Origin of the sequence: Nodosilinea sp. FACHB-131 (assembly GCF_014695395.1) — a bacterium.
GTDB lineage: Bacteria > Cyanobacteriota > Cyanobacteriia > Phormidesmidales > Phormidesmidaceae > Nodosilinea.
In genome coordinates this window covers 1-57,671 of sequence record NZ_JACJOF010000022.1, presented here as the reverse complement: position 1 = coordinate 57,671, position 57,671 = coordinate 1, and the positions used below count along the sequence as shown (strand labels likewise).

At 57.8% G+C, this 57,671-nt stretch carries 46 protein-coding genes, 1 tRNA gene, 1 pseudogene and 1 riboswitch; of the genes and pseudogenes, 18 read left to right on the top strand and 30 right to left on the bottom strand.

Annotation, left to right across the window (positions count from 1 at the left end; genetic code table 11):
* Positions 1-347: 347 nt before the first annotated feature.
* The 10 genes from H6F75_RS13735 to H6F75_RS13690 all read right to left on the bottom strand — a co-directional run bounded on the left by H6F75_RS13735 (position 348) and on the right by H6F75_RS13690 (position 10,356).
* Positions 348-575 (bottom strand): hypothetical protein, encoded by a 228-nt coding sequence (locus H6F75_RS13735; protein WP_190753044.1) that lies wholly within the window; start codon positions 573-575, stop codon positions 348-350.
* Positions 576-797: 222 nt separating this feature from the next.
* A complete protein-coding gene (locus tag H6F75_RS13730) occupies positions 798-1,607 on the bottom strand; it encodes a Nif3-like dinuclear metal center hexameric protein (protein WP_190753043.1) in 810 nt (269 codons plus the stop codon).
* A 108-nt stretch (positions 1,608-1,715) separates the two neighbouring features.
* Complete coding sequence (gene ftsH / locus H6F75_RS13725; protein WP_279308306.1) at positions 1,716-3,557, bottom strand: ATP-dependent zinc metalloprotease FtsH; 1,842 nt, start codon at positions 3,555-3,557, stop codon at positions 1,716-1,718.
* Positions 3,558-3,789: 232 nt separating this feature from the next.
* Positions 3,790-3,863: transfer RNA gene (locus H6F75_RS13720), tRNA-Asp, on the bottom strand.
* A gap of 86 nt (positions 3,864-3,949) precedes the next feature.
* Positions 3,950-4,237, bottom strand: coding sequence for an MSMEG_0570 family nitrogen starvation response protein (locus H6F75_RS13715; protein ID WP_190753041.1), 288 nt, complete (start codon positions 4,235-4,237; stop codon positions 3,950-3,952).
* 117 nt (positions 4,238-4,354) lie between these two features.
* Positions 4,355-6,076: a peptide ABC transporter substrate-binding protein gene (locus H6F75_RS13710; RefSeq protein ID WP_190753040.1), complete on the bottom strand. Its 1,722-nt coding sequence runs from the start codon at positions 6,074-6,076 to the stop codon at positions 4,355-4,357.
* Between the two features lie 112 nt (positions 6,077-6,188).
* Positions 6,189-6,707: an AAA family ATPase gene (locus tag H6F75_RS13705; RefSeq protein WP_347710649.1), complete on the bottom strand. Its 519-nt coding sequence runs from the start codon at positions 6,705-6,707 to the stop codon at positions 6,189-6,191.
* Between the two features lie 34 nt (positions 6,708-6,741).
* Positions 6,742-8,031, bottom strand: a complete 1,290-nt coding sequence (locus H6F75_RS13700; protein ID WP_190753039.1) for a glucose-1-phosphate adenylyltransferase — start codon at positions 8,029-8,031, stop codon at positions 6,742-6,744.
* 278 nt (positions 8,032-8,309) lie between these two features.
* Positions 8,310-9,944 (bottom strand): substrate-binding domain-containing protein, encoded by a 1,635-nt coding sequence (locus H6F75_RS13695; RefSeq protein WP_190753038.1) that lies wholly within the window; start codon positions 9,942-9,944, stop codon positions 8,310-8,312.
* Positions 9,945-9,966: 22 nt separating this feature from the next.
* Entirely contained in the window at positions 9,967-10,356 is a 390-nt protein-coding gene (locus tag H6F75_RS13690) for a hypothetical protein (protein ID WP_242019992.1), read from the bottom strand.
* Between the two features lie 246 nt (positions 10,357-10,602).
* Here H6F75_RS13690 and H6F75_RS13685 point away from each other — a divergent pair, with 246 nt between their 5' ends.
* Positions 10,603-11,658 (top strand): ParM/StbA family protein, encoded by a 1,056-nt coding sequence (locus tag H6F75_RS13685; RefSeq protein WP_190753037.1) that lies wholly within the window; start codon positions 10,603-10,605, stop codon positions 11,656-11,658.
* Positions 11,640-11,978 carry a hypothetical protein gene (locus tag H6F75_RS13680; protein ID WP_190753036.1) on the top strand — a complete coding sequence of 113 codons (339 nt, stop codon included), beginning with the start codon at positions 11,640-11,642 and terminating at the stop codon, positions 11,976-11,978. Before H6F75_RS13685 ends, H6F75_RS13680 begins: the two co-directional genes overlap by 19 nt.
* Positions 11,979-12,052: 74 nt before the next feature.
* On the opposite strand, the pseudogene H6F75_RS28810 reads toward H6F75_RS13680, so the two are convergent.
* The 3 genes and pseudogenes from H6F75_RS28810 to H6F75_RS29025 all read right to left on the bottom strand — a co-directional run.
* Positions 12,053-12,229: pseudogene (locus H6F75_RS28810) on the bottom strand (family 1 glycosylhydrolase); the annotation flags it as partial.
* Positions 12,226-12,348 (bottom strand): hypothetical protein, encoded by a 123-nt coding sequence (locus tag H6F75_RS28505; RefSeq protein WP_277874265.1) that lies wholly within the window; start codon positions 12,346-12,348, stop codon positions 12,226-12,228. The pseudogene H6F75_RS28810 and the gene H6F75_RS28505, both read right to left, overlap by 4 nt.
* Before the next feature lie 27 nt (positions 12,349-12,375).
* A complete protein-coding gene (locus H6F75_RS29025) occupies positions 12,376-13,089 on the bottom strand; it encodes a PTPA-CTERM sorting domain-containing protein (protein WP_190753035.1) in 714 nt (237 codons plus the stop codon).
* Between the two features lie 348 nt (positions 13,090-13,437).
* On the opposite strand from H6F75_RS29025, the gene bchI reads away from it, so the two are divergent.
* The 3 genes from bchI to H6F75_RS13655 all read left to right on the top strand — a co-directional run bounded on the left by bchI (position 13,438) and on the right by H6F75_RS13655 (position 15,590).
* Complete coding sequence (gene bchI / locus H6F75_RS13665) at positions 13,438-14,544, top strand: magnesium chelatase ATPase subunit I (protein ID WP_190753034.1); 1,107 nt, start codon at positions 13,438-13,440, stop codon at positions 14,542-14,544.
* A gap of 8 nt (positions 14,545-14,552) precedes the next feature.
* Complete coding sequence (ruvC, locus tag H6F75_RS13660; RefSeq protein ID WP_190753033.1) at positions 14,553-15,053, top strand: crossover junction endodeoxyribonuclease RuvC; 501 nt, start codon at positions 14,553-14,555, stop codon at positions 15,051-15,053.
* 138 nt (positions 15,054-15,191) lie between these two features.
* Entirely contained in the window at positions 15,192-15,590 is a 399-nt protein-coding gene (locus H6F75_RS13655) for a hypothetical protein (RefSeq protein ID WP_190753032.1), read from the top strand.
* A gap of 47 nt (positions 15,591-15,637) precedes the next feature.
* On the opposite strand, the gene H6F75_RS13650 is transcribed toward H6F75_RS13655, so the two are convergent.
* Positions 15,638-16,141: a GNAT family N-acetyltransferase gene (locus tag H6F75_RS13650; protein ID WP_190753031.1), complete on the bottom strand. Its 504-nt coding sequence runs from the start codon at positions 16,139-16,141 to the stop codon at positions 15,638-15,640.
* A gap of 233 nt (positions 16,142-16,374) precedes the next feature.
* Here H6F75_RS13650 and H6F75_RS13645 point away from each other — a divergent pair, with 233 nt between their 5' ends.
* From H6F75_RS13645 to H6F75_RS13630, 4 genes are all read left to right on the top strand, one after another.
* Entirely contained in the window at positions 16,375-17,244 is an 870-nt protein-coding gene (locus tag H6F75_RS13645) for a class I SAM-dependent methyltransferase (protein WP_190753030.1), read from the top strand.
* Positions 17,245-17,259: 15 nt separating this feature from the next.
* Positions 17,260-17,787, top strand: a complete 528-nt coding sequence (locus H6F75_RS13640; protein ID WP_190753029.1) for a GNAT family N-acetyltransferase — start codon at positions 17,260-17,262, stop codon at positions 17,785-17,787.
* Between the two features lie 146 nt (positions 17,788-17,933).
* Complete coding sequence (locus tag H6F75_RS13635) at positions 17,934-19,829, top strand: GTPase (RefSeq protein WP_190753028.1); 1,896 nt, start codon at positions 17,934-17,936, stop codon at positions 19,827-19,829.
* Positions 19,830-19,910: 81 nt separating this feature from the next.
* Positions 19,911-20,429, top strand: coding sequence for an NAD(P)H-dependent oxidoreductase (locus tag H6F75_RS13630; RefSeq protein ID WP_190753027.1), 519 nt, complete (start codon positions 19,911-19,913; stop codon positions 20,427-20,429).
* A gap of 105 nt (positions 20,430-20,534) precedes the next feature.
* Here the strand turns inward: H6F75_RS13630 and H6F75_RS28805 are convergent, their stop codons facing one another.
* Positions 20,535-23,096, bottom strand: coding sequence for a DEAD/DEAH box helicase (locus H6F75_RS28805; protein ID WP_190753026.1), 2,562 nt, complete (start codon positions 23,094-23,096; stop codon positions 20,535-20,537).
* A 224-nt stretch (positions 23,097-23,320) separates the two neighbouring features.
* Between H6F75_RS28805 and H6F75_RS13620 the strand changes: the two genes are divergently transcribed.
* Both H6F75_RS13620 and H6F75_RS13615 read left to right on the top strand, forming a co-directional pair.
* Positions 23,321-23,767, top strand: coding sequence for a hypothetical protein (locus H6F75_RS13620; RefSeq protein ID WP_190753025.1), 447 nt, complete (start codon positions 23,321-23,323; stop codon positions 23,765-23,767).
* A gap of 234 nt (positions 23,768-24,001) precedes the next feature.
* Positions 24,002-25,702, top strand: coding sequence for an SUMF1/EgtB/PvdO family nonheme iron enzyme (locus H6F75_RS13615; protein WP_190753024.1), 1,701 nt, complete (start codon positions 24,002-24,004; stop codon positions 25,700-25,702).
* 114 nt (positions 25,703-25,816) lie between these two features.
* Here H6F75_RS13615 and H6F75_RS13610 read toward each other — a convergent pair whose 3' ends face one another.
* Both H6F75_RS13610 and H6F75_RS13605 read right to left on the bottom strand, forming a co-directional pair.
* On the bottom strand, positions 25,817-26,698 hold the full coding sequence (locus H6F75_RS13610) for an S-methyl-5'-thioadenosine phosphorylase (protein ID WP_190753023.1): 882 nt from the start codon (positions 26,696-26,698) through the stop codon (positions 25,817-25,819).
* A gap of 5 nt (positions 26,699-26,703) precedes the next feature.
* On the bottom strand, positions 26,704-27,573 hold the full coding sequence (locus H6F75_RS13605) for a Tab2/Atab2 family RNA-binding protein (protein WP_190753022.1): 870 nt from the start codon (positions 27,571-27,573) through the stop codon (positions 26,704-26,706).
* Between the two features lie 285 nt (positions 27,574-27,858).
* Between H6F75_RS13605 and H6F75_RS13600 the strand changes: the two genes are divergently transcribed.
* The gene (locus H6F75_RS13600; RefSeq protein ID WP_347710648.1) at positions 27,859-29,154 is read left to right on the top strand and encodes a D-Ala-D-Ala carboxypeptidase family metallohydrolase; all 1,296 of its coding nucleotides are present in this window, start codon (positions 27,859-27,861) and stop codon (positions 29,152-29,154) included.
* A 237-nt stretch (positions 29,155-29,391) separates the two neighbouring features.
* Complete coding sequence (locus H6F75_RS13595; protein ID WP_190753020.1) at positions 29,392-29,637, top strand: hypothetical protein; 246 nt, start codon at positions 29,392-29,394, stop codon at positions 29,635-29,637.
* Positions 29,638-29,656: 19 nt separating this feature from the next.
* Here the strand turns inward: H6F75_RS13595 and H6F75_RS13590 are convergent, their stop codons facing one another.
* The 8 genes from H6F75_RS13590 to H6F75_RS13555 all read right to left on the bottom strand — a co-directional run bounded on the left by H6F75_RS13590 (position 29,657) and on the right by H6F75_RS13555 (position 35,550).
* Entirely contained in the window at positions 29,657-31,018 is a 1,362-nt protein-coding gene (locus tag H6F75_RS13590; RefSeq protein WP_347710650.1) for a 16S rRNA (cytosine(967)-C(5))-methyltransferase, read from the bottom strand.
* Between the two features lie 10 nt (positions 31,019-31,028).
* On the bottom strand, positions 31,029-31,217 hold the full coding sequence (locus tag H6F75_RS13585; protein WP_190753018.1) for a hypothetical protein: 189 nt from the start codon (positions 31,215-31,217) through the stop codon (positions 31,029-31,031).
* Between the two features lie 17 nt (positions 31,218-31,234).
* Positions 31,235-31,324, bottom strand: a complete 90-nt coding sequence (gene petN, locus H6F75_RS13580; RefSeq protein WP_073610575.1) for a cytochrome b6-f complex subunit PetN — start codon at positions 31,322-31,324, stop codon at positions 31,235-31,237.
* Between the two features lie 112 nt (positions 31,325-31,436).
* Positions 31,437-32,474: an agmatinase family protein gene (locus H6F75_RS13575; protein WP_190753017.1), complete on the bottom strand. Its 1,038-nt coding sequence runs from the start codon at positions 32,472-32,474 to the stop codon at positions 31,437-31,439.
* Positions 32,475-32,522: 48 nt separating this feature from the next.
* The gene (locus tag H6F75_RS13570) at positions 32,523-32,861 is read right to left on the bottom strand and encodes a DUF86 domain-containing protein (protein ID WP_190753016.1); all 339 of its coding nucleotides are present in this window, start codon (positions 32,859-32,861) and stop codon (positions 32,523-32,525) included.
* Positions 32,833-33,165 (bottom strand): nucleotidyltransferase domain-containing protein, encoded by a 333-nt coding sequence (locus tag H6F75_RS13565; RefSeq protein WP_190753015.1) that lies wholly within the window; start codon positions 33,163-33,165, stop codon positions 32,833-32,835. The genes H6F75_RS13570 and H6F75_RS13565 overlap by 29 nt, the downstream gene beginning before the upstream one ends.
* 95 nt (positions 33,166-33,260) lie before the next feature.
* Positions 33,261-34,544 (bottom strand): polyamine aminopropyltransferase, encoded by a 1,284-nt coding sequence (speE, locus tag H6F75_RS13560; RefSeq protein ID WP_190753014.1) that lies wholly within the window; start codon positions 34,542-34,544, stop codon positions 33,261-33,263.
* A 454-nt stretch (positions 34,545-34,998) separates the two neighbouring features.
* Positions 34,999-35,550, bottom strand: coding sequence for a peroxiredoxin (locus H6F75_RS13555; protein WP_190753013.1), 552 nt, complete (start codon positions 35,548-35,550; stop codon positions 34,999-35,001).
* A gap of 162 nt (positions 35,551-35,712) precedes the next feature.
* Here H6F75_RS13555 and H6F75_RS13550 point away from each other — a divergent pair, with 162 nt between their 5' ends.
* From H6F75_RS13550 to H6F75_RS13540, 3 genes are all read left to right on the top strand, one after another.
* Positions 35,713-36,687: an aldo/keto reductase gene (locus tag H6F75_RS13550; RefSeq protein ID WP_190753012.1), complete on the top strand. Its 975-nt coding sequence runs from the start codon at positions 35,713-35,715 to the stop codon at positions 36,685-36,687.
* 325 nt (positions 36,688-37,012) lie between these two features.
* Positions 37,013-37,173: riboswitch (cyclic di-AMP (ydaO/yuaA leader) on the top strand.
* A 98-nt stretch (positions 37,174-37,271) separates the two neighbouring features.
* Complete coding sequence (locus tag H6F75_RS13545) at positions 37,272-37,847, top strand: universal stress protein (protein WP_242019988.1); 576 nt, start codon at positions 37,272-37,274, stop codon at positions 37,845-37,847.
* A gap of 220 nt (positions 37,848-38,067) precedes the next feature.
* Positions 38,068-38,586 (top strand): universal stress protein, encoded by a 519-nt coding sequence (locus H6F75_RS13540; RefSeq protein ID WP_190753011.1) that lies wholly within the window; start codon positions 38,068-38,070, stop codon positions 38,584-38,586.
* A 331-nt stretch (positions 38,587-38,917) separates the two neighbouring features.
* On the opposite strand, the gene H6F75_RS13535 is transcribed toward H6F75_RS13540, so the two are convergent.
* Entirely contained in the window at positions 38,918-39,574 is a 657-nt protein-coding gene (locus H6F75_RS13535; RefSeq protein ID WP_190753010.1) for a hypothetical protein, read from the bottom strand.
* On the opposite strand from H6F75_RS13535, the gene H6F75_RS13530 reads away from it, so the two are divergent.
* Complete coding sequence (locus H6F75_RS13530; RefSeq protein ID WP_190753009.1) at positions 39,573-40,583, top strand: aspartate carbamoyltransferase catalytic subunit; 1,011 nt, start codon at positions 39,573-39,575, stop codon at positions 40,581-40,583. The two genes, H6F75_RS13535 and H6F75_RS13530, sit on opposite strands and share 2 nt — an antisense overlap.
* 70 nt (positions 40,584-40,653) lie before the next feature.
* On the opposite strand, the gene H6F75_RS13525 is transcribed toward H6F75_RS13530, so the two are convergent.
* Positions 40,654-41,415, bottom strand: a complete 762-nt coding sequence (locus tag H6F75_RS13525; RefSeq protein ID WP_190753008.1) for an ElyC/SanA/YdcF family protein — start codon at positions 41,413-41,415, stop codon at positions 40,654-40,656.
* 205 nt (positions 41,416-41,620) lie between these two features.
* On the opposite strand from H6F75_RS13525, the gene H6F75_RS13520 reads away from it, so the two are divergent.
* Entirely contained in the window at positions 41,621-42,085 is a 465-nt protein-coding gene (locus tag H6F75_RS13520) for a molybdenum cofactor biosynthesis protein MoaE (RefSeq protein WP_190753007.1), read from the top strand.
* 59 nt (positions 42,086-42,144) lie between these two features.
* On the opposite strand, the gene H6F75_RS13515 is transcribed toward H6F75_RS13520, so the two are convergent.
* From H6F75_RS13515 to H6F75_RS13505, 3 genes are all read right to left on the bottom strand, one after another.
* The gene (locus tag H6F75_RS13515; RefSeq protein ID WP_190753006.1) at positions 42,145-45,291 is read right to left on the bottom strand and encodes a hypothetical protein; all 3,147 of its coding nucleotides are present in this window, start codon (positions 45,289-45,291) and stop codon (positions 42,145-42,147) included.
* A 97-nt stretch (positions 45,292-45,388) separates the two neighbouring features.
* Positions 45,389-49,072 (bottom strand): hypothetical protein, encoded by a 3,684-nt coding sequence (locus H6F75_RS13510; protein WP_190753005.1) that lies wholly within the window; start codon positions 49,070-49,072, stop codon positions 45,389-45,391.
* 12 nt (positions 49,073-49,084) lie between these two features.
* Positions 49,085-56,299, bottom strand: coding sequence for a hypothetical protein (locus H6F75_RS13505; protein WP_190753004.1), 7,215 nt, complete (start codon positions 56,297-56,299; stop codon positions 49,085-49,087).
* Between the last annotated feature and the right edge of the window lie 1,372 nt (positions 56,300-57,671).

The window sequence follows — 57,671 nt, the reverse complement described above, 5'->3', positions numbered from 1 at the left end:
GCTAAGGGTTGTGCCAGCTACCTACAGTGGCACAAAACAAAAAAAGTAGAGCACCAAAGGACAAAATTGTTCAGTTTTGGGGCGATTCTCTTTCAGAGAAGCTTTCCTTCGAAACGTTTCACGAACGCCAATGCCCTTAGGCGGCCAGGGCTTGCTCCCAGCTCTTACAGCTCCATACTGTCAAATCCCTATCGGCAAAGACGATCTACTGTGGCAGTTTCCCCTCTATTACAAGTGGTGCAGGGCATCTACAGGAAAAAAAGAGCTGCAAAATTTCGCCCTGGCGCACTTAGTTGCCGGGCGGGCTGCAAAGATGTAGCTGCTTTTGTGGATGACTTTAGCTAGCGTCAGTTTGCCGATACTTTGACGCTGACTTCCTCGCGCTTGGGCGCGGGGGCTACTAGATGAGGTGCGATCGCCTGCATGGGAGCAACCTGAGGTGCCGTGGTGGTCACGTTCTGGGCGGCTTCGGCTTCATCCATTTGATCGCAAAGGGCTTTGGAAACGGCCATAGCAGCATAGATGCCCGCCAAATAGAGCACGATATCAAACGCCCCAAAGTACAGATGGAACATGAGCCTAGCCTCCCTTGCGGTTTAAGTTTATTGCCGATACTACCGCATCCTTCGGCGGGGTTCCAAGAGGCGCAGGTGTCGTCTGTGGCCTAAACTTACAGAGTTTCTCTCTTGGTATAGCACTTTGGGCATTGCTGCATGAGCGTTGCGGAAGCGCGAATTGGATGCCGACTGGAAGAACTTTTTGCCTAGCAGGCTGGGCGGCTTCCTTTGACTAGAGTCTCAGCCCCAAAACTGGCGAAAGTCTTCGTCTTGGTCGCTGAGCTGTGCCCAGGGGGCACCCCACTGCTGCACAATTTCCGCCAGTCGGGCGCAGGCAGGACGTTCAGTGGCGTAGTGACCTGCGTCAATGAGAATCAGGTCGCGATCGCGCCCTTCCTGAAACTGGTGAAACTTGCAGTCTGAGGTCAGGTAGGCCTGCGCCCCAGTTTTGGCCACCGCCCCCATAAAGCTGGCCCCGCTGCCGCCCAGAACGGCTAAGCGATCGATCCTCTGAGTTAGATCGGCGGCGGGGGAATAGATTAATCGTGGCGGTGAGAGCCTAGCTTGAATCAGGTCCAGCAGCCCTTGCAGATCGAGGGTGGGGCTGAGATCACCCACGCGCCCGTAGCCAATGCCGGGTTGGGTGGGCACCACGGGCTGAGAGTTTTGCAGGTGCAGCACCTGGGCCAGCAGGTCGGCGGTGCCGTCTTGCACCTGGTCAAAGTTGGTGTGGGCGGTGTAGATGCCAATGTTGTGGGCGATCGCCTGGCGCACCATATCCCCTACTGGGTCGCCCTGGGTAACGCGCTTAAGCGGGCTAAAGATCAGCGGATGGTGGGCCAAAATCAGATTGACACCTACGCCCTGCTGACGGAGTTTGAGGGCTTCGGCCATCACCGCCAAAGTTGGGGTGAGGCACACCAGCACGTGGGCCGGTTCGTCGAGCAGGCCGGGCTGCACCTGCCAGCCGCAGTTGTCCCAGTCTTCTTGCCAGGCGGGGTTAGCCCAGGCTTCGAGTTTAGAGATCAGATCTGCGATCGCAAGGGCCATAAAAAACACCGCTGGCTGGGGCAGCCAGCTCCAGGAGAAAACCCTCCTAGTTTACCGCGCTACTCCCAGCCAACAGCGTCAGAGCAATAGGTTCTGTGCTAAACCGCCTTAGCCCGCCTTCACCAGGAACTTCTCAGGAATCTGAGTGTACTCGCTGACAATCTGGCGAAATTCTTCGCCGTCCACAGTTTCACGCTCCAGCAGCACGTCCACCAGGTGATCCATCAGTACGCGATGCTCGCGCAGCAGGCTGCGGGCGCGATCGAGGCAGGTTAGGGCAATGCCGCGCACCTGAGCGTCGATCTTGCTGGCCATTTCCTCTGACACCTCGCTGCGGGGCATCAGGTTGCGGCCCAAAAACACCTGGTTGTCCATGCTCTCTAGGGCGACAGGGCCAAGCTCAGACATGCCGTAGAGGGTTACCATCTGCCGCGCTAGGTTGCTCACCTGCTGAATATCGCCGCTGGCTCCGGTGGTAGTTTCGTCGTCGCCAAATACTTCTGCCTCGGCGGCAAAGCCCCCCAGGGCCACCGTAATGCGATCGATCAGCCAGTTGCGGGTGTAGAGGCCGCTGTCGATGATGTCCTCGTTGGGCAGCGACTGGGTAAAGCCCTCAATGCCGCCCGATCGCGGAATAATTGTCACCTTGTTCAGCTCGTCGGAGTGGGTCAGCAAGGTGGTGAGCAGGGCGTGGCCGACCTCGTGGTAGGCGGTCATACGCTTGCGGCTGCTGTCGAGCAGGGGGGTGAGGCTAAGGCCAATGGTGATGCGATCGATCGCATCTTCAATCTCGGTCATGCCCATTGACTCTTTGCGGCGGCGGGCGGTGAGAATGGCTGCTTCGTTAAGCAGGTTAGCCAGCTCCGCCCCAGAAAATCCAGGGGTGCGCCGCGCCACTGCCTCCAGGGAAACCTCGGGCTCAATTTTTTTGTTGCGAGCGTGCACTTCTAAAATCGACAGTCGCCCCTTGTAGGTGGGCAGGTCAACCACCACTTGGCGGTCAAAGCGGCCCGGACGCAGCAGCGCCAGGTCGAGCACATCTACCCGGTTGGTAGCGGCAATCACGATGATGCCGCTGTTGCCCTCAAAGCCATCCATCTCGGTGAGCAGCTGGTTGAGGGTCTGCTCACGCTCGTCGTTGCCGCCGCCAATGCCTGCGCCCCGCTGGCGACCCACGGCATCAATCTCGTCGATAAACACAATGCAGGGGGCATTCTCTTTGGCTTTGCGGAACAGGTCGCGCACCCGCGATGCGCCCACGCCCACAAACATTTCGACAAATTCGGAGCCCGAAATGCTGAAGAAGGGAACGGCGGCCTCGCCTGCGATCGCCTTGGCCAACAAAGTCTTACCAGTACCGGGCTGACCAATCAACAGCACCCCTTTGGGAATGCGTGCCCCAATGGCCGTAAACTTCTCTGGGCTCTTGAGGAAGGTGACTACCTCTTGCAGTTCTTCCTTGGCTTCTTCGATACCGGCCACATCGTCGAACACGACGCCGGTTTTGGCCTCCATCTGAAAGCGGGCCTTTGACTTGCCAAAGCTCATGGCGTTGCCCGCCCCCGCCGCCGATCGCCGCAGCAGCAGCAGTAACCCAAAAATCAGAATCAGCGCCAGCAGCGAGTTGGTGGCCAACCAGGCTAGGGCACCGCTGCTCGACGAGTCGCGAATCTCAACATCGACATCGTTGGCGCGCAGGCGGCGAATCAGCTCAGCGTTGCGCTCACCGGCAAACAGCGCCACCTGTTCAGGTTCGGCGTCTTCGGCAGCACCCTCTAGGGTGACGTAGGCAATGCCTCGGGTTTCGTCTAAGTCAACCTGTTCGACCTGGCCCTGCTCAATTTTTTCTAAAAACTGCCCGTAGGTCAACCCCTCCGGCTCGGCCTCAGCCTGGGCCAGGGCGGGGGGCAGCGGCATCAAGGTTTGCAGCAAAAACCAGCCAATAGTCATGACACCCGTGGCGGTTGCGCCAGTGCGGGGGCGGAGGGCAGCCTGCTTGCCAGGGAAACGTAGGGTCATAGACGGTTTAACTCAGCGAAACTTTACCCGACGCTAGTATCGCCAGATACCGGATGGGCTGTTCACTAGTCTAACCCCCTCGTCCTGAAATGACCGCCCAGCATAGATACCTTTTGCCCCACGAATGTTTGATTCGTGGGGCAAAAGGAGGATTTAACTAGAACGGGCCTGACGGGATTCGAACCCGCAACTTCCGCCGTGACAGGGCGGTGCTCTAACCAGTTGAACTACAGGCCCATGGCTTAGGCAATCTCTATATTGCGGCTTGGGGGGGCTTTTGTCAAACGACTTGGCAGAATTTCTAAAATTCTCTTTGAACTCGATTATTCCAGGAACTGAATCACGGTCACCGCAGGGGTGGATAGGTGGTCGTAGCGGCTGGCGGTGGCCTCGATCTGGCGCAGCTGGCCCAAGGCCAAACTACAGGGCATGCCGTACTTGGCCTGTACGCGATCGCTAGCGATGGTCAAGGCAGTGCGCGATCGCTCGACAAAATCCGTCAGCGGGTAGCTGGTGGCGGGCGCGAAGTAGTCCTTCACCACCAGCGAGGGGGAGTAGCAGGTTTCCTGGTTGCCGTCGGGCCACTGGATTTGGAAGCGAATTTCGGGCATAGGGGTGGATGGGTAAGATGTAGGGGGTGGATGGGTAGGGAGGGAGCGACGGATTTTAAAGGCAGAGATGGGTGGTCAGGGGTCTTTACTCATCCACCCATCCACCCGTCTACCCCTCTAGGGTCGCCTCCACTCAGCAATGTTCCAGGTGCTCAGATCCCAGGGGGTGAGGTTGATGCCGGTGAGGCGGTTGCTGACGCCGGAGGCATCGGCGCGGTGGACGATGGGCATGACGGCGGCATCTTCAATCAGCAAATCGTTCATTTGAATGAACAGGTCTTGCCGTTCTTCGGGGTCGAGGGTGGCGGCGGCCTGCTGCCAGAGGGCGTCGTACTCGGGGTTGCAGTAGCGGGCGTAGTTGCTGCCCGACCAGTTGTTGGCCTTTTGGGCAATCTCGTCGCAGGTGTAGGTCTGCATGTAGGCGCCAGGGTCGGGGTTAGTGTTGCCGGTCACAAACATTTGCAGGTCGGCGGAGAAACGCTCGAGGGTTTCGCGGCTAGCTGGGTCGCCCGAGAAATAGACGCTGGCGTCGATGCTTTTTAGCTCTACGCCGATGCCGATTTGCTCCAGGGATTGTTTGACAATCTCCTGGGTTTTCTGGCGCACCGGGTTCACCGAGGTTTGAAAGACTACCTGCATTTCTTGCCCGTTTTTATCGCGGGTGCCGTTGTTGTTGCTGTCAACCCAGCCCGTCGCATCGAGCAGGGCTGCAGCGGCTTCAGGATCGTAGTCGTAGCTGGTGTTGCCCGAGGCAAAGGGGCCGGGGGCAACTAGAAAATTGGCGGTGGCTTTCCCAGTGGGGCCATAGAGCTGGGCGGCAATGGTGTCGCGATCGAGGGCCAGATTAATAGCCTGGCGCACTAGGCGATCGCTAAAGAAGGGGTGCGGAAACTCGGTGCTGGAGGTTTCGCCGTCGGCGGTGGCCTGGTTGGGGTCGGTGAAGTTGATGATGACCCGCTCAACCAGCGAGCCAAAGTTGGCTACCACCTCGCCCTGGCCTGCCGCCTCTAGCTGTTCGAGAATGGCGGCTTCGACCTGGAGGTTGTTGGCGTAGTCGACATCCCCGGTTTGTAGCACCGCCCGCGCTGCCGAGGTAGCGTCGCCGCCGCCCTTCAGCTCTACGCGGCTAAAGGCGAGCTGGTCGGCGTCGCGGTAGTTGGGGTTGGCTTCGTAGACAATCACATCGCCGGGGGTAAAGCTGGTCACCCGGTAGGGGCCGGTGCCCACGGGCATGGTGTTGGCAGGGGCCTCACGGCCGTTGGGGCCGTTGTAGGCTTCAAACACATGCTTGGGCAGCACCATCCCCTCGGTGCCGGTAAACACCAGATACCAGGCAGGGTTCGGCTCCTTAAAGGTAATCTGCACGGTGGTGTCGTCGATCGCCTCTACCCGTTCCACCAGCTCATAGGTGCCCGCGTTGACCGTAGCCACCTCGGGGTTGACAATAAACTCGTAGGTAAAAGCTACATCCTCGGCGGTAAAGGGGGTGCCGTCTGACCAGGTAAGGCCTTCTTTAAGTTTCCAGGTGACGGAGGTGCCGTCTGCGGCGACGCCGCCGTTGTCGAGGGTGGGCTCTTCGGCGGCTAAGAACAGCACCATGTTGCCATCGGCGTCAAAGCTGGCCAGAGGTTCGAGGGTAATGCGGCTAGCCTCGGCGTCTTTAAATCCGCTGGAAAAGTGGGGGTTGAGAATGGTGGGAGCCTGCCAGTAGAGCAGCCGCAGGGTGTCGTCAGCGGCGGCGGTGTTGGTACTAGTTTCAGCTTGAGGACTCTCCGGTGCCCGGCACCCGCTAAACAGCAGCAAACAGAGACCAGCAGCGGCGATCGCACGAACGTTCATGGGCAACTCAATAGAATCCTGAAAATCGGCGGGGGTTAGATGCGAAGCGAGGCTTACGGACAGGGTTGCACTACGATGGCCCTAGCCCTAGCGATCCCACGATCCCCAGGCATTAGCGTAGCGGGTCAGCAGATTGAGATGGTAAAGCAGGATACAGATCTGGCCTCAAAACCAGCACCCTATCTACCCCCTCCGGCAAGGATGGTGGTGCTCCCTGAAGCTGGCGGTGCATAGTGGCAATAATGTTGGCGGGGACTTGGCGCGATCGCCCCCGGTTTCGCTCCAGCGCCAAACTTAGGGGCAGATCAAACCAGACCAGAGTGATGGGGGTAAAGCCGGTTTGGCGGGCGGTTGCGATCGCCTCTCGCCGGTGCCGCCGCCGCACGTTAGTGGCGTCGTAGATCACGCCCTCTAGCTCTCGCCGGTGAATGGCCGCGACCCCCTGCTGCCACTGGGTAACCACCTGATGCCAGATCCGTAGCCAGTCGCCCTGAATAGCTTCGTCACCATAGAGCTGGGCGCGAAGGTTATCGGTGGACACAATGCGGTAGCGAGGATGTGTCAAGACAAAATCCCTGGCCCAGCTTGATTTACCGCTGCCGGGAATACCCACCAGCATCAACAGGGGCACAGGGATTTGATCTCGCGTCACCGGATGCCCGGCCTTAGATGATCATGCCGTCGGGAATCACCGCATTCTTCAGCACCACGACAATGCCGCTGCGGATGTAAAAGCCCAGGTCTTCGCGCTCCGCCTCCTGCACATCGTCTTTGTTGACGATCTGCACATTGCGGCCAACGCGGGCGTTTTTGTCGATAATGGCACGGCGAATCACTGATCCTTCACCAATGCCCATGGGAATCTTGCCCCGGGTGAGGTGTTGGCTGCTCTCCGACAGCGGCTCGTAGTAGTCGGCTCCCATCAGCAACGAGTCTTCGATCACACAGTCGGCGTTGATGCGCTGGCGTAGCCCTACCACCGAGTGGTGAATGCGGCAATTTTTGAGAATGCAGCCCTCGGTGATGCTTGACTGCGTGATTTGGCAGTCTTGCAGCTTGTTGGGCGGCAGGTAGCGGGCGCGGGTGTAGATGGGTGCGTCTTCGTGGTAAAAGCTGAAGTCGGGATAGGGCTGCCGAGTCAGCGCCAGGTTTGCCTCGTAGAAGGCTTCGATGGTACCGATATCTTCCCAATAGCCGTCGAATAGGTAGGCCTGCACGTTGTAATCGCGCGACGAGGCCGGGATGATTTCTTTGCCGAAATCGGTTTGGTCAAGGTTCTTGCGCAGCAGGTCGATCAGCACCTGCTTTTTGAACACGTAGATGCCCATCGAGGCAATGAAGGGCTTGTCTTCGGCCTGCTCGGGGCTCAGACCCAAGGAAGTGGTGTCAACCTTCATCTGCTCTAGGGCTTCGCCCTTGGGCTTTTCGCTGAAGTCGACCACGCGTCCGGTGCTATCGACCTTCATTAGGCCAAAGTCGGAGGCTTGCTTGTAGCCGATGGGCACTACCGATAGGGTAATGTCGGCGTTGGTGGCTCGGTGGCGCTGGACAAATAGGCTGTAGTCCATGCGGTAGAGGTGATCTCCGGAGAGGATGATGAAGTCCTCTACATTCCAGGAGTCGAACAGCCACAGGTATTTGCGCACGGCGTCGGCGGTGCCCTGAAACCAGCTGGGGCTCTCAGGGGTTTGCTGGGCCGCCAGCACCTCCACAAAGCCTTCAGTAAATTGCGAAAATTGGTAGGCACGACCAATATGTCGGTTCAACGAGGCGGAGTTGAACTGGGTCAGTACGTAAATTTTGTGGATTTCGGAGTTGATGCAGTTACTTACGGGAATATCAATTAAGCGATATTTACCGGCCAAAGAAACCGCTGGCTTAGCCCGAAATTTAGTTAATGGATAAAGGCGAGTGCCGGCACCGCCCCCTAGAATTATGGCCAGAACTGATTTCACAAGATTCCCTCAATAAGCCCACAAACTGGCTCGTTTTACACCGTCTGTTTCACATTTCCAGTGTGAGCCTGAGGGTACCGCTTGACAAGGGGTTGACGAAAATATTGTGGCGGAATGTGACTTGGAACACGCCAGCGGTTTTAAATGATCCCTATAGGGTAGGCCTCAGCCGAGGGCAGGGCGGCGGGGGCTGAGGGGCAGTGGGACGCATAGATTAGAGCCTAATCGGTGAACTCGCTAAGGTCGAAATCGTCTGACCTTATATTAGGAACCGGCTCTTAAAGTCGGATAATCGACAGAGTGATGGCGCTGGTGTTGTTTTCGGGAAAGGTGTCGATAAAAAAGGCACAGAGCTGAGCCGGTTCATCGACCTCTAGGGAAAGGGTGTCGGCGTAGCCATTGAGGGTAGACCAAGTGCCGTTGACCCAGACGCCAGTTTTCAAATTTGAGACTCGGCCGCCGTAGATCCACAGCAGTACCCAGGGTTCGCCAGGTTTGGTGTCGTTACCGTAGTTAAAGGTGCCTGCTTTAATGCGAAGGATGTAGGAGCCAGGATCGAGGCTGTCGGTGGCGGCGACCTGATCCTGTAGGTACTGCATCTGGTCACCCCTGAGCAGGACGGCGTTGCGGCGACTGTGCACGGTTATGGTTTGAACTGCGCAAGTTTTAGAGACAACAGCAGCGACGTCTCTTACAGGGGCGGGCTGAGCTGTTTCTGGGCTGAGCACAGGGGCTATGGCCAGATCGTCCACCGGGACTGCTACTGGAGCCGCTACCGGCGCCATTACCGGGGCTGCTGCGGGTGGCGCTGTCGGTTTGCTCTTACCCTTGAGCAGCCACCACAGCAGCCCGCCCAAAACAGGAATGCCCAACAGCCACCAGGGAAAACGTCCTGATGAAGCTGTCTCTGTTGTGGTGCCAGCGGAGGGTGCTAAAGCGGTGTCCTGCTGAGAGGTAGCGGTGGATTCAAGGGCTGCAGTTGGGGCTGAAGTTGCGATCGCGGCAGTAGTTTTAGGCGAGGGTGTTGCTGTCGGTTCTACTGCCTTGGTCTCGGCGGCGGCAGCGCTAGTTGGCCCGGGCACCTTCATGAAAAAACCGAGCAAGGCCAGGGCGGCGGGGGTGGGGTCTTCAGCGTTATAGACGTAGGCCCGATGCTGGGAGTAGGGGTAGCGGGGGTCGTTGGGCAGCGTTTGGTGCAGGGCTAAAACCCGCACATCGCTGCGGCCTAGCACCTGAGATGCTACCGCGTAGCCAATGCCGTCAGCGCCCAAGGCATTGATTACGGCCTCGGTGTCATCGTCATCGATGGGGTCGGCGGTGGAGCCAGTGCCAAAGAAGGCCCCGTCAAAGGCGGCATAGCGGCTCAGGGCGATGCGGGTATCGCTGTAGTTGGGGCGATCGATCACGCGAATGCGGGCTGGGGTACCGCCGACCTCCGCCCAGTTCCTAATTTCGCCGCGAAACATTTGGGCAAACTGATCAAAGCTGAGGCTGCCGTTGAAGGGGTTTTCGGGGCCGACAATCACGGCAATTTTTTCGCGCTCAATGGGCACTTCCACCAGACCTTGACTGCGCTCGGCGGCAGTCAACGGTCGCCCGGCGGCCACGACATCTAGCTCGCCATCGATCAACGCCCTCAGCGCGTCGTCGGTGCGGCTGGCCCCCATTTCCACTGAGGCATTGGGGAAGCGTTTGAGGAAGCGATCGCGCAGGCCTTCGTTAACCAGCACCATACTGCTAGAGCCATCGAGGCGCAGCACTGCATCCGCCCGCAGCTCAGTGGGGATCAAGACTTTGTCGGGCAGGGTGCCTGGGGCTTGGGCTAGGAGGCGATCGGCGGCGATCGGAGAAATCGCCGCTGTGGCCAGCAGCAGCGCCACGGCCCGAGCCAGAGAAGGTAATTGAGTTGCCATGGTAATATCTCTAACCGCTCCGCTAAATTCGCACGATCGAGAGGGTCAGTTCTTCGTCGTTGTCTTCTAAATAGGTATCAAAGAAAAAGGCGCAAAGGGTAGCGGGCTCCACCACCTCCATGACTAGGGCATCGTCGTAGCCGTTGAGTGATACCCAGGTGGCATTCACCGGCACATTGGTCTTTTGGTTGATCACCTGACCGCCGTAGATCCACAGCACTACCACCGGCTCATTGCGCAGAGAATCGGCTCCATAGCCAAAGGAGCCCGAGCGAATTTTGACAATATTGGTACCCGGCTCTAGCTGTACCGAAACCCCGGTTCGCTGCAGCGCTTCCATCTGCTCAGGGCCAAACTGAAAGCAGTTGCGCTGTCCGTGGACTGTTAGATCTGTGACTGTGCACCCATCCATAACCCGGGTCTCCATCCGACGAGTTTGCTACTTAGAGACTGTAGGGCGATCGCCCTAAGCCCAAACAAAGATCCCACAAATTTTAAGGAATGTCTGCCCCCTCTGGCTCCTGAACGATACCCTTGTCAGGACAGTACAAATGCATTAGTGTTAGTTCATGCGTACTTATGGGTACAACCGTTCCCAACTTTGCTGTGACGGTAGCCTAACGCACCGCTGACCTGATATCCCCCACGAGAGTTTCCTATGACCACGACTACCGCCTCCCGCAGCCGCTCCGCCGCTGGTGCGACTCGTTCGGCCAAGGCTCGCGGCACCCAGGCGGCCAGCGCCACCACCCCGGTGCTTGCCCTCGATGCCGGCAACTACGACCTCAAATTCTTTGCCGGCAGTGGCCACCCCAAGGCCATTCGCTCGGTGCGCTACCAGCTGCCCCTAGGGCGCGATGCCGTCAGTTTTTCAGAGGCCTCTCCCCTGATCGAGCTGCCCGATGGCCGTCGCTATCACTTTGGCGCCCAGGCCTACAAATACCGTCGCCAGCAGCAAACCGTCATTGAAAATAAGGTAGAACTGGCCAAGCTGCACCTCTATGCCTGCCTTGAGCCCTTAGCTGGCAACGTGGCCGACTACAGCCTCGATCTCCATGTTTCTACCCCCGACCCGGCCCGCAACGGCGAAGATATTCAGGCTCAGCTGCTCGGTGTCCACGAGTTCATTCGCAACGACGTTGAGTTTCGCGTCAAGGTCGAATCGGTAGAGGTAGGCCGTGAGGGCATGGGGTCCTACCACTATGCTAAGGCTCAGGGCATTATCCCCGGCCAGGGCTACACCATTGTGGTCGATATTGGCGGCGGCACCTGGCTCACCCGCCTAGTGGATGCCGACGGCGAAGTGATTGACGAAAACATCATGGATCGCGGCGGCACTTACGAATTGGCTACCGCCATCAGCTTTGACCATCGTCTCACCGATCTCTTGGGCAGCAGCGCCGATCCCTGCATCGTCATGGATGGCTTTCGCACTGACCATGTCTACGCTGATACGGGCTTGGCCTGGGCTGACTGGCTCGATGAATATTTAGACCCGTGGTTTAAGGGCATCTTTCAGACCGTGAAAGCCCAGTACACCCCCTATATGCCCAGGGTGACGCGCTTTTTGGTGACAGGTGGGGGTTCTCACCTGATCGCCGATCGCCTGCAAGGGCACGATCTATTCGCGGTCATGGGCGACCCTCAATTTGCCAACGTTCGCGGCTTGTTCTTGATGACCGGGGATACCCAACTATGCATGACCACCAAATAACCCAGCCCGTTCCCAACTCGGATCGCCCCACTCGCCACGACAACAAGGTTCGCCTAAGTCAGGATGTGCTCGAAAAAGCCGAGCTGATTGCCGCTGAGTGGGGGCTTAAGAACGCCCGCGCTGCTGTAGAGGCCGTGTTTCGCCGCTATTGCGATGACTACCTTTATGGTCGCCCTTCTGAAGGGGGAGACAGTTTTGCTGCTCGGGAAACTGCTCTACCTAGCTACGGTGAAGCACAACTTGCTCAGACCAGGCGATCGCATCCAGCCCCACCCAAGTGTGAAGCGCTAGATGCATTAGATCAGCTCTTGGCACTTTAAATTTGTTGGAACGCTAGCAAAAACTTAGTTCACTCATCGGGTGCGTCAATGGTCCACATTACGCACCCTTTCTATTTACTGTAATGGTCTGCCGCAATGTCTCCGTTGGTGCCTTTGTAGGTTGTGCTAAGCAGATGAGAGTAGATGTCCTAGATTAACGGGCCTTTGCCATCCTGCTGACAGGCTTCCTCAACTTGGTAGGATGCGGTGGCGACTCCCCAGAGAAAATCGGGACGACTATACCTATTCAGGTTTCAATGCGTAACAGAGTTTTGAGAATGCGATCGCCCAATTGGCAGAATGAATATTTTGAGAATGCGATCGCCCTACCAATCAAGACAAATGCCCCTAACGGCATGGTTAGGGGCATTTGTCATGTGTATAAGAATCTCGACCGCTACAGGTTTGCTGTCTCAGGCTGTGCGAGCGATTGAGGCTTTCGCTTGCGGTAAGCTGCAATACCCATTCCAATCAATCCGGGGAGAAGGGCTGGAGTGGGGACTGGCGTTGTTGATGGAAATTCAGTTCTGTATGCAATGTTGTCAACTTCAAAGGCAGCTTCGCTAGAAAACAGCCTTACTTCATCAAACAAGTCTGTTGAACCCTGCGAGAAGAAATTAACGTACACGAAGCTATTAGGACTACCATCTCCCGCAAACAAAGCTTCATGGACAAAAGAGCCATTCTGATAAAACTCTAATCTATTGAAGTTGTTAATCGATCCTACAAACACGCCGAGATAGTTTAACAAGCTGTTGAACTTGATACTTACTGGCCCGGGTTCTTCAGGCGCTCCTAGCGTTAGGTAGTTAGAAATGTCATCGGGAGACGGAGCAATATAGCGACCTTCCACAGTACCGTTAACAATACTGCCTTGACCAAGGAACGAAGCAATGCCACTGGTGTAACCATTGCTTGAGCCAAGAGGCGCGCCGTTGAAGTCGATCGTAGTGCTCCCAGCGACAGAAGATTTAACTCCCTCGCCAGGGACAGATATTCCACCTAAATTGAACGTTATTGCCTGTGCAGGAGCCGCAACTGCTGAAACTGCGGCGATGACAACTGCTGCTTGCAGTACTGATCTTAAACCTGAAACTGTTTGAATACTCACAATGAATTCCCTTGCATCTAAAGTGTCTAAACTCTGGTAGATGCAAATGCACAGTCCGTATTTTCACGGGCACCATCGGCTTAAGCAATACTTTCGCCAGAACTTTATGTTAGGTCCATATACTTGCATCTTCAGCTCTAAGCTACTCTCATCTTCCATCAATGCTAAGCAGTACTAATAGAGCAGTATGTCCCTTTATCAAGCACACCCCAGTCTCCTGACTTTGCGCATCATTAGCCAGGAGCTAGCGAGAATCGCTCTTTTACATCGTGCTCAGCCAAAGGAGCGCAGGTACTGTGGCACAATGGAAGACACTCTTAAATTTTGCCGTCATCTTTTGAAACGCCTGTGAATTCTACTGTTGCGACCCCCTCGGCCACCTTTGCCCCCGCTCGCCGCGCGGTATTTCCCTTCACCGCCGTGATTGGCCAAGACGACATGAAGCTGGCCCTGCTGCTCAACGTCATCGACCCCAAAATTGGCGGGGTGATGATCATGGGCGATCGCGGCACCGGCAAATCCACCACCATTCGCGCCCTGGCCGACCTGCTGCCCGAAATCGAGGTTGTGGCCGATGACCCCTTTAGCCGCTCGCCCCAGGATCGCGACGTGTGGGCTGAGCGCGGCACCGACGACCTGCCCGTGGCGCTTAAGAAAGTGCCCATGGTCGATCTGCCCCTGGGAGCTACCGAAGACCGAGTCTGTGGCACCATTGATATTGAAAAAGCCCTTTCCGAAGGTGTTAAAGCCTTTGAACCGGGCCTGTTGGCCAAGGCCAATCGCGGCATTCTCTATGTAGACGAGGTCAACCTGCTCGACGACCACCTCGTCGATGTGCTGCTCGACTCCGCCGCCTCGGGCTGGAACACCGTGGAGCGCGAAGGCATCTCCATTCGCCACCCGGCCCAGTTTGTGCTAGTCGGTTCCGGCAACCCCGAGGAAGGGGAACTGCGGCCCCAACTGCTCGATCGCTTTGGTATGCACGCCGAGATTCGCACCGTGCGCGACCCCGAGCTGCGGGTGCAGATTGTGGAGCAGCGCTCTGAGTTTGACGCCGACCCCGCCGCCTACCTGACCAAGCACCAGGCCGAGCAGGAAGCACTCCAGGTCAAACTGGTGGAGGCGCAGCAGCGGCTGGCCTCGGTCAACCTCGACTACGAAGACCGGGTGCGCATCTCTGAGGTGTGCTCAGAGCTAGATGTGGACGGGCTGCGGGGTGACATTGTCACTAACCGGGCGGCCAAGGCGATCGCCGCCTACGAGGGCCGCACCGAAGTCACCCTCGACGACATCAAGCGGGTGATTGTGCTCTGCCTGCGCCACCGCCTGCGCAAAGATCCGCTAGAGAGCATCGACTCGGGCTATAAGGTCGAGAAGGTTTTCTGCAAGGTGTTTGGGCTGGCCGACCCCGACGAAGCGGCGGTCAACGGTCGCCAGCCGGTGGGGGCGCGGTAAGCATTACTGTGGGTCAGCGCATTCTCGGGCTTGACCCAGGGTTAGCCATTCTGGGATTTGGGGTAATCGACGGGGCCGATCTCTCGGCCACCGCTGCCTCTGGCACCCACGCCGAGGCAGCGGTGGTCGATTTTGGCGTGATTGAAACCCCGGCCAAGACTCCGGTGGGCGATCGCCTGTGCACTATCTACACCGACCTGCACAGCCTGCTAGAGCTGTACAAGCCGGATTTAGTGGCGATCGAAAAGTTCTTTTTCTATCGCATGGGCAATACGATTTTGGTAGCCCAGGCGCGGGGGGTAGTGATGCTGGTGCTGGCCCAGCACAACCTGCCCTTTGTGGAGTTTACCCCGGCTCAGGTGAAGCAGGCGCTGACGGGCTACGGCAATGCCGATAAGTCTGAGGTGCAGCAGGCGGTGGCCCGAGAGCTGGACCTAGAGCGCATTCCCCGCCCCGACGATGCGGCAGATGGACTGGCCTTGGCGCTGGCAGCTTGGTATCAGCGGTAGGAGGATTTTAGATTTTGGACTGCCGATTTTGGATTGACGGAATTAATCATTAAGCTGAGTAGTGCGCTAGCGAAACTCAACACAACTTAATCTAGTGTTGAGTCACACCTTACTTCACCCAGTCTATCCCTATCAATAGTGAGTTTTCTTCCAGCCTCGGTCATATTTTCATTGGCGATTGTCACATTAGGATGCAGCGATCCAATGATACTGATGAACGATTCCGAAAGAGCTGTGTGGGATTCGCAGAGGGTCATATCAAATAAAGAAGCTAGTTTATTGCGAGTCAAACACTTAAGTCGTGATCTTGAATACTGTTCGAGTAACGATGGCAGCTATTCTTTATCGCCTGAGGACTTTGAGATTCTGTCAAAACAGCCTAATAAAGAATTCAACGATAAGCTACTTCAATTAATCCCCGCCTGTAGGCCGATCACGAGTTATTTAATTGAAAATATTGACCTAGCTCGTAAGGCTGGGAATTCTCACAAGAAAATACGTGAGGCTTTGGCAGAAGGGCAAATGAATACTGATTGACTCGTTCTTGTAATGCAGATGAGTTAGGCGATCGCAAAAAGGTAGATTCAATTTTTTTCTGCCTTTTGCTGAGATAACTCTTTCTTCATCAATACTGCCTCGGGTTGGTAGCCCAGGCTAGCGTAGAGCGCTTGAGCTGCCTGGTTGTCGCTAAACACTTGCAGGCTAATCTGCCTGTGCCCCTGCTGCTGCGCCCAATGATGGGCCACCGCCAGTAGAGCCGTGGCGATGCCTTGCCGCCGATGCTCGGGAGCGACGTAGAGCATCAGCACGTAGGGATGCAGAACGCCGCTACGCTGATCGGTCGCTTGCCCTAACCAGATTGCCCCCACCGGAGCAGCGGTAGAATCCACATCCACCCACCAGAGGGGCGTCTCTCGACCGAGGAAGCGATCGACCGTGACAGCAATGTGGCCTGTGGGCTGCTGGGGGTCAAGCTCGCCATAGGTGCGCTCCATAAACTTGACTACGGTGGCGCGATCGCGGGTGGAGCCAGAGCGTAGTCTATAACCCGGCAATGTAAACAGGACTGCTTTGCCCTCGTGATTCATCGTGTTTGCCCCATTCTTGAACATTGGCCTATCTATTGTGGGCGGTACAGTTACACACTCCATAGGGCAGTTGATAGATAGTGCGTGCTGTCGCTGCTCTAGGGCTTGGCAATAATTGCTCCCCTAAGCTAATTTGCTTGGGTTGAAGAATTGGCGATCGCTCCTTTTTTCTTGGCGAGAGAGAAACGAACTTGTTACCCTGAGGAGAGTTTGCGCGGCGTTGGTATTGACCTATGGCATCTCAGTCTAAAACCCTGTTTGAGCAGTTCTTTGCGCCGATCTTGTCGCACTTGGTCGATCGCGATGCCCTGCTGCGGCTGCGCGACAGTATTGACTGGGAATCTGGGGTGAGCCAGTTCACCAATCCCCAGGTGGTATATCCCAACTACTATAAGGTCAGCAACTTCCACGGCATTAAGAACGGCTACCTGAATGTCGATGCCGCCCTCACCTACGACCCCATTACCCAGTACGTGCTGCCCCCCGGCGAAACCTGGGTGCGCGAGAGTCTGGTCAAAGCCATTCACGGTGAGCCTCGGCGGATTTTAGACCTGGGCTGTGGCACGGGCACCACCACGCTGATGCTGAAGCGACACTTCCCCAATGCCGAGGTGATTGGCCTCGACCTGTCGCCCCAGATGTTGGTGATGGCCGATTACAAAGCCCAAGCGGCGGCGGTGGATGTGACCTTTCGCCACGGCAATGCCATGGCCACGGGGCTACCTGCGGCCTCCTTTGATGTGGTGTGCGCCACGCTGCTGTTCCACGAAACGCCCCCAGCGGTGGCTAAAACCATTCTCTCAGAGGCGTTTCGGCTGCTGACGCCCGGTGGGCAAATGCTGGTGCTCGACGGCAACCAGCGCACTCTGCGGGCTAGCGACTGGCTCAGCACCATTTTTGAGGAACCCTTTATTCGCGACTACGGTCAGGGCAATGTGGATGCCTGGTTGGGCTACGCCGGGTTTGAGCGAGTGCGCACCGAGGATGTGTTTTGGCTCAACCAGCTGAGCTATGGCCGCAAGCCGCTGCCAGTGGCGGAGCGCACTGAGCAGCCAGAGGGCGAGCGCGAGTCCGCTGACCTTCCCTTTGCCCAACCCGCCTAAAACATCACCTAGGTCATGTCCCAGATTCTGCACACCGAGCGCCTGATGCTGCGGCCCTGCACCCTGGCCGACCTCGACGCAGTGCATGAGCTGTGGACTGACCCAGACATACGGCAATTTCTCTTCGACGATCGCACTCTTTCCCGCCAGGAGGCCAGCGACTTCTTGGCGGCTAGCAACGAGAGCTTCGTCCAACAGGGCTATGGGCTGTGGCTGTTTTTTGAGCGATCGGGGGATGCCTCTGGAGGCCAGTCGTCAACCATCGCTGGTTTTTCAGGTCTGATGTCCGTTCCCGACCAGTCCCCCAGCGTGGTATTTGGCACCCGACCGCCGCTCTGGGGCCGAGGCTACGCCAAGGAGGCAACGGCAGCGATTTTGCACTATGTCTTTTACGATTTGGGGTTGGACCAAGTGGTAGCCGACGTGGATGAGCCCAACACAGCATCCATTCACGTGCTAGAAGGGTTGGGTATGGTGCCAACGGGTCGAGCTGTGGTAGACGACCGCCCGCTGCTCTACTACGCGTCGCAGCCGTCCAGATAATTCTGAGAAGTTGCTGGACAGGTCTTGTTGAAACGCTAGGATGCCAGTGCCAAAGCCCCGGTCAGCGGCTAGGGATGATTGGCTGTGCTTCAGGTTGGGGCGAACCCTGCTTACACTGAAGACGTTAGCTATGTAGGAACGGAGCCATGGTGCGACTTCAACCCTGGCAGTGGGCGGTGCTGGCGCTGCCTCTGGTGGCGATCGTCGGATTCATTTTGACGGCAGCAGGCGCACAAATTCACGCCTGGGGGCTGAACTGGATCTGGGGCGTAATCGTCCTGATGCTGGTGCTGTGGCGAGGGCTGCTGGCCCGCTGGACCAAGCCCGTTTTTAAGCAAATGGAAGCGGCCTTAGAACAGGTTCAGCAGGAGCTGGATGAGGTAACCGAAGCAGAAGCCCCGGTCGGCATTCCTAACGTCGGGTCCGCCGCTGCGGCACTGGAAGACATTCTCGTTGCTGCCCAGCAAGACCCTCCCTTGTGGGAAGACTGGAACCCCTTCTGGGAGCGCTGTCGCGAGGTCGTGACGGCGGTAGCTCAGGCCCACCATCCCGGCGTGAAATACCCGCTGCTCAACATCTATCTACCCGATGCCTACGGCCTGCTGCGGGGCACCGTGGATGATGTCGATCGCTGGATTGACACCCTCACCCCGGTGCTGGGCCAGGTGACCGTGGGCCAGGCGGTGCAGGGCTATGAGGTCTACCGCCAAGTCGAACCCTCGGCCCGCAAGCTCTGGCAGGCGTGGAACTGGGCGCAGTGGCTGATCAACCCCGCCGCCGCCGCCGCCCGCACCCTCAGCGAACCCACCAACGCCCTGGCCAACCAGCAGCTGCTGGGCAATTTGAATGCGCTGCTGCGAGAGGCCACCCTGCGGAACCTGTACCGCCAGTCGGTAGCGCTCTACAGCGGCGAACTGCCGACCCTGCCTAGTCCCAAAAAACCGCTGCCCACCGCTCAAACTCAAACCCTGCGGGAGATTCTCGACCAGGCCGAGCCGGTGAATGCGGTGGCCGAAAAGCCCGTCAACATTTTGCTGGTGGGGCGCACTGGGGCGGGCAAGAGTAGCGTGATCAACACGCTGTTTGACAGCGATCGCGCCGAGGTCGATGTGCTGCCCAGCACCGATACCATCAGCACCTACCGCTGGCAGGGTGACGGGGGCGAAACTCTCACCCTGTGGGACTCTCCGGGCTACGAGCAGGTAGATCGCACCGACTACCGCGATCAGTTGCTCGACTGCGCCCGCGAGGCCGACCTGCTGCTGCTGGTCACCCCCGCCCTTGACCCGGCCCTGCAAATGGACGCCGATCTGCTGCGCGACATGCGCGAGGAGGTGCCCGATCTGCCCGCCATTACTGCTCTAACCCAGATCGATCGGCTGCGGCCCCTGCGGGAGTGGCAGCCCCCCTACGACTGGCAGTGGGGCAGTCGCCCTAAGGAAGTCTCCATCCGCGAGGCCACCCGCTACCGGCAAGAACAGCTGGGTGAACTGTGCGATCGCATCCTGCCCCTGGTCACCCGCAACGCCGAACGCCCTGGGTGGAATGTCGAGGCTCTGTCCACTGCTCTAGTCGAGCTGATCGACCCCGCTAAAGAACTGCGGCTGGCGCGGTTTTTGCGCGATCGCGAGACCAAAATCACCGCCGCCGCCCGCCTGATCAACCGCTACCGCTTGCAGATGAGCACCACCCAGGGGCTCACCGCCTTTCTCAAAAGCCCGGTGCTAAAGTTTCTCGCTACTCTCACCACTGGCTCCCCGGCCCTAGCTTACCTGCTGGCCGAGCAGATTCCGGTCGAGCAGCTGCCCGTGGTGCTGGGCAAGCTGCAGCTCGCCTACGACCTGTTTAAGGTGATTGGCCCCGACCAGGTGCAGCTCGATTTGCTCGCCCTCTGGCCGCTACTGCTCGACCACAACGACCAGCCCGATCGCGCCGCCTGGGCCTTTGGCCACGCTATGGTCGAATACTGGAGCCAGGGGCTGGCGATCGCCGACACCCGCCAGCGGGTTGAGCACTATCTGGGGCAGTACGACACCCGCTGACCCACCTCTGAGCTGATGAAGAGACATGACGGCAGTGGTAAATTGAAAGCGTTTCCGTTGCCCCCTCACCTTCTGAGAACAATGCTGATCTTATCTGCCACCAACGGTAAAAACCTGGATCTGGCCCACGCCTTTGCCGCCGAAGCCACCAACAGCGGGGTAGCCGCAGAGGTCATTAGCTTGCCTGAGTTGCAGATACCGCTTTACGACTCCCTGGGGAGCAGCAGTGCTGGCGATGGACTGCTCAAGCTGGCCCAAGCCATGCGGCAACACAAGAGCCTAGTCATCTGCGCGCCCGAGTACAACGGCTCCATTCCCCCGGTGCTGAGCAATGCGATCGCCTGGCTCTCGGTCAGCACCGACGACTTTCGGGCATTGTTCAACTCGCGGCCCGTGGCCCTGGCTACCCACAGCGGCGGCGGTGGGCAAAAAGTCATGCTGGCCATTCGGCAGCAGCTCTCGCACCTGGGCTGTACGGTACTGGGCCGCGAGGTGCAAAGCAGCTCGCAAAAGGCGGCCAACCCCGAGGCGATCGCCGCCCTCGTCAGCCAGCTCGCCGCCCTCGAATCTGCCTACGAAAGCGTTCCGGCTCAAGTCTAGGTGCATCAATGCAAAGCGTCGTGGATCACAAAAGAACGAAGAATTAAACTCAAAAAGTAAATCGCACGTTTTTCGAACTTTATTCTTCGTTCTTTTTCCGTCTCCTCACTTCCTATCCCACTGCTCTTTCATACGCTGAATGCGCTCCAGCAGCGTCTCATTCGACATGCGCGAATTCAGCCGTTCTACCAGTAATGGGAAAGCCAAAGGTGAGGGGCGCTGGGTGTTTTTCCACACGACCGATCGCTGATCCAGCCGACTCAGCGTTTTGGCCAATCGATGAGTCTCAAGCTGGTCTTGCAGCACCTCCCGCTCGGCCTGCTTGAGCAGCAAATTGTCTGGCTCATATTTGGTGAATACTTCGTACAGCAGCGATGTGCTGACCTGGAGCTGGCTCGACGTTTTGCGCGACCCTGGATAGCCCTTAAACACCAGCCCCGCTACCTGGGCCACGCCGCGAAACTTGCGCTGGGTCAGCTCCGAAATGTTGAGGCTGGCGCGAATATCGTCCTCCAAATTCTCTAGACTAAAGAAGTCGCTGGAGAATAGATCCTGGTAAGGATAACCCTTGGGGCCAAGAATCTCAAAGCCGTAGTCGTTGACCGAAATGGTAAACGTGGCTGTCTTTTGCTTAGCAAACCGATAGCCCCAAAGAAACCCTAGCCCCTCGTGGACAAAGCGACCCTCAAAAGGGAAAACATAGAGGTGTTGGCCCTCGCGAGTTTTGCAGCTTTCTACCAACAATTCATCGGCACTAGGCAGTGTTGAGAGGCGCTGTTGAGCTTCAAGAATGGGCTTAATGGTGAGAATTTCGTCGTTGGCGATCGCTTGAGACCCCCCCCTGCTCCCCTCAAAAAGAGGAGTGGCAGACGGAGTTTCTGCGGCAAGGGATTGAGGAGATCTAGTCTCGCTAGCGGAGGCTGCCACCGGTCTGAGAGAGACTGCGTTGGCGGAGGCGCTGAGGAGCGCTCGCACCCGCTCCACCTCACGGCGCAAATGGTGGCTGAGCGTATCCGAAATCGCCAGCTGCCCGCCCCCCCAGGTGGGGGTCACTGTAGATTTTTTACGGGTGCCCTTGACGTAGAGCACCATGTCCTTCATCTGAAAATATTCCAGCTGCCGTCCGGCGAAAAAGAACACATCCCCCTGCTTTAGCCGCGACACAAACGACTCTTCTACAGTGCCAATTTCTTTGCGGTTGGTGTAGACAATTTTGACCGGCGTGTTGGAGGTGATAGTGCCAATGCCCATGCGGTGAATGCGGGCTAACTTCGCGTCACTAATTTTGAAAAGTCCGTCTTCTCGCACCACTTTTTTGTAGCGGGGATAGGCTCCCAGACACTGACCACCGTTTTCGATAAAGTCTAAAATCCACTGGTATTCTTCGTTGGTGAGGTCGGTGTAGGCGACGGTTTGGCGCAAATTTTCCAGAGTCTTTTGCGGCTCAAACCCATCGCCGCAGGCTAGGGTAACCAGGTGCTGAACCAGCACGTCGTAGGGCTTGTACTGGGGGCGACGGGTTTCCATATCGCCCAGTTCTAACCCTCGGCGAAAGGCAGAGATTTCGAGCAGTTCCAAGGCGTTGGTGGGCAAAAAGAACACTTCCGAAGTACCTTCCGGCACGTGGGCGCTGCGCCCCGCCCGCTGTAGCAGCCGCGCCAGATTCTTTGCGCTACCGATTTGCACCACTCGCTCCACTGGCTGAAAATCGACGCCCAGATCCAGCGATGACGTACACACCACCCACTTGATGTCGCCAGATTTCACCCCAGCCTCGATCGCTTCCCGCTCTTTGACATCGATCGAGCCGTGGTGCAGAGCAATGCGATCGGTCGCCTCGGGTAGGGCAAAGTTTAGCGCCTGGTACCATCGCTCTGCCTGATTGCGGGTGTTGGTAAAAATCAGCGTAGATTTCTCAATATCTAGCGCCTCGACCAGGGTTTCAAACATGCGCAGGCCCAGATGCCCCGCCCAGGGAAAGGTATCTACCGACTCAGGGCGAATGCTTTTGATCACCGTGTCGCGCTTCAGATTTGAGCGAATGATCACGGGCTCTGCGCTTAGACCCACAGCGGTTTGAGCCGCTTCTTCCAAATTTCCTAAGGTGGCTGAGATCGCCCAGGTGCGCAGGGTGGGTTGGAGCGATCGCAGATGCCCTAAACACAGCTCGGCCTGGGTGCCCCGCTTCGAACTCATCAGCTCGTGCCACTCATCCAGCACCACTGCCTGCAAATTGCTAAATCGCTTGGCCCCGTCTTTGTAAGACAGCATCACCGCCAGCGACTCCGGCGTGGTGATGAGGATATTGGGCATGTTCTTGAGCTGTTTGGTCTTGCGCGCAGAACTGGTGTCTCCCGTGCGCGACTCGACGGTAATGCCCCACCCCATCGCCTCGATCGGGGCTTTGATCGCCTGCTCAATGTCCCGTGACAGGGCGCGCAGGGGGGTGATGTAGAGCAGCTGCAATCCTTCGGGTGGGGTGGCAATCATCTCGGCGATCGCTCCCATCACCGCCGCATAGGTTTTGCCCGACCCGGTAGGCACCTGCACCAGCCCGCTACGGCCATCGAGATAAGCGGCCCAGGTTTCAGCCTGAAAGGTAAGGGGCTGCCAGCCACGGGTGGCGAAGTATTGGGTGATAGGGATAAGGCGCGGGTCAGATGTCACAGGGCTGATTAAATAAAGATATCGGCATCATCCCAGTGTAAAGGGGGATAGCTGCTCAGGCTATTGCAAGAACAAGTGCCATAGCACTCGGAAATGTTCAATGTATCAACGTTGACCCTACTCCATAAGATTCTTTGAATTCTTGAGAGATCAGCCATCAGTCAAAGGGAATAATGATCATTCAACAAAGCAAACTTAAATCGTTTAAGAGGAAAGGAATAAACATGTTTGACTATATAAAGATTGCAGAAAATGCTATTAGATCTGTGCAAAAAGAATCAAATTATGCGGCAGGAAAACCCCCTATATTTTGGAAAGGTATATTTATGACGGTGGAAGAGGCTGGAGCTGTAGTCAGAGCCTTGGAAACGCAAAAGGCTAAGTATACTAAACGCTACCGTAATACAGAAACTGGGTCAAAAATTACAGAAATTGCTTTTGACGGAACTGTCAAAGTATTGGATACTACTGCAAAAGGTTTGAAAGCTAATCCTCTTACTGCTCTTGCTGGCTTAGTTGTAGGCGGCGTAGAGAAGAATGTTGAGGCATTGGGCGGAGCAATTTATCACGGTATTGATGACATTAATGAAAAACGCAATCTTTCTCGAATTGCCGACATAGAAATCTGTATTAATGCACTTAATGAATTGATTAAAGAATTTATTGATTGAGTCCAAGAAGAGGGATTTTTGTTGGCAGCAGTTAGTTTTTGAATGTATCTAATCTGTGAAGTGGTGACCTAGACGTTAGATAAGGGGTGAGACCCCTTATCTAACTGTTAAAAATTCATGTTGTAAGGCCTATCGTGTAATGAATTGAACAACGCTGCTGGAACTGGAATCTTTTGGTTGCCGTCCATTATCTTGGCTACCAGGTGTGCACTCTACTTTTGGCAGCTAACTCCTATGCCTAACGCCAAGTCTATTTTCATTTCCTACCGTCGAATAACCAGTATCGACATCACAGGACGAATTTATGACCGTTTAGTGGCTCATTTTGGCGAAAACAGTGTCTTTAAGGATGTAGATTCAATTCCCTTTGGAGTGGATTTTCGCCACCATTTAGAGCAAGAAGTCAGCCATTGCCCCGTGCTGCTAGCGATTATTGACCCCCAGTGGTTAAAGGTTACCGATGACCACGGTAAGCCCAAACTAGCGAATCCCTCCGACTGGGTGCGGGTAGAAATTGAGGCGGCTCTGCGACGCGATCGCCTCGTCATTCCAGTGCTGGTGAACGGGGCTACGCTTCCCGAAGATGCTGCCCTACCCGAGGGGCTGAGGGGGCTGGTGCATCGCCAGAGCGCAGTGGTGCGCTGCGACCCCGACTTTCACCGCGATCTGGATCGGCTGATTCATCGCATTGAGGGCGTATTCAGCAGTTTGGCTGTGGGTAGTTCCCCGTCCCCGTCGCCGCCGCCAGTTGTTATCCCAACCAATAAGCAGGCCGCTGCCTTGGCCACCGCTAATAAACCAGCTCTGGTGGTTAGTGCTCGGCCTATGGGCCGACGACGCTGGCTACGCATGGCGGGTCTAGGGTTACTAGGGGGCGGCACGGCGATGGCGGTGCGTCAGCAGGTGCCAGCCCTACAGACCCTAACCCCTGGAAATATTTCTCAAGCCATGCCCAAGCTGGCCGCTCTACCCGATCGCCTGCAACAGGCCCTAGAGCAAGGGGAAAGCCCTGCCCCAGAGCCACTAGGCCTAGAATCCTCTATGGAGCTCTCCGAGGTAGCGACTCCTGAGCCAGAGATACCTACCCTAGAGGCACTGGATTCGGGTGAGCTCTACAGCTATGAATCGGTGAGTGTCGATGAGTATGGCATGGGGCGATCGCAGATTAAGTTTTCCACCCCATCCCACAAAGCCCTGCGTCTAGAGACACCCATAGGCCCAGTCACCCTACGGTTGGTATCGATTGTCGGGGGCCAGTTTGTGCTAGGTGCCCCCGCCACCGAGCTGGGCCATGACCCCTCGCAGCCGCCCCAAACCATTGCTACTGTAGATTCGTTTTGGATGAGTGTGCACCCCATCACCCAGGGGCAGTGGCGAGCGGTGGCGCTGCTGCCTACCGTTAACCGCAACCTCGACCCCAACCCGGCCTACTTCACCGGCAACGATCGCCCGGTCGAGCAGGTGTCGTGGCCGGAGGCGGTGGAATTCTGCGATCGGCTCAACGAACTCATTAAAACCCAGCCCGATCAGCCCGGTCTGCGGCGCTACCGCCTGCCCACCGAGACCGAGTGGGAATACGCCTGCCGCGCCAAAACCACCACCCCCTTCCACACGGGCCAAACCCTCACCACCGACCTGGCTAACTACAACGGCACCAAACCCTACCGCCAAGAACCTGTTGGCCAGTTTCGCGGTACCACTACAGCTGTTGGAGCCTTTGGCAAAGCCAACGACTTTGGCCTCTACGACATGCACGGCAACGTGCTGGAATGGTGCTCCCCCAACCGAGACACAGCTCCTAACGATGCCTGGCGAGTAGTGCGGGGTGGCTCATGGCAAAGCCCGCCCCAGCAGTGCCGTTCGGCCTATCGATCGGGTCTCAAAGCCGATACCCGCAGCAATGAGGTTGGCTTTCGCATTGTGAGCGAAGGGTGAGTGGTATCTCATGCGGGCGGGCAGGAAAGAAGGTGTAGGGTATAGGGTTTAAGGTGTAAGGCTTGCCGTAGACCCTACACCCCGCACCCTAAACCCCCTTGCATTCCCCTCGACCTACTGAGGCAAATACTTTTTCAGCAGCAGGCTAAGTTTGTCGAGCGTTGCGGCAGGGGCCTTATCAAACGGGGTGATGATGGCATACTTCAGCGCCGAGTGGGCTTCCGACTCAGGCGGGTTGGCGGCAATGCGGTTCACCACTTCGCGTATCACCCGCTGGGCGTTGACGGCGTTCTTTTGTAGATTGCCGATCACCATTTCGACGGTGACGCTGTCATGGTCGGGGTGCCAGCAGTCGTAGTCAGTAACTAGGGCTAGGGTGGCGTAGGCAATTTCGGCTTCGCGGGCCAGCTTGGCCTCAGGTAGATTGGTCATGCCGATGATGGTCGCGCCCCAGCTGCGGTACAGCTCTGACTCGGCCTTGGTTGAGAAGGCTGGCCCTTCCATGCAGACGTAGGTGCCGCCTCGGTGCAAATCAACATCCGGCAGCTCCAGGCTTTCGACCGCATCGGCCAGCACTTGCGCCAGGGCTGGGCAAACCGGGTCGCCAAAGGTGATGTGGCCCACTAGACCCTCGCCAAAGAAGGTGTTGACTCGGTTGCGGGTGCGATCGATAAATTGATCGGGCACTACCATATCTAGCGGCTTGGCGGCTTCTTTAAGCGAACCGACGGCGGAGGCAGAGATCAGGTACTCTACTCCAAGGGACTTCATCGCGTAGATGTTGGCGCGAAAGGGCAGCTCAGTGGGCATCAAGGTGTGTCCACGCCCGTGGCGAGCCAAAAACGCCACGCGGGTGCCATCTAGCGTGCCGAGAATAATGGCGTCGGAGGGGCTGCCAAAGGGGGTGTCAACGCGAACTTCTTCGATGTCGGTGAGGGCTTCCATTTGGTAGAGGCCGCTGCCGCCGATGATGCCAATCTGTGCCTGTGCCGCCATGGTGGTTACTGTCTAGTGCTGGACTGCATTATCATACCTGGCTGCTGCAAGAGCCAGATGCCGGTGCTGGTCATGCCTGAGTCGTCGGGGCGCACCAGCAGAAAGTGAAGGCCTTGGCTCTCGCGTTTGCGCTGCTCGAAGCGTTGACCAGCGGCGGCCACATCGGGGTCGCTGAAGGTGGTGAAGACCCAGCGATCGCACAGCCCCGCCTCTAAAATCAGCCCATCCGGTTCCCCTCGCACATAACTCAACCAGGCGGGATTGTTAGTCTGAATCCACTGGGTCAGAGCCATCGCCTGCCGCCCCGCATCCACCACCACCCCAGGAATGGGTGTGGTGCTGGCTAGGCCCAGGCGGGAGGGCATCAAGCTCGATGGCAGGTGGCGTAGGGGAATGGGTTCGTAGGGCAGGGTTTGCTCGAAGTCGTAGGCAGATAGCGCCGTGAAGCCCCAGGAATCGCCCCAAAGATTTTCGGGTAGAGGAATAGGGGGCGGCGACTCGATGTGTAGCGGGTTGTAGGGAATGGGGACGGCGTTGGGTTGGGTGGGGTACCACTTGGCCCGCTGCTGGAGCCACTGATGCAGGGCAAGCGTATGGCGGGTCGGCTCAACCGCAATCCCCAGCGACTCACAGCTAACGGTTAGCAGCGATAGCGCCTGGGGACGAAACACCTGAATTTTCTCGGGGCGGGCAGCGGCTTTTTCTAACGCAATGTCTATCTGCTCACTCACCCAGGCTTTGTTCACCGACGACTGGGAAGTCATGGCCCCGTAGCTAAAGGCAAAATCGTCGCTGCACAGCAAAATTTCCCAAAGGCGTTCGCCGCTGGGGCTGGTCAGGGGTGGACGGTGGAGATCGGCTTGCCAGACAGTCATGATGGGTATCTGGCCGTGATGGGCTCAGCGCAGGGGCTTACATTTTAAGGCGTGGTACTGAGATCAGGCAGTAGGGTTGCCATAGTCAGCGGCAGTCTCAGCATAAGGGAGAAGGCCATCTTTACATTACCTAAGGACCGACAGAGACGCCGCCCTTAACTTGGAACTGGAGGCTATTAGGCTGAGTCTGTGAAAACCAGTGACCCGCACCCCTCCCTGGGCGGATGTCTTAGGGTAGAAAGATGGTGCTATATGATAGGCCGTGGCGAGAGTGGGGAAGGTAGGGTGAATCAAGTCTTACGCGTCAACCGGGCTACGGTGCTGGTGCTGAGGCCAGAGCCGCCGGGGCAGTTAGCCGCTAACGAGCAGGTGGCGATCGCCGCTGGTAGCGTCTACCCGCTGCAATCCTACGCCTACGCCGATATTAACGGCGGGTTTAACGGCCATATCAAAGTGGCCTTTCGCGACAGCGCCCCCAACGGCTTTAACACCTGGTTTGTGCCCAGTCGCGATACCCAGGTAGAGTCGGATGGCGTTGTGGTCTACCCCCAAGAAGATCAAGAGGGCATGCCCGTGCTGTGGATTAATACCAGCACCCTGCTAAAGCGCCGCCCCCTCGACTCAGGTCTGCTCAACCCCAACGAAACCGTAGCCGTGTCTCGGGGCCAATCTTATAACTTGCACTCCTACGCCTTTGCCGACAGCCAGGGCAACTTTAACAACCACATCAAAATCGCTATCCGCAACCCCGAAGACTTTGTCAATGGGCTGAGCACCTGGTTTGTCTATACCCCCCACGCCTTTGTCGCCCTCGACAACGAAGTGGTGTTTCCGCGCCCAGACCCCAATGCCTTTGTGCTGCGGGTCACCCAAAACACTCTATTCAAGCGACGCCCGGTTGACAGCGGCCAACTGGCCCCCAATGAACAGGTTGCTGCCTCTCCCGGCACTACTATCGTGCTGAGCAGCTATGCCTTTGCCAATGCTCAAGGGTCGTTTAACGGCCACATTCGCTTTGCGATCAAATACGTCAAGGACGACATCAACGGGCTCAACACCTGGTACGTGTTCCAGGCCCATGCGCGGGTCGAGCGGGCCGGAGTCGTGGTATACCCGCCCCCGACAACCCCGCCCCCAACCCCGCCGCCACAGTACTCGGGTCGCCCCTTTCTCCTGCCGGGAAACACGTCTACGTTCTACACCGATCAGCCGATCATTCCTGGCGGTAGCTTTACCTGGGGCGAAGCCACACGGGATGCCACGCGGATTCCTGAAACCCAGGCGATCGTTGACAACATTATTGGCCTGGCTCGGGCGCTCCAGGGCGCGCGAGATCGCCTCAACCGCCCCTTTCAAATTACCTCCTGGTATCGGCCCCCAGCGGTGAATGCAGCGGTGGGTGGGGCTTCTCGGAGCCAGCATCTGTTTGGTCGCGCCGCCGATATTCAGGTACAGGGGCTCAGCGGTCGCCAGGTAGCCAACGCGCTGATGCTGAGCTGGCCGGGGGGCATGGGCATCTACAGCAATATCCCCAACATCATTCACCTTGATACTGGCCCCAAGCGCACCTGGGGGTTCTAACCAGGTTGAGATGCGCCTTTGCCTCTCTGCCAAGTCGTAGCGATTGGCTCTGTAGCGGGTTGCTTTCTCGAGTTATCACTATTACCAGAGCGGTTAGAGCGTTTTGCACAACCCCTTAGAGCAATCGCCATACCAGTGCGCCACCCCAGCTTTTGCCAGTGGTAGTGACTCTAGTTCTAAGCGCAGTGGCCAACGCTATATTATGAAAAAGCAGCCCACTCTTTCTGTTGAAAGTCCATGCCCCAGCCCAAACATACCCAGGCCCACCTGTCGCGCACGGTGCCCAAAGATCAGTCTGAATTCTTCAAAAAGCGCACCCGTGACTCGATGGAATATTACATGGGAGCGAAGCTGCTAGAGGTGGGGGTGAACCCTAAAAACACCGTCTACCGCTGGACGTCGGAGATCAAGGGCAACCAGGAAGTGATTACCGTGAGCGCCTACTGGGGCGATTCGCGCGAAAAGCTTGAGGCGTCAGAATAACAGTTTTCTGAGAGTCATATCAGGCCTGCTGAAGCCTCACCATAAAGAACCCGTCCATGCTTTGGCGGTGGGGCCAGACGCGCACCCAGCCAGCGGGGGCAACCTCTAACCCGTCACCAAAGCCGGGGGCAGGCGGCTGCACTTGCCAGGTGGGATGGGCGCGACAAAACGCTTCAATCACAGCCTCGTTTTCGGCTGGGTGTAGTGTGCAGGTGGCGTAGACCAAAGTGCCACCGGGTTTAATACAGCGGGCCGCCTCGCTCAGTAGAGCACTTTGCAGTTCGGCTAGCGTCGTTATGCTATCTGGAGTTTGTCGCCAGCGGGCATCGGCGTGGCGGTGTAGGGTGCCCAGCCCCGAGCAGGGAGCATCGACCAGAACGCGGTCGGCTTGGTGATGGAACTGGGTCAAGTCGGTGCTATCGCCCGCGTGGGTGTGCAGGTTGGTCAGGCCCAGTCGATTGGCGTTGGCGGTAATTTTTTTGAGGCGAGAGGGGGCGCGATCGCAGGCCCACACCTGGCCACCTTCCCCTACTATCTCTGCCATCTGCGTTGCCTTGCCCCCCGGTGCCGCACACACATCCAGCACCGTTTCGCCCGGCTGTGGGTCGAGCAGTAACCCCACCAGCTGGGCACTGGCATCCTGCACACTCCACCAGCCTGCTTCGTAGCCAGGCAGGTTGGTGAGGGCTCCCTGGTGGTTCACCAGGCGCAGCCCCCAGGGAACCCCAGGGATCGGTTCTATCGCAATATCGGCGGCGGCAAAGGCAGTTTTCACCGCTTCGACCGTGGTCTGCTGGCGGTTGACCCGCAAATCGATGGCGGGCACCTGGTTAAACCACTGACAGAGCCGGTCGGTTTCTGCTGCGCCAAGCTGGTCGAGCCACAGCTCGATCAGCCAGTCAGGGTAGCTGTGACGAATGCCTAAGGCGATCGCGGGCTGATCCGGTAGCCGTAAGGGGTCTGTGTCCTGCTCGGATTGACGGATGTACTGGCGCAGCAGGCCATTCACCACCCCAGAAAGCTTATCTAACCCGTTCGCCTTAGCCAGATCAACGCTGGTATTCACTGCCGCCGAGTCGGGCACGGCGGTGAGGTAGCGCAACTGATAAAGCCCCAGGTGCAGCACGAGGCGCAGCACCGGGGGCTGTTTATCCGCAGGGCGAGTGCCCAGCTGGTCAATGAGAGCATCTAGGGTGCGCTGGCGGCGAACGGTGCCATAGACCAGCTCGGTGGCAAAGGCGCGATCGCTTTCGCTCAACTTGGTCTGACTCAACGTGCGGTGCAGAGCTACATCGGCGTAGGCTCCCGCCTGCACCTGAAGCAGCACATTCAAGGCCAGTTGCCGTGCTCCAGACGGTGCAGCAGTCCGAGTAGTTACGATTTTAGCCAAGCTAAGATTTTGCGCGCCGCTTGGAGCTCTGCCGATCGCGCTTGGCGGTCTGCTCATCGTTTTTGCGGCGGCGGCGATCGCGCCAGTCGGCGGCAGTTAGATAGACCACGCCGCCAGTCACGACGACCATTAGCACCAGAGCAATGGTGGCCAAAATGCCAAAGGCTTGAGCTTGTACAGTTGCTTCCATAGCTATAGACGCTGGGTTTAGAAACCGTTGCGACCCCAGATCACCATCGACAGAGAGAAGGTAAAGACGACCAGTAGCGAAACCCAGCCGAACGACAAGATGTCCATAGGTGCTTTCTTAAGACTCAAAACAACACAGCTATTTTTATCATAATGCCACGGCGTTTCCCCGCTTAAACGTCTTGCTGCTCCAAGGGGCAAGATTTTTGCTGAAGACCGTCTATAGCCCCATTAGGCAGCACAGCTTGTAGACGGCCCGAGCGCCCACATTGCCGTCCCACTCACCGTCGCCTACCTCACAGAGGTCAAAGCCAACAATCTGTCGCCCGCTGCGCACCACCTGACGCAGCAGACAAAATACCTCTTCCAGTTCCAGCCCGCCGGGAACGGGGGTGCCGGTGTTGGGGCAAAGCTTGGGGTCGAGGCCATCGGCATCGAAGCTGACGTAGACTTTCTCGGGCAGGGCCGCCGCGATCGCCTCACACTGCTGCATCCAGGGAATGCCCCGATAGGTATTTTCTTTCACCACCGAGTCGTAGTGGGTGACAACGCGCCCCCCCGACTGTTTGATCAGCGCTACCTCGTCGTGGCACAGGTCGCGAATGCCCACCTGCACCAGCTTACTCACCTGGGGCAGCTCCAGCAGGTTGTACATAATTGACGCGTGGGAGTAGCGAAAGCCCTGGTAGCCGTGGCGCAGGTCGGCGTGAGCGTCGATGTGCAGCACGCCAAAGTCAGGGTGGCGCTCGGCCAAGGCCTGTAGGTAACCCAGGGGCACGCTGTGGTCGCCACCAATCACCCCCACCCGCTTGCCCTGGTCGAGGGCGGCGGCGGTCTGGGCGTAGAGCCAGCCGGTCATCTGTTCGCAGGCGTAGTTGACGTTGTCTAGGTCGGTTTGTAGCAGGGGCTGGGTGGCGATCGCTACGCCCTCCTCCGTTGCCTGAATAACGCGATTCGCCGCCTCCCGCACCTGCTGATTGAGCTCGAACAAATGCTGGGGAATCGGCGGCATATAGATTCCCTGACGCCAGCCATCGGGATTGTCGCGATCGTACAGATCGAGCTGGGGAGAGGCCTCTAGCACCCGCTGAGGCCCCTGGGCGGTGCCCTGGTGGTACGACACCGTCACTTCCCAGGGCACGCCAAAGATGACGATGCCCGCTGTGTCGTAGTCGCAGGGCAAGCCGTAGAGGTTGCCGTTGTCGAGGCCGACACCGCTGGGGTCAAAGGTTTGCAAATTAGCGGTTGAGGTGGTCATAGCGAGTTGGATTTTGCTTGGTTTTCGGGCCTGTCTAAACATGGCCGCTTAATTTTTTGGCGGAATATGTGATGTCAGCTCTGCAATCAAGGGAGGAATTTCGGCTTGAACCACGTTCCAGACAACGCCGATATCAATGTCGTCATAGCCATGTACCAGGCGATTTCGCATGCCGTTTATTTCTGGCCAAGCAATGTTGGGTAATGCCTGGCGAGTGGAGTCTGAAACCCGCCTTGCAGCTTCGGCAATCACTAGTATGCGACGGATAACGGCATCCTGAAGCTGAATATTCTTAGCAAACTCGGATTCAGAACACTGCTTTGTATAGGCAGTAATTAACTCTGCTGATTGCAACATATCAAGCAGGAATTGAAGATCCCGTTGCATAGATTACCTGGGCAGAGGAGATGATTTCGTGGCGGCGCAGGTAGTTAAGGCTGGTTTCAACGCCTTGACGAGTGATCAGATCCACCTCTCGGCGAAACAAAACCTTTAGTTCTGCTTCCATTTGATCGAGGGTGCGGAAGGTCGGATGGGCTTCTGGATGAAATTGCACCATCACATCTACATCGCTGCTGTCGTGAAAGTCATCACGTAAAGCAGAGCCAAACAGAGCAAATTCTGTGACTTGCCAGCGATCGCAAAATTCAGCAATCTGTTCTATTGGTATTTCAATCTGAGCAACAGCCACGCTAGCTTGACCTAAGAACGGCAATCCACACTGCTCCGTAGAAGGGAGATAGGAGAAGCATTCCCTGCTAGTCCCCTATCTCCTAGTTTAAGACGTTAAGCCTTCAGCATGTTTTGTACAAAGGTGGGAAGGGCAAAAGCCGCTTGGTGCATGCCCACGTTGTAGTACTGCAAGTTGTGCTCAGCGGCAAACGATTCAGACCTAGCCGCATCCATGCCCTGGGTCGGGTGGGCCGCGCCCTTAGTAGCGTAGTTAAAGCTCCACATGCCTGTTGGGTAGGTGGGGATAAACGCCAGATAGCAGTACACATTTTCGTCGCCAAAAATGCCTTCTAAACAATGGTGAATATCCACAAAAGCCCGCTGGTTAAATCGGGGCGACTCACTCTGGGCTGTGATCGCCCCACCGGGTTTAAGGATACGATTCACTTGCTGATAAAATGCCGTGCTAAACAGCCCCTCCGAAGGTCCTACGGGGTCAGAAGAGTCGATCACAATGAGGTCGTAGCTGGCATCGGGGGCATTGGCGACAAAGGCAATACCGTCTTCAATGCGCAGGTCGAGTTTAGAGTCTTCTAGCGCCCCCGACAGCGAGGGCAAGAATTCCTTCGAGGCCCGCACCACAGCTTCGTCGATTTCGACCATGGTGACTTTCTCGACCTGGGGATGGCGCAGAATTTCGCGCACGCTGCCGCCGTCGCCGCCGCCAATCACCAACACATTTTTAAAGGTGGGATTTAGCAGCATGGGCACGTGGATGATCATCTCGTGGTAAGCGTTTTCATCCTTTTCGCTGCACATCACCATGTTGTCGATGGTGAGCATTTTGCCGTAGGCAAAGGTGTCAAAGATTTCGACGGTTTGGTAGGGCGATTTTTCGCGGAAAATGCGATCGCCCTTGTGACGAATCGACAGCGCAATGTCGTCGTTTTTATCGGTGAACCAGACGCTGCGGCTCTGTTTTGGGGTGACCAGCTTATTGGTGATCTCATCGCGCAGTTCGCCCAGATCGACGTCGATGCGCTCCAGCAGTTCGAGCTGGCCCCGGTTCATCTCCAAAGCTGAGCCGTAGTCAGCTTTGAAAGCGACCTTGAGTTTGTCGAAGGAGATCCAGGGGTTGACGGTGTCGCCGCAGGTAAACAGATCGACCGCCGCATAGCGGTACTCAGGCCAGGTGTGGATGGCCAAGTGGCTCTCTTGAATGACCACTACCCCCGACACCCCAAAGGGCGAAAAATGGTGAAACACTGAGCTAATTACTGTGGCTCCAGCATCGGCAGCAGCCCCCACCATGCTGCTCTCAATTAGCGGTACGTCGTTGAGAATGTCTGACGAGCAGCCAAAGAACTCAACCAAAATATGTCGTCCGAGCGAATTCATGCGCCCTTTCCCCCTTAGAGTTGGCCCAAAACAAAGATCGACTACTGTATCACTTCAGAGTCTATTTCCCCAGGGCAGTGCGAGGCGCTGCCTTAGGGATCTTGTAATGGTGTAGACCCCCAGGGGCGTTTTTGCCTGTCGGGCAGATCACAAGTGGTCGGGAGGGGCAGACTTCAAACTGAGGGGGCGATCGCGTGCTAGAAGATGTAGCCCACCGTCTCAAGGCCTGCTTTCGCGCCACCCACACTCTAGTGCAGTGTCAAAGCTAAGAATTAGGGTTCGCGTAGGTTGGGTGCAGCGGAGCGGAACCTAACAGCAGTAAGTCTTGTTGGGTTCTGCGATCGGGCTACCCAGCCATAAACTGGGCTCGACAGGCCGCTAGACCCACAGGCAGCAAAGAATTTTGGGATTGGCTCTACCCCTGCCCAGCCAACCAGATCGAGCCACCTATTTCCTACACTCCCTGCTGCAACTCATCCAGCGTCGCCAGCACCTCTTTGCTATGAATCACTGGCTGCACTCCCAAAAAACGGGCCCGCATCGTGCCGTCGGGGCCAATGATGTAGGTATGCCGCATCGACATTGCCCCCAGCCACGAGCCGTAGGCTTTACTCACCTTTCCTTTTGGGTCAGATAGCAACGGAAACTCCAGCCCCTCCGAATCGCAAAACTCGGCATGGGACTCAACACTGTCGGCACTAACGCCAATTATTTGAGCATTGCGGGCTTTGTACTCAGCAATGTCGCGCTCAAAGCGCTGGGCTTCAATGGTGCAGCCCGAGGTAAAGTCGCGGGGGTAAAAATACAGCACTACCCACTGGTCGCGAAAGTCAGCCAGTGACAACTCCCCATCGCCAGCGTTGGTCGGCAGGGTAAATTCTGGAGCTGGCTCTCCTAAAGGAATTTGGGCACCCCCCAGGGCTAGGGCAGGGGCAGGAGACATGACCCAGCTCAGCCAGGCCAGACAAAGACCCAACGCGGCCCGAAGCAAGCGACGGCGATTCATAGAAATCCAGTCCTGGAAATAGAAAATTTATGGAAAAAACGGGAACATTCAAGCTTCAAATCCTCCGATCGCTAGAGGTTTCTGAAAGCTTTTTAACCAAAGTTTACAATATAGCTGTCCCGTCCTTAGGTCAGCCGCCGCTCCCTTCAAGGAACCTTTACGATGTCTCCGACTTCTCCAATCACTGACCTACAGACCCTTACCCTCGGCCCTGACGGCCCCACTGTACCAGCGTTGGGAGTGGGTACCTGGGCCTGGGGCGACTCCCTATTTTGGGATTACGGCAAAGCCTACAGCGACAGCGACCTGCATGCTGCCTTTGAAGCCTGGCTCGATGCCGGTCTAACTCTGTTTGACACCGCTGAGATCTATGGTTTTGGTCAGTCGGAGCGACTGCTGGGCCGGTTTATGCAGCAGCGTCCTCAGCAGGCTTTGATTGCTACCAAGTATTTCCCACTGCCTTGGCGATTTTCTCAGCAGTCGGTGGTTGACGCGCTGGCGGCTAGCCTCGATCGCCTCCAGGTCCCCTCGGTAGCCCTCTATCAGGTGCACCAACCGCTGAGTTTCTTGCTCAGCCAAAAGAACCTTATGCAGGCCCTAGCGGCGGAGGTGAAGCAGGGCCGCATCGGTGCCATCGGGGTAAGTAACTATCCGGCCAGCCAAATGCGTGAAGCCCACGGTTATTTAGCTGAGTATGGCATTCCCCTCGCCGTTAACCAGGTACCATATTCTCTACTCAACCGCAAAATCGAAACCAGTGGCGTGATGGAAACGGCGCGGGAACTGGGCGTCACCATTCTCGCCTATAGCCCCCTGGCTCAGGGGTTGCTCACGGGCAAATACACCCCCGAGACCGACCTCAAACCCACTGGCGCTAGACGCATTAGCCCTAGCTTTAGCCAGGGGAACTTAACCAAGCTCAAGCCCTTGATTCAGGCGCTGAAGGAAATTGGGGAGAAGCATGAACGCACCTCCGCCCAAGTGGCCCTCAACTGGCTAGTGGCCCAGGGCAATGTGCTGCCTATCCCTGGCGCTAAAAACGCCCGCCAGGCTGCCCAAAACGCTGGAGCCCTGGGTTGGCAACTGACCGTAGATGAACGCGACCAGTTAAGTCAGCTGACTCAGGACTATCGCTAGGCTTGCAGGGCGGATAGGCTGCGCTCGGGCCAGTCAGCCTACGGTTATCGCTAGGCTTGGAGGGGAGGATAGGTGGCGATCGCGGCCTATCCTCTATCGCTTCAAAGCCAAAGAATCCTTCTAACGGAAGATGTTTAATTAGAAAAAAATGATTTTCTTAAGAATATTTTTTGTCTTGATTTGCACTTTATTTTAAGTCAGCAAATTCACCCAAAAAATAAAAAACTATTGTTTTATTATCCAGGTGTATCGCGAGATACAAATAGTCACATAACGCAAGGATTGTGTTGACGGTTTTCATTTTTCCCTTCTACAATTTAGAAGTCGAACAAGTCAGCCTAATCTAGTCGGCCCTAGCGGCTAGAGCGGGGGAACCAGTAAAGGGGCGTGTTTCCGAGTTCTTAAACCCCCATGAAGGGTAATCGGAAAAGGGTATCTCTCAACCCTAGCCCGTCAGCTAACCTCGTCGGCGTTGAGGGAGACTGAACTATCACCATTTACGCTAATGCGTTGATTGTTTCAGTGTCCTAAGTCGTGTTAACACGGCTTGTTCGCTGTTCATGACTAGGCTCCAGGAGGGTCTCATGCAGCTCAAATCGCGCACTACTGCCCCGTTAAGGCAGCCATTTTCAAATGCACCTCAGGTTTCTCCCGAGGCGGCAATTAAGCCCATGATCATGCGTTTAGAGGCGGCCCTAGGTCGTCGCGATCTCGCTAAGAATATTGTTTTGCTGCTGCGGCCAAAGCCCCCTATTCAAGGCTCCAATGTAGACGAGCAAACGATCAATTTTGTGGTTGGCTACAGTGGCTCAGCCCACAGCCAGGCGGCCCTCGATTTGGCCTTGTGTGTAGCGCACCAAACCCGTTTGGCTAAGCCAAACCCTGTGCTGGTGCATGTGGTTTATGTGGTCGATAAAACTCGCCCTAAAACTATTGCCAATGCCGATCGCATTTTGTGGCAAGCTCGCTGCCTAGCTAGCGAGTGGCGCGGCTCGCTCAACGCCCACCTCCGGGTCGGCCAGGTCGCGACGGAGCTTAGCCAGGTGGCTAAGGAGATCGGGGCTGAGGTGCTGCTGGTGGGTTGTCATACGACTAAGCACCGACTGGTGCAGCAGCTAGATACTCAGACCCCATGCTCTGTGCTAGGGCTACCCAAGTAGATCGACCGCCTTCCGGCCTGGATCAGCAGGTGTCAGCCTCTCAAACGGTAGTGCGTCATGCTTTGTCGGATCATCGCGGTCCTGCAAAACCTCTGGTCTAGGTGTTGTAACCTCAGTCTGCCGGTGGGTGGTAATGGGCGATCGCGCTTGCTGCCACCCCTTTGAGTAATCCCATCAAACACTTCGAGCAATTTAGCCAACTCTACTTAAGGAGGAAACTATGAGCTATCAAAAAATTCTGGTAGCCCTCGATCGCACTGCCGCCTCCGACCGCGTCTTCGACTATGCCCTAGAACTAGCCCAGTCTTCTCAGGGGGAGCTGCAGCTGGTTCACAGCCTTGATGTCAAAACCGACAACCTGGGGAAGCTAATTGATGCTGGAGTCGGTCTGCAAACCTCTGCCAATATGCAGCACGACGAGGAAACTGCCCAGCTACAGCAAGTTCAGGAGGTCCGACAATGGCTGGAACATCTGCGCGCTGAGGCTCTAAACCGCAATGTATCAGCAAATTTTGTCTGCGAAATGGCTGACCCTGGTTCCTTTATCTGCCATCTCGCTAAAACCTGGGCCGCCGATGTAATTGTGATGGGCAACAGCGGCAAAAAGGGCTTGAAGAAGCTTGCTTCGGGTAGCGTAAGTGACTATGTGGCAAAGCATGCCCCTTGCCCAACTATGGTAGTACCCAACGACAGCAGCCTAGAGGTTGAACTCTTATCCAAATCCTCTGAACCTGCCTAGGTTTTAATCTTTTAGTCACCGATACGATATTGCTAAAACAATTGATATCAGGAGAATATGATGGGTGCCACAACCAGCTTAGGTATGAGACTTTAAAGTTTTAATGCTGATGAAAACGTCAGCTTGGGTTAAGGAAACTTCTCTACCAAAATTCTCTTAAAAGACGCGATCTCGTTGGTGCAGTATCAAACCTAGCAACGGCAGAACAGGAGTTTTGACTGTATCAAACGCGGCTATGACAGACGGGTTAGGACGATCCGGAGTGTCATAGGTTGAGCTCGTTAGGTGTTTCCATCCATTTGTGCTCAATCTTTTGTGCTTTGTTATAGGTTTACAGCACCAGGGGATTACCCCGGTTGGTGAATGTCACAGCCTCAATTTTCCAATCGGGCTGATTGATCAAGGTTTCTCGCAGGCTGCCCAGCAGGGCTTTTTGCTCGCACACCGATAGCGATTGCAGCACCCGACGCGAGTCGCGAGCTACTCGCAGGTCGATGGTAACGGTGCTGGTTTCTGGGTCAAAGCTAGTGCGGTAGCCCGAAAGCGTCAGTTCTGAAATTCTTTGCTCCGCCATAATCAGGGCAACGGTATTCTCCATGCTCTGAAGGCGGGGCACCTGGATAGGCTCTGTTTGATAGCCCTCGCAGCGATTGTCGAGGGTGTAGAGGTCAACGGCGACTGGGTCGGCAGGCACTACCAGCCGCCGGGCCTTGGCCTGCATCAGGCGATTGGCGGCGACCAGAGCATTGGTGGGGTCAGGCAAGGTTGTCATCGGGCCTGAGGGTTCTTCGCCCAGTGCTTCGCTGGAGCTAGCGGTGGCGGTAGATGGCTGGGTAGGGGCTGGCTGGGCCATTTCTGACCCAACCTCATCCCTAGCGCAACCTCCCAGCAGACCCAGCAGCGCCAGGGAAATCACCCCGGAGATTATCCCGGAGGCTCTGAGCCAGGTATGGTGGGGACGGTATTCAAGGTTGAGACAACGGACCATGGCAAGTGCTTCCTGGAATCGACGACATGTGCTGTCGCTGGCTGATTTTACGGCGGCGGAGTTTGAAACGGTGATGGAGACGGCGGTGAGCTTTTGGCAGGTGCTGTCGCGCCGCACTCGTAAGGTGCCTGCCCTGCAGGGGTTGGTGGTCACCAACATGTTTTTTGAACCCTCAACTCGCACCCGCAGCAGCTTTGAGCTAGCAGCCAAGCGCCTGTCAGCGGATGTGCTCAACTTTGCCCCCGGTACCTCGTCGCTCACTAAGGGTGAGACCATTCTAGATACCGCCAAGACCTACCTGGCCATGGGCACTAACTTAATGGTGATTCGCCACCAGGAGGCGGGGGTGCCAGGGGCGATCGCCGCCGAAATGGACCGGCTAAACACTGGGGTCGGCGTGCTCAATGGCGGCGACGGGCTCCATGCCCACCCATCCCAAGCCCTGCTCGATCTATTCACGCTGGGGCTGACCCTTGATCCGGAACAACCGACGGCATCGCTGGTGGCAGGCAAGAAAATTGCCCTAGTCGGTGATATCCTCCACTCCCGCGTCGCTCGCTCGAACCTCTGGTGTTTAACGGCCTGCGGTGCTGAGGTCCACCTGGCGGCCCCACCCACCCTGCTACCTCCCGGTTTTGCCGATGCCTTCATTACCCAGTCGCCCATCGACATTCCCCGCGCCATCGTGCAGCACAGCACCCTGGCCCCAGCCCTAGACGGAGCTGACTTTGTCATGACCCTGCGCCTGCAAAAAGAGCGCATGGCCCAGCACCTGCTGCCCAGCCTGCGGGAATATCATCAGGGGTTTGGAGTGACGCGCGATCGCATCCAATCCTGTCAACCCACCGTCAAAGTTCTCCACCCCGGCCCCGTCAACCGTGGCGTCGAAATCAGCTCTGACCTGATGGATGACCCCGCCCTAAGTCTAATCAGCGATCAAGTTACTAGCGGCGTCGCCGTACGCATGGCGCTGCTGTACCTAATGGGAGTAGGGGACAAGGGGGGATGAGAGTAGATGGGCAAGGTGACAACCACCCATCCACCCATCCACCCGCCCACTCACCTACCCGCCCACTCACCTACCCAGCCCTCACCCCAAACCCCGGCTCCCCCGTTTCTCGCGCAAAATATCGGCCCATCACGCCGTAGCCGATCAGTCCGGCCCATTCTCGCAGTACTAGAAACTGGCGTTTGCGATTGTCTAGACTTTGTGGAACGGGGCTGGGGTGGGGCGTGACCTCGAATCCCAAGCTGCGGAAGGTGAGCAGCGATCGCGCCATATGGGGTGGGTCGGTGACCAAAATGAGCCGTCGAATGCCCTGAGGTTGCAGCAGTGCCGCTGTAAATAAAGCGTTTTCGTTAGTGGTGGCCGAGCAGGGTTCGCCGTCAATCGCCTCTGCTGGCAGCCCAGCCGCCTCTAGCAGTTGGCCAATTTCGGTGGCGTCGCTGCGACCGCTGGCAAAGATTAGGGGTGCCCGCTGCTGTCGCCACAGCTCGGCGGCCACCTGTACCCGACTGGGGCGAAAGTCTGCCCCGCGCCCTAGCACCACAATGGCATCGGCAGGCTGGCCGCCATCTTGGGGAATCAGCAGCGCCAGTCCTTTCCCACCCAGCTGAGTCCCTAGGGGAGATAGGCTCAGACTATAGAGCAGCACCAGCAGCACCCCGGCCAGACTAATCCGGCGCTTCCACCGACGGGGGCGCACGATCCAGGGGGCGGCAACCATCACAGCCAGGATTGGCAGGATGAGGGTTGGCTGTAGGAGCAGATTGAGCAGTCGCCAGAGCGATCGCGTCAAGTCACCCGCTGCTGTAATGTGACAGGCCGATAGATCAACCACGGTATACCTCCGGCTTAGACTGTAGATGCAAGGATGCCCACCCTATAATGCAAGTCATTGGCCGCAGGGGATGTCGGCCCCAATACTGGATGGCCCGCCCCGATTGGCTGCCCTGCTTAGGATGGCTGCACACTGTAACCGACAGCTACGGTAGACGAATTTTTGTTAAGCCGGTGCCGTCTCTGTTGTTATTTATGAATTCTTTATGCCGCTTGCTACGCCGAAATCTGTGGTAGCACCCGCTGACAGCCTGCGGGTGACCTTTGCCCCTCTGTCCCTCGACGAGGTCTATGGTCTGGCCGATGACCCCGCCAACGGTGCCGTGGTGGTGATGAGCGGCATGGTGCGCAACAACAGCGAGGGCAAAGCCGTTGTGGCGTTGGAATACCAGGCCTATGAACCCATGGCTCTGGAAGTGTTTAAGCAGATCGCTGTCCAAATTCGCGACACCTGGGCCGATGCCACCCGCGTAGTGATTCACCACCGCACTGGCAAACTGGCCGTGGGCGACATCAGCGTGCTGGTAGCGGTGGGCTGCCCCCACCGGGCTGAGGCGTTTGCGGCCTGCCAGTATGCGATCGACACCCTCAAACACAACGCCCCGATTTGGAAGAAAGAGATATGGGTAGATGGCTCTACCAGCTGGGTGAGTATTGGCAGCTGTGAATAGGAAAGTAAGTTTCCCCAAGCATTAGAATCCTAAAATTAGAATTCTCAGTTACTCAGGTTCTACCCCTCCAGGAGCAGTTGTCCCAACAGAGCCAGCAGATTACTACCGTCCTCATCCACCCCATCAGGGTCAGCCACATCAGCGTCTTGAGGAATGACGGTTGTATCATTGGGACCGACCCAGATTGGAGTACACCGTCCCAATCCACCCTGTCGCAGGAGATCGACAACGGCGTCAAAGGCGGCTTCCGGCTGCTGCAGGCGCAGCCACAGAGCCGAGGCCAGATCCGGGACAGTGGGCACATCGATGCCCAGCTTGGCCGCCATCAGTTCCTGCCGAAAACGGCTGATGCCAGCGGAATATCCCTCAGCAATCGAGCGATCCATACTCACCACATCCACCCCGCCGTCGAAGGTCATGCCCCGCCGCCGAAAGTGACTGGTTCCCACCAGGCACCAGATATCGTCCACAATCACGGTCGTCGAGCGCAGGACCGCCGAGCGCCCCGGAAAGCCGATGGGGTGAAACGCCGCTACCCGCTGCTGGGCTTGAGTCGTTAGCGTTTCAATGGCTTCTCGGCGATGGGCCAGGGCAGTGCGCACCCAGTTGGCTCGGGCGGAATCGAAATCGGGCAGTCGCGGCAGGCAAAGGATCACTTTCAGGCGGGAATTGTCCTGTAGTCCCTGACGGATGACCTCCACCAGGTCAATTTCGTGGGCCAGAGGAGGCCCATCGGATCGAGCCGTGCTGGCAAACATGGGGCTTTCAATATAGATGAATTCCCGCGCCTGCCCCAGAGCCCGACGCAAAGCCCAGAGCGCATCCCGCTGGCCGAACTTGGCGGTAATGATTTCCCGCTGCACCCGGGGGCGAATCTCTTCTTCGTTGCCCACGGTTACGGTGGGCGGAGTCAGCCCAAGGTCATTGGCAATCTGGTTGACGGTGTTCTGTACCGAGTCACCGGGCTGAGGGATAGGAATGAAACCCAAGCCTAATTCCGGCGTGTCGGTGAAGGGGGCAATGGTTTCCAGCATAGCGGCGGCTACCGTGCCGATGGTGTCGGCCGGGGGGGCATTCCAGTTGTCGCCCCCGGCGGTAACAATCCAACCGGGGGAATCGGGGGCGGTGGGAATTATTGCCTGAGATCGTTTTAGGGCGTGGAGGGCCAGATCGTAGGCCAGTCGACCATCGGCTCGAATGCCGGTGGCATGGACATCGGGTCCGGCAGGATTACCAGGATTGCCCAGTTCTGGATGGGAACAGCGGCTTTCCCACTGCCAGCGGGCCCCGGTCAGCACCGCCTGCCAGTCAAGCTGAGCATCGACTGCGGGGGAAGTGCCTAGGGCCAGAATGGTTTCGAACCGAGCCTGGGTGGGTAGTCTGGGCCCCTGGCGGGGTTGGGTTTCGCTGGCTAAACGGCGAGCCAGGTCTGCGATGTTAGCTGGATCACCCGAAGGGGGGACGAAGGTGCGGGGAATGCCAAACAGCGGAGTAGGGGCAACGGCGCGGGTGCTGAAGGCGCTAAACAGAGCCGTGAATGCGGGTTGATTCAGTAGCTCCAAGCCGCCAAAAGTGCCCAGATTGCTGGTCCACGGAGCGGGTGGGTCCGTCAGAGTGACGCTGACTACGGAAAACAACCGTCGCTGGCCGGTGCGGCTGGTCAGCACCAGGTCTATGTCTAACCGGGCGGAGTTAGGTTTGGCTTCGGCGGGTTCCAGGTTAAACGGATTCGTCAGGAGCACCTGGATAGGGGTGCCAGAAACAGCAAGAGCCGCACCGCCATCGGCCCGCACAAAGGAGGGCTGCTCACCACTGATGGCCTGAATTTCGAGAAAGCGACGGGGATAGATACGCAGGTGAGTGCCCTCCGGCAGGGTATTGGCGGGGAGGGTGAGAATCACATCCAGATCGGCCTCCGGACCATCACCGCCGTCTCGCCAGGTGCCGGTGAGGACGGCAATGGGGTCAAGATTAGCGGGCAGGGCGGCGTTGGTGTTGGGCGGTGGGAACGTTGGCCAACGACCTATGCCCCCTGTTCCACCAGGGACGGCCAGGGATTGGTCAAGGGCGGGAGAAACTGCCAGGGCAAAGACTCCAGCCCGAGATGGAGCTGGAAACCCGGCGGCAATTTCGGCAGTGGCTCCCAGCACATCCATGCCATCCGCCAGGTAGTCAAAGTTGGGCACAGCAGGCCGTACTGTGGGCAGTAAAAAGTCGGGAGTGGTGCCGTCGTCGGGGGGAATAGTGGCCACTGGACTGTCGCTGCGGTTGCCCAGCAGATGCCAGTCGAGTTCCACCGCCATTACCCGCAAAAACTGCCGGCTCAGGGAACCCCCGGCAGGCGGAGACAGTGGCTCCCGAGTCAACTCCCCGTTGGTGGCCCAGCCCCAGTAGAGAGGTTTGGCCTCATCGGCCGCTTCATCGGTGTCAGAGCGGCCCAGGCGCTGATCGGCCTGCCAATCAATCAGGCCGCCATCGGGTACCTGGGCGATTTCGCTGCTGCCTGCATCGATGACCTTCAAGCGACCGGTGGGTTGGGTGGGTTGATAGCCCCAGCCGTGGGGGTTAATCACGTGGCAACGGATGCCGTTGGCCAGAGTGGCAATGCCGTTCAATCCGCCGGGTTGATCCACGGCTGGGGCACCGGCAGCGGCAAGTTGCAGGGCCGGCCGCCAGGTCAGCAGGTCGAGGGCCATAGCGGCTACGGCAATAGGGTCAACGGGCAGGCCCCGGCCATCGTGAAAGGAGACGGTGGCGGTGCCCGCGAGCATCTGTTCTCCGGCCAGAAACCAGTCGGGCACCGGCAAAGACGCGGGGGGCGTAATACCCTGCAGCACCATCGCTACGGGCACCGGGCGGATTGCCGGATTGCCGTAGCGGGCAGCTACCAACCGTTCCAGCCGACGAGCCGCTTCGGGATGTAGCTTCAGGACGGCAATCGGACCGGGTAGGGGAGCACCGCTGCTGTCGCTCCAGAAACTGGGGGTGAGTTCGTAGGTGCGAATGCCGCGAAAGGGAGCCAACACGTTGGTCAACGTCAGGGTCAGGGCAGTGTCGTCATAGTCTCCCGTAGTGGGGGTTGCCTCGGCCCAGGCAGGGCTCAGGTTGGGTACCGTCAAGCCCAGGGCATCAAGCCCCTCGGCCTGCAGTTCTTCGGCAGCTCCAGCGGGGGTGAGGATGGTTTGGGGGGGAATGATGTTGACCATGAGTGGGGTTTTTGGGGGTGAGTGCTTTTGGGAAGGTGCATTCGCGGCACCAGGCCCAGCAAAATCCGCTAGATTCTAGCTGTTGGCCGCAGTGCAACTACGACAACCTCCTACCGTGGGTGGCGGTGCGGCCATCGGGGGAGCGGAGTATCACCCTCAACTGTCCGGGACTCTTGATGTAGAGGGTGAGCGTAGTATTACCTCGGGCGGGGCGGCTGCGGCGCATGGGGATGGCGGCGCGATCGCTCCAGGGATTGTCGTTCTGACTTTCAATCGGAATCTTGTTCAGGGCCAGTTCTGTACCTGTGCTGGCCAGAAGGCTGCGCTGTCCTTGGGGTATCTGTAACTCGGGGCGTAGCGTGGCCTCAACGATGTAGGGACCCTGGTTAGTCTCCAGGGGAACCGAGGTTTGAAAGCTGAATTGGAAGCGATTACTCCGTAGCTCTGTAACCTGGGGTGACAAAATTACGGGCTTCGGCAAGAGTTCGACGGGAGCCACCGTCAGGGTTTCCTCGCTGGCCCGGCCCAGGGGGTCGTTGAGCAGCACCCTAACTCTGATGGCATCAGAGATGTCGATTCGCCGCAGCCGCAGGGTGTAGCGGGTCGTGCCGTTGGGGCCGGGTTCTCGCCAGAGGGTATTGAAAGCGGCAGAGGGAGAGGATGGCACCTGGAGCAGGGTATTTTCTCCGGGAACGGTCGGGAAGCTCAGCAGTGACGTTAAGCTGCTGTCCTCATCCACCAGTTTGGCTTCGACCTGCAGGCGGTGGGCTCCTAGGGGGGTTGGTTCCAGGGGAGCAGCGCTGAGCCAGGTGATGTCTACGCTGCTAGCTCCGCCCGAAAAGGCACTGCTTAGTGCCGACAGATCGGGCGGGTTGGCGGGGGGCAACACCAGCTGCTGGGCAGCGCTGGGTAAAGAGCGGCCCTGATAAATCCCCCGGGTGAAATCGTCGACGGACCAGGTGACGGCCCGGTAAAACACGGGACGCCAGGAGCCGCCGGGACTATCGGTACCGCTGACAATGCCAATGGGTTGGGCTTCTCCGGGGGCATCGCTGACGGTAGGGGAAACCATCCAGGAGGCAACGGAACCGGTAATGGTGGCCACGGCAGGTCCCATGGTATCCAGCTCTAGGGAGGCTTCCGGTACCCACACTCGATGCAGGTCAACCTGGGATACCACCGCTCCAGGACGGGTTTGAATCTGTACCCCAGCCCGGTAGACAGGCGGGGTGACGCTGTCATCCAGCAGGCGTCGTACCTCCAGAATGGGGGGGGCGGGAGCGGCGATTTGGGGAGCGGCATAGGCGATCGGTCGCCGTCGTCGGGTCTCCAGCGGTTCGGCCAGACTGGGCCAGTCCGATTCCACCTGACCGGCACTGATACCCATCACTATGTAAAGGTAGATTTCTTTGGTACCCCGGGGCAGGGTGATCTGGGTGCTGGTGCCGGTTATGGGCTGATCATTCAGGCGAGTAAAGGATTGACGGCAGGCGAGTGGATTGGCCCCAAAGGCATCCCGCAGTTCTACCAGTCGTTCCGACAGGGTTTGGCTGAGCAGGGGCTGGGGCAGGTTGCGATCGCTCCTCAGCTTTGCCTCGCTGGTCATGTAGATAAAGTAGCCCGTCGCCCCAGCCACCGTCGGCCAGATAAGACGGGCATGGTGTTCGCCGCTAGCGTCGGCCACGCTGGTGAGCAGCACATTTTCATGCTGGATGTCGATTATCGGAGGACGGGGGTCAGAAGCCGAAACCACTAGGGGTTCTGACGACCAAGCCCCGACCCGCTGGGGAGCCCGATGTTCTACCCCCCGTACCCACAGGGCCAGCCCGATGTGCCCGGTGGCGGCGAAGTTGAGGTTAAAGCTGGTGATGATAATCCGGTAGCGGCGAGGACCCGACAGCACAGAAGGCCCAGACAGGAAGGTTTTACCGTCCTCCGCCAGGTAATTGACCGTGTCGCCGGGGGGAACCGTGCCGCTGCTGCTGCCGCCAAAGATGATGCTATAGAGCCCGGCCATGGCATCCCCCAAAGCCTTTTGCAGATTTCCCGGTAGGGGGCCAGGGGGCGGGTTGTCGCCTCGTTTCGCCTGGGGGTAGAGCCGCCCGACCAGCTCCAGTCGTTCCAGCGATCGCACCGACCAGTCCCAGCTCAGGTCAATTACCAGGGTGGCGGGGCAAATTGAACCGCTGGCAGGCAGTTCCATGTCCAGCCGGGCAGAGAGAATCGTCACCTTTTGTACGGCTGGTTCCTGCAGATTTTGCCCGGCCACAGTCCAGGAGCTCCATACTCCAAACAAATCCTGGTGGGCTACCCCATACCGCAGGCTGTTAGGGCTGGCGCTGCTGGCGATCGGGTAAGTTTCATCCAAAGCCTGAATTTGCCCGGTAGTTTGTTCTTTTTCAGGGCTGGTGGTGGCGCTGATCGGCTGTAGAGCGGTATCGTTCTGCCGGGGTTCCATCAAGGCGACGACGCCCCCCGCCGGTACCTGCTGCTGGCGGGCCAGAGCGTAGCTGCTCACCCGCAGAGGGATGTTGTCAGGAATTTTATCCCAGCTCAGGCGCACCACTCCCCGCCAGGGCTGATCCACCGTATTGGGAGCCCGCAACCCGTCGCTGGAGGCCTTGAGATTGGTGGGAGGCAGCGGCGTACCGGCAATGAATGGGGCAAACAGGATGGCGGCATATTCTACTGCTCGGCCCCGGCCACTCAGACCTCCCTCATAGCGAGCGGTCACCATGTAGTCGACATCACTACGTAGAGGATCACTAAAGTACTGCCCATCTAAAAGGGGTGGCAGGTCCAGATCCTCCAGGGCGGTGCCAAAGCCAGTCATTAAAGACAGTAGCGGGTCGGTAGCCGCCCCCAGGGTCAGGGTCTGCATGGGCGAAAACCGGGTAGTGGCGGGTTGCCCGATGCCCTGCAACCGCAAATCTTGAAGCAGCTCAAAGGTGTGATGGCGGCGGGGCGGCAGAGTCTGAATCATTTGCCGCAGGGGGTCCATCAGGTTATCCTGCAGGGTGGTCAGCAGGGCGTTGGGGTCGGCCAGCTGCCAAGGGGGTGCTGTAACTCCTGGGGCCATTTCCAGCTCCCAGCCATAGAAGGGGGCCCCCCGCCGGAAGCGATCCAGGGCGGCCTGGGGAGGCGACATCAGGTTGCCCACTAAACCCTGGGGCTGGTCTAGGTCAAACACTCCGTTCCAGGAGCTACCGGTGGGCAACCCCACGGTTTCTACGAGCTGCCAAGTGTCGTCATTGGCGGCATCGTCTTTAATGCCGACCAGGGACAGTAGATTAACGCTGGGGGATACTACCAGGGACTGGACCGCCGGGCCGCTAAACTTTACGGTACGGGTGCCGGGTTGCAGGGGGGCAAAGCCAACCAGGGCAGAGGTCAACGGTGCTCCAGCGTAGCCATACACCAGACCATTGATGTTTAGTACGTCAAACCTGGCACGAATCATGGCTTGAGGTTCGTCCCAGGTAATCACCCGAAAACCGGTGGCATTCAGCACCTGGGGCGTAATCTCCCGTTCCTTCGCCATGGGAATCGCCGGTCGCCGCCACACTCGAAAAGGCTCCGTTGGGTAGCCCGCCTCCTTGGGATTCACCAGCCACCGCAACTGCACCAGTCGGGTGGTAATTTTGCCCTGCCAGTCGAAAATATTTCGCTGTCCGGCAATGGCTTCTGCCCGGGGAGACTGAACCTGCCGCCGCCGCACTGTGGACCAATCCACCACAGCGCCCATGAGCATTAGCCGGTCGGGGTCAATAATTCTGGCCATGATCGTCTCTCCTTACTCTTCCCAAGGCGCTTTAACAAAGGTGATGTCCACAACGGTGTGCCGCCGCTCCGGCAGGTCTAAATAAGGTTCGGGAAATTCGGGAGTGACCAGATCCAGCCGCAAGCGCTGGCTGCGACTGTTGGGGGGCAGCACCACCAGGGCCCGCTGCAGACCAGGAGCCCGAATCATGCCCGCCGGTACCAGGGAGCCGGAAGTCGCCTCCAGTTGCAGCCATTCCTGGGGCTCGTACTGCCAGCGTTCTGACGTAATAAGGCTAGTGTCATCGACCACCTGGGCAGGGTAGAGCCGGGTGCGCCACAGGGGTTCTGCCGCATCTACCAGCACCGCCGTAGGCTGGGGGGGATTGTTCCCCACCTGCTCCCAGAACGTGATGATGCGGGGACGGGTGGGGGCTGGCATGGCTTCTAGCCCATGGCTGCGCAGTTGTTCATCCAGCTCTGGCCCCTGGGGGTGGCGTCCGCCGAAGTAGCCAAGAATGGCGGCCATACTGCCGGGAGCCACAGCCCGACCACTGTCCTTCACCGCCCGCAGAGAAGCCGCAAACTCCTCGAGGGTGGCGTAGGCCCCGGTACTGAAGTGGCGACGGTAGACGCTGACGCCCGCCTCATCCTCAGGGGCACCGGTATCCACCATCTCCACATCCAGGATGTAGCCCGTGTAAGGGTCGAGGGGAATGGGCACCGTCACGGAGCTGTGGCGGGTACGGTTCTCATCGATGGGAATGCAGGGGCCGGTTTCTTTAACGACTTCCTCCAGCAGCTCTTCCCAAGGGGAAAGAATGGCGGCCGCAATGGGCTGCAACGTCAGGGGATTAATTGGGAAGGGATGGGGCACCGTTGGTTGCGGCTGGGGATGGTGGGCCGATGCCGCCTGCAGCCGAATTCGCAGCGCCTTGCCGTAGGCGGCATAGATGCGATCGACATCGTGGGTGTTGAACACCAGGCGCAGGGGTTCGGCCCCGAAGACAAACGGCTCTCCGTCATTGGGCAGGGTCAATAGCATCCAGGGGTCGAGCCGACGGGGAGCTTCAGCATCGGTGCGGAACCAGAAATGCTGGGTATCAGACTCCTCGCCGCCGCTGGCTCGCTGGCCGGTCCAGGTGGCGCTGACCCGATACAGAGAACTGGGATGCAGCAGGGCATTGGTGGTGCTGTCGGGTCCCAGAATGGAGGTAATCACCTCCCGCTCCTGGCTGATCTGGGAATTGTCCCAATCGTGGCGCTCCACTTCCGACCGGCGCAGGCTCTCGATCGCCGCCACATAGTAGGGCGGGGCAAAGGGTTCCTTAGCCGTTTGATCGCGAGGCAGAAGGCCCAGTTCAATATGGTCAGCCCCAGCCCCATTGATGGAAACCACGATCGCTAGCCCCGGTAGGGTCGACAGGTAGGTTTGCAAGTGGGCAATGGAATTGCTCCAGGGGCTGGAGGGGTCGGTCCAAAGGGCGGGCAGGGGTTTGACATTAATCCAATCGCTGGGGGTCGGAACTACCCGAGTCAGCTCATGGCCCTCCGCATCCGCTGTGCGCACAATGAACCGCTTCTGCACCAGGAAGACCCGCTGCACCAACAGCAGTAGGGTCGTTTCCTGGAAGGGGCCGGTGTGCAGCCTGACCACGTTGTTCAGGGGGCCGTGGGTCACCCCGGCTGCCTCTAGCGCCTCGGCAATTTCCTGACTGCGGCTCTGGTCGCCAAAGACTACCGGGCGGCCATCGTCGAAAACGGGGGCAGCCAGGATGCGGACATCGCATTGCGGCTGGGTCACCCCCACAGCTCGCGCTGTGGGAGTCGGGAATGTCTGGGTAGCCTGCACCAGCGCCGCCCGACTGAGGGACTGTCCCCTGGCCCTGAGCCGGTCTAACTGGGTGAGGTCAAGGGGTTCGGCAGTCATGGGCTGGGTTTTGGCGACCTTTTCATGGAGCCGGGGAGTAATGCGGAACGGGGTCACCTGGTTATCGGGCACCAGTCGGGTAAAGACCGGATCGGCGCGATCCACTCGACTACCCGGTATTGGGCCGGGGGTAAGGCCAATGGGACCGCGACCCCCCACCACCAGGTCAGGGATACCGATCACCGAGGGAATCATGGGCGGCGGTGTCGACGGTTCTGGGGTGAGATTCGGCTTGCAGGGCACCAGCGCTCCGATCACCACCGCCGGAGGAATGCCGCGCCAGTTGTCAATTTGAGGATTACCAGAGCGCCAGCGTTCCGTCACATGCAGGGTAGTATCGGGGTCGGTGGAACGGCGGGTATCGGGTGGATCGGGCAGGGCAATGCCTTCCAGCTCCCAACCGACGGGGGATGGTCCCAGGGGTTCGTAGAGGAAGGTCCACAGCACCGGAGTTGGGGGAGCCGCGTTCTGACAGGCGGTGCCCCAGTGGTGCTCAATGGATTCCTTCAGCACCTCGCTCTTTTCGATGGCTTTGGTGGCGGGAGTGGGTTCCCAGGTGAGCAGGGCCAGCTGGGCGGTTTCGTTGGGTTCGGTGGTGTTTCTCAACGTCCACCAGCGGGCGGGGGTGCCGCTGCCGATGACGTCGCCGCCCAATTCCTCCATCCGTTCCAGGGTGACTGCGGTGAGGTCGTAGCGGTAGCGCTCTTCGCCCCGAGGAATGAACCCATCGGCGGGCACCCCAGACAGGTCGGGCACGGTTTCTCCTAAAAAGGTCAGACCAGTAGCTACGGGAGGCATGATCATCGACAGGATGGGAATGGCGTCGATGGGCACCGTTACCAGGTTGTTCAGGGCATTCCCCGTGGGTGCGTTGTTGCTTTCCAGACCATCCCCCAGGCTGCCGTCTACCGGGCGATCGACGGCGGTTCCTTGCACCAGGGCCGGAGTGCGGCTCTTGAGGGAGAGTTTTTTCACCAGGGCGGGCGGCGGCAGGGCGGGCTCTTCAGAGCCAATTTCGATAGAGACACAGCCCTCCACCTCAAAGAAGAAGAAGTCGATATGGCCGCAGGCCTCTCCCTTGATGTAGGTTTGTAGGTCGGTGCTGTCTTCGCTGGTCTGACGCACGATTACTGTCAGAGAGGCCGAAGCCCCAATAGAAATAATGAACAGCCGCAGCTCACCGCTGAGTTCGAAGGTGCCCCCCAGAATAAAGGGGTCAAAGCCGACCACGGCATCCAAACTGCCGCCCACCCGCAGGTACAGCCCGGCATCCACATTGCCCCAGACATAGGCGGCGGCAGCCCCTATGCCGATGGCAAACCCTTCGATTTCCGGCAGTCCCTTGGCGTCAAAGGCATTCAGGCCGTTACCCCGCAGCATCAGGTAGCCAGTGCCCCGCACGAGCCCCAGCACGTTCACCTCGATGGGTTCGCCGTAGTCCGATCGCTGGCCCAGATAGATGTGCCAGTTGCTGGGGGTACCGAAGGGGAAAACCGCCTCCACCGGAATTTTGACCGTCAGCAGCTGGGGAATTTCGTAGGTGGCCAGAATGCCGATTAGGAAGTGCTCGGGGGTAATTTCGATAATGGCCAGAATGCCCCCGGCCCCACCCATGTCATCCAGCGCAGGCGGCGGCGATAGAATGCGGGCATTGAGGATGATCACCACCCGGGGCCCCGGCAGCTCCAGCAGGAAGGTGCCGTCCAGATTCATGATCACGCCGCCTTCCATGGTGCCGATCAGGATGCCGATGCCGAAGGCCCACTGGTTGATCTGGGCTACCCACAGGGGCGTGCCGCTGGGGGCGAACAGTTCCTGGGGTTGGCCGTCCGACTCCACTAGCCAGACCAGGGCCGGGGCGCTGCTGCCAGCCCCAATGGCCAGGTTGCGCTGGTAGTGCATGCCGAAAATGCCCCGGAAGCCGAAAATGCCTAAGCCCGAGCTGCCCAGGGGAATGCCCACCGGCAGCACCACGTTGAGGGAGACATATACAGCAGTAGCCGGACCCCCCGCTGCCGCCGGAATCTGCTGAATGGCGATCGCAGCGGCCACCCGCAGATTTACCGGGCGAATGGTCAGGTCAATCTGGCCGGCAATGCCGCCGTCGTTAATTTCCAGATACCCCTGGCCGGCCAGGGCACCAGGAATATCCACGCTGGCCCCTAAAGCCGTGAGCTCGGGAGCCCGCAGGTCTTCTCCGGGGGAGCTGGGCAGGTAAACCCGTACCCGGGCGCGATCGAAGGTGACTACCCCCAGGTCGATAGCCAGCCCCAGGTCTACCTCAAAGGTGAGGGGGTTGGTGCGCGACAGCCGGGCTCCCAGCACCCGCAGGATATTGCCGAAGGGTTCGGCCACCTCCAGGGCACTGCCATCCATCAGGTCAATGTCATACCCCCGGGAGGAGTCGAACACCGGACGTAGGCTGAACTGCTCGCTGCCGTCTTCGCGGCTGCCGAACCGTAAACCGATGGCCTTGTAGCGGATCTTTAAAGGCTTTTCTTGAGGAATGCGAATCAACGACGAGTTGCTGCCGATGCCGATGTTGACCGAACAATCCATCCGCAGGTCGGCCAGCAGAAAAGCTTCCAGCTCGCCGTTGCGATCGCGCTGCAAAAACTCCCCGCCGTACCAGATCACCCGCTCAATTTGGAACCAGGGCAAAGCTGCGATCGCGCCGGGAATCGCCAGGGTGGTTCCGGTTAAGGCCCAGTCGGCCACGCGGCCCTGGTTAGATTCCGTCGCGGCGACCAGCAGTGGCCAGAAGGATAGGTAAGACCCCAGCAGCGTTAGCCCCAGGTTCTTATCTTCTGGGTCTTCGCCCGGTAGCCAGCCTGCTACCGCCAGCCCGTCCTTGTCGGCGGGGTCGGCCCCCAGGGTAATCAGGGTGGTGACGCGTCCGGTGGCCTGGTCAGCCTGGGCCAGCAGCCGAATTTTGGTAATGCCATCGGCAGGGTTCCCCTCCGGAACCGGAGTTCCCGCTTCCAGGGTGCGCACCTCCGGGGCCGACTCGCCCCCCGGTTGGCCACTCGCCTGCAGATGATCTTCCGCGAAGGTCTGCAGGTCCACTTCCCCTTCCAACTCCCCTGCGATCAGCACATCTCGCACGATGCGCACCTTGAGCCTGGCAGAGCGGAACCAGCCTGGCGGCTGGGGCGGATTGACGGGCGGCGGATCGACCACCGGAATAATCGGGTCTGGCGGCGGCGGCGCAGCGGGGCGTTGTACTGTGACTTCTGCCTGCTGTTCCTGCTGATTTAACCCCGGGGGCAGCACTACCGTAGCCTTCCACCAGTCCCGCTGTTTGAGGGCACCGTGTTTACTCCAATTGTCTTTCCAATCCGTGAAATTGCCGCGAAAGCCGTTATATGCAGCGGGGTTACGGGGCTCAGGGTCAATCACTAAATCGAAGTTCTTGTCGGGATATCGCTCCCGCAACAGTTCCCGCACCGTAATGGCGCGGCGACGAGCCAGCAGGTAGTTATAGACGTCCTTACTGTCGATATCTTCGTAGCTGGCCTCCCCGACAATCTGTAGGGTTGACAGGGGTGGAACGAGCTGGAAAGAGGCATCGTAGGCCACCAGGGGGTTCTGATCCAGCCCCTCCCGATTGGCGCTGGGCAGGTTGCTGGCTGCTTTGGCCGTAGACACATTGCGCCCACTGGCCCGGGAAGCTTTGCCGTATTCAAGCAGCAGTCGCGCTTCATCCGACTGATCAACATCCCTGGGCTCTTCATAGAAAAAGTGGAAATCCACCTCATCGGGCACCATGCTACCGGGACGGCGCACCTGCACCGTACGGCTTACTCCAGGCCCAACCGGCACCAAAAAGCTGGTGCGGGGAGAGCCTGGTGAATCGCCATCCAGACTCCATCGCAGGGTGGCATCCGGCGGATCGGTGGTGAGAATGACAGCCTGGTCGGTCTGGCTGGCCATCACCACCCGAATCGGATTAGCGGGGTCCGGTGTTAGGGTGGCGGGGAAGACAGGGGCCGGGAATACTCCCGGCGTAGGCAGACTGGCCTGGGCTATGCGCCGCTGGGCGGTAATGGTCAGGCTGGCCGCAATGGGGGTTTGGTAGCTGGAGTCGACTACCTCAATCTCAATCTGACGAGACGCCGCCCCGCTCAGGTCGATATCCACCAGGGGCTGGTCCTGGATAGGGCTGCCGCCATCAATTCGTACCGTGGTTGCGTAGGGCACCCGGCCCCCCTCAATATCCACCACCATGCGGGTCAGCTCCGGCAGGCGAGCGGTGGCGGTAGTATCGCCGGTAAGCTCCAGGCTATACACCTTGCCATCGGCGTCGAAGAACCGAGCCGAGAGCTTGAGTTCCCCAGACCCCTGGTTGATCAGGGCCAGATCAAAGTCTCCAGACACCCCAGCATCGTCCCCAAAGCCGATCAGCAGATCTTCCACCCCTGCCTCGAAGGCAAAGTCCTTAGCTCCCTCCGGGGCCAGAAAGAATCGCACTTCCGGCAGGTAGAGGCCGCCCCAGTCATCCCCAAAACCGAATTTGGCGGTTACCGCTGGGGGAGTGTAGCCGTCGGCTAAATCCAGCACTGCCTTGCGGAAGGCAAAGCCCACGGTGCGATCGCGGGGGCCACCCACAAAGGCATAGGGAGGCTCCATTGACACCAGCTCTGCCACAGCGATATCCCCCGGATCGTCCAGCCCCGAAACCCCGGCGGAAATCAGCTCAAAGCTTAGGGTGCTGCCAACAGAATTGCCTTGGGCAAACCGAAACCGCAGCCGGGGCAATCGAATCGACACCTCCTGGTAGGCTGGGTCGGGCACCAGCAAACCGTTTGGCAACATCTGGGCCGGATGCAGAAAGGGCGGACGCACCGAGGGCGCATTCAGGATTAGATCCAGCCGGAAGCCGCTAGAGGGGAAGTCCGACAGGGGCGTTTCCAGGGGGAGCACATCCCACACATCCAGCACCGCTTGGGTGGCATCAAAACCGTCGGCACTGATGGTGTCGACCCCAGCGGCAATGATGGCTGACCCCACCCGCGGCACCACCAGCTCAAAATCGAGGGTGGTTTCCTTCAGGTCAAAAATCGGGGCCCGACGGCTGGGGTCGAAGGGAGGCTCGGCCTCATCCACCTCGGCCTCTACGTCCAGTCGCCCTTGGCCAATGTCAATACGGGCTCGTCCGTTAAATTCACACTGCCCTCGAATCACCACCCCAAAGGCGGCGGATGCCGTTTCAAAGGTCGTGACTCGGATTATGGAAAAAGGTGCATGGTTCGCCCCTAAGTTTTCGCCTTTCACCACGTAGGGTAAGACCAGATCGAGCAGTGACAAATTAAAGGGCATAATTTAAGTCCAAAACTCGAGAACAGACGGGCAGAAAACTGTTTCGTACAGGATTTAGTCCTATGAAGTAGAGCACTCATCGGAGATAGAGCCATTGACACAGGCTCAACTTCCTAGAAGAAATTTCCACGGGAGAATAGAGCCAATCACTAAGGATAAATAACTTACAGATAATGACTTGCTAAAAGTAAAAGCCTCCAAGACAAATGACTCTATGCAGAGCATTTGAACCAGCCAGCAGCAGATGCATAGAGTGACTCAAACAGAAAGGCAAAGCTGTTAAGGCTACTTTAGCGATATCCCTCGGTAGCCTGACTAGCCTGAAAACACGAGACAAAAAGTTACTCATCTCTTGAATCAAGAGATTCTAAAATTTGGTATTGCCTATTATTCCTAGATTATGAGGAAATTTTTCTGCTTCCCTGACAAGTCTCTAGCAATACTTCACCACAAGGGCACACGATCTGATTGTCAATCCAATTGCCCGAAAAAACTAAAAACTTTTCAATTTTTAACTCGAAAAACACTCCTCAAGACGAAGGTATAAGCATCCTTAAGAAATAAATTATTTTGTTAAAAATGCTAAAAGCCATCCGAGCTCCTAGGAATGGCCCATGAATACAAACACCATAGCGTTTAATCATTCAAGGGAAGTCAGCACAAGTTCCTATTAAGTCAAGATCGCGTTTGGCAATGCATTCCTAAGTTTTAAATGCAAATTCAAAATCTTCTTTGATGAAAATCTTTTGAATACTTGATGTTCTTTAAAGAGCATCTTGCTTGGAAAACGGGAAAGGCTGGAGAAGCAACTGATAAATTCCTTTAGTTCTACATCGCGGGCAGCACTTTGCAACCTAATTAAAGGAGTAAAAACCCGAAATGCAAAGAATTTTGCCTCAAAAACGGCCCAGGTTATGACTGAATACACCTTTAAAGGCAAAATGGCCTTCAAGCTGAACAGATCTAAACCTCTTCTATTAACCCGAATGAAACCTTGATTCTCACAGGCTGAATTGCCACAAAATCGTCAAATCTCCTGGGCTGTCACAAGAGGGATATTGATCGGTAAAGGCTATATACTCCATTTAACCTGTGCTTTGAGTGAACCACATGAAGTTATCTGAAGTAACCAAAGAGATAGTCTGGATAATCTCTAGGAAGTGTCATCAATTAAATCAAATCACGACAGCCGCCATGTAAATCGAGCTAAGAAAGGTTTCTGCGAGCTTATCGTAGCGGGTCGCAATCGCTCGATAATGCTTAGAGGGCGTTTGAGAAGTCGGCTAAATAGTAAAAAAGCTCACACGGTCTAGGCTGAGATTACGAAGACTACAGCCCCGTGAGAGCGATGAGTAAAGCCTACACCAGCAAT

What these genes read in the sequence shown, in the direction of transcription:
- H6F75_RS13620 (WP_190753025.1), top strand. Translation starts at nt 23,321, where the DNA reads ATGTTTGACTATATAAAGATTGCAGAAAATGCTATTAGATCTGTGCAA.
- H6F75_RS13735 (WP_190753044.1), bottom strand. Translation starts at nt 575, where the DNA reads ATGTTCCATCTGTACTTTGGGGCGTTTGATATCGTGCTCTATTTGGCG.
- H6F75_RS28505 (WP_277874265.1), bottom strand. Translation starts at nt 12,348, where the DNA reads ATGCCCCTAACCATGCCGTTAGGGGCATTTGTCTTGATTGGTAGGGCG.
- H6F75_RS13570 (WP_190753016.1), bottom strand. Translation starts at nt 32,861, where the DNA reads ATGCAACGGGATCTTCAATTCCTGCTTGATATGTTGCAATCAGCAGAG.
- H6F75_RS13650 (WP_190753031.1), bottom strand. Translation starts at nt 16,141, where the DNA reads ATGAATCACGAGGGCAAAGCAGTCCTGTTTACATTGCCGGGTTATAGA.
- H6F75_RS13585 (WP_190753018.1), bottom strand. Translation starts at nt 31,217, where the DNA reads ATGGAAGCAACTGTACAAGCTCAAGCCTTTGGCATTTTGGCCACCATT.
- H6F75_RS13615 (WP_190753024.1), top strand. Translation starts at nt 24,002, where the DNA reads ATGCCTAACGCCAAGTCTATTTTCATTTCCTACCGTCGAATAACCAGT.
- H6F75_RS13730 (WP_190753043.1), bottom strand. Translation starts at nt 1,607, where the DNA reads ATGGCCCTTGCGATCGCAGATCTGATCTCTAAACTCGAAGCCTGGGCT.
- H6F75_RS13715 (WP_190753041.1), bottom strand. Translation starts at nt 4,237, where the DNA reads ATGCCCGAAATTCGCTTCCAAATCCAGTGGCCCGACGGCAACCAGGAA.
- H6F75_RS13505 (WP_190753004.1), bottom strand. Translation starts at nt 56,299, where the DNA reads ATGCCCTTTAATTTGTCACTGCTCGATCTGGTCTTACCCTACGTGGTG.
- H6F75_RS13640 (WP_190753029.1), top strand. Translation starts at nt 17,260, where the DNA reads ATGTCCCAGATTCTGCACACCGAGCGCCTGATGCTGCGGCCCTGCACC.
- H6F75_RS13680 (WP_190753036.1), top strand. Translation starts at nt 11,640, where the DNA reads ATGCATGACCACCAAATAACCCAGCCCGTTCCCAACTCGGATCGCCCC.
- H6F75_RS13555 (WP_190753013.1), bottom strand. Translation starts at nt 35,550, where the DNA reads ATGAATCGCCGTCGCTTGCTTCGGGCCGCGTTGGGTCTTTGTCTGGCC.
- H6F75_RS13515 (WP_190753006.1), bottom strand. Translation starts at nt 45,291, where the DNA reads ATGGTCAACATCATTCCCCCCCAAACCATCCTCACCCCCGCTGGAGCT.
- H6F75_RS13690 (WP_242019992.1), bottom strand. Translation starts at nt 10,356, where the DNA reads ATGGATGGGTGCACAGTCACAGATCTAACAGTCCACGGACAGCGCAAC.
- H6F75_RS13595 (WP_190753020.1), top strand. Translation starts at nt 29,392, where the DNA reads ATGCCCCAGCCCAAACATACCCAGGCCCACCTGTCGCGCACGGTGCCC.
- H6F75_RS13510 (WP_190753005.1), bottom strand. Translation starts at nt 49,072, where the DNA reads ATGGCCAGAATTATTGACCCCGACCGGCTAATGCTCATGGGCGCTGTG.
- H6F75_RS13645 (WP_190753030.1), top strand. Translation starts at nt 16,375, where the DNA reads ATGGCATCTCAGTCTAAAACCCTGTTTGAGCAGTTCTTTGCGCCGATC.
- H6F75_RS13710 (WP_190753040.1), bottom strand. Translation starts at nt 6,076, where the DNA reads ATGAACGTTCGTGCGATCGCCGCTGCTGGTCTCTGTTTGCTGCTGTTT.
- H6F75_RS13610 (WP_190753023.1), bottom strand. Translation starts at nt 26,698, where the DNA reads ATGGCGGCACAGGCACAGATTGGCATCATCGGCGGCAGCGGCCTCTAC.
- ftsH (WP_279308306.1), bottom strand. Translation starts at nt 3,557, where the DNA reads ATGACTATTGGCTGGTTTTTGCTGCAAACCTTGATGCCGCTGCCCCCC.
- speE (WP_190753014.1), bottom strand. Translation starts at nt 34,544, where the DNA reads ATGAATTCGCTCGGACGACATATTTTGGTTGAGTTCTTTGGCTGCTCG.
- H6F75_RS13530 (WP_190753009.1), top strand. Translation starts at nt 39,573, where the DNA reads ATGGCAAGTGCTTCCTGGAATCGACGACATGTGCTGTCGCTGGCTGAT.
- H6F75_RS13550 (WP_190753012.1), top strand. Translation starts at nt 35,713, where the DNA reads ATGTCTCCGACTTCTCCAATCACTGACCTACAGACCCTTACCCTCGGC.
- H6F75_RS13520 (WP_190753007.1), top strand. Translation starts at nt 41,621, where the DNA reads ATGCCGCTTGCTACGCCGAAATCTGTGGTAGCACCCGCTGACAGCCTG.
- H6F75_RS13535 (WP_190753010.1), bottom strand. Translation starts at nt 39,574, where the DNA reads ATGGTCCGTTGTCTCAACCTTGAATACCGTCCCCACCATACCTGGCTC.
- H6F75_RS13605 (WP_190753022.1), bottom strand. Translation starts at nt 27,573, where the DNA reads ATGACTGTCTGGCAAGCCGATCTCCACCGTCCACCCCTGACCAGCCCC.
- H6F75_RS13540 (WP_190753011.1), top strand. Translation starts at nt 38,068, where the DNA reads ATGAGCTATCAAAAAATTCTGGTAGCCCTCGATCGCACTGCCGCCTCC.
- H6F75_RS13630 (WP_190753027.1), top strand. Translation starts at nt 19,911, where the DNA reads ATGCTGATCTTATCTGCCACCAACGGTAAAAACCTGGATCTGGCCCAC.
- petN (WP_073610575.1), bottom strand. Translation starts at nt 31,324, where the DNA reads ATGGACATCTTGTCGTTCGGCTGGGTTTCGCTACTGGTCGTCTTTACC.
- H6F75_RS13685 (WP_190753037.1), top strand. Translation starts at nt 10,603, where the DNA reads ATGACCACGACTACCGCCTCCCGCAGCCGCTCCGCCGCTGGTGCGACT.
- H6F75_RS13575 (WP_190753017.1), bottom strand. Translation starts at nt 32,474, where the DNA reads ATGACCACCTCAACCGCTAATTTGCAAACCTTTGACCCCAGCGGTGTC.
- H6F75_RS13695 (WP_190753038.1), bottom strand. Translation starts at nt 9,944, where the DNA reads ATGGCAACTCAATTACCTTCTCTGGCTCGGGCCGTGGCGCTGCTGCTG.
- H6F75_RS13545 (WP_242019988.1), top strand. Translation starts at nt 37,272, where the DNA reads ATGCAGCTCAAATCGCGCACTACTGCCCCGTTAAGGCAGCCATTTTCA.
- H6F75_RS13635 (WP_190753028.1), top strand. Translation starts at nt 17,934, where the DNA reads ATGGTGCGACTTCAACCCTGGCAGTGGGCGGTGCTGGCGCTGCCTCTG.